Below are 57,671 nucleotides of genomic sequence, written 5' to 3'. Positions count from 1 at the left end.
AAATAATTGCAGGACCATCAGCTCGCGGTCGTTGACGGATTTGAATAACTCCAGTTCGGCATAACGCACGTCGTCGAGGCGTACCGGATTCAATGCCTGGCTGGGGAAATAGTTGTAACCGGAAAGTACCGCCTTGATCGCACTGACCAGTTCACTCAAGTCTTCCTCTTTGCAGACATAACCGGATGCACCGGACTGCATGCAGCGAATGCCGAACAGCGTCGGGCATTGCGCCGTCAGTACCAGGGTTTTGAGCGGGGTGCCCATGGCGTTGAACCGGGCGAGAACTTCCAGGCCGTCGAGTTTGGGTATGCTGATATCAAGGATGATCAGGTCGGGCATGCATTCGCGGACCATTTGCATGGCATCGACCCCGTTATCGGTTTCGCCGACGACCTTGTAACCTTCATGCTCGAGCAGCATTCGAACGGCAAGTCGGATGACGGGGTGATCATCGACAATAAAAACGGAGTTCATAATCAAATCCCATACGTGCGCGAATAAAGGGCGCACCTTAGCTCAGATAAATGAGCTGCCGCATGAACTCCCGGGGCTGTTGCGGCAATATAGGATAAGTCCTACGCACTAAAAGGAAACCGACTACGACCAAACTCTGTGTCGCGTAAGGAAGTGTTGTGCTGATTTGTTTATCTGAATGTTTTAAGTTGCTTGTCGAACCTTGAATAAACAAGGTTTTGTTTGCGTAGTTGGCTGTTAAACGGATTTACCTTTCAGTCGATCCGTTTGCCTGAGACCACAGAACCGGTTCAATCGAGGTATCGCTCATCCGGGCAGTTGCCTGACCCGGTTGAGCAACTTTTTTTCTGTCAGTGGCTGGAACGCCCGGTCATTTCCAGCGCCATGTCACTGGCGTAGCTGTCGGTCATCCCGGCGATGAAGTCGATCATGCGCAGGAACGAGGTGTGCAGCGGGCCATGGGGATCCGGCGCATTGTTACCCAGCAGATCGAGGATCCGGCGGCTCTTGAACGACGGCGTGCGGCCGCCATGTTGCTCCAGGGCCGCGCCGCAGAACGCGTTGAGGAGGATTTCCAGGGTGGTGTAGGCGCCGATTTCATGCAGCGTCTTGCGCTTGTCCTGGAAGATTTTCTTGCGGGCGATGTCCTTGGCGTTCAGTACGCAGCGTTTGGCCGGACCGTGCATGTGTTCCACCAGGTCGCCGTGCAGGGTGCCGGCCAGCAGCGCATCCTGTTGCTCGACGAATGCCCGGGCAGCGGCGTTGGTCAGGTGCTCGATGGCCTTGCCGCGCAGGATCGCCAGTTTGCGTCGACGCGAATCCTGCGGGCCGAGCTGGCGATAGGTTTCCGGGAGGTCGTCACCGACCAGACCGAGCAGCAGCGATTCGACTTCCGCGTACTCCAGCAGCTCCATTTCCAGGCCGTCTTCGAGGTCGATCAGCGCGTAGCAGATGTCGTCGGCAGCCTCCATCAGGTACACCAATGGGTGGCGCGCCCAGCGCTGGTCTTCCAGTTGCGGCAGACCGAGCTTGTGGGCGATCTGCTCGAGCAGCGGCAGTTCGCTCTGATAGCAGCCGAATTTGTGTTTCTTGTAGCCCAGCGAGTCGGCGTGACGCGCGGTCCACGGATATTTCAGATAGGTGCCGAGGGTGGCGTAGGTGAGGCGGGTACCGCCGTCGAACTGGTGATACTCAAGCTGAGTCAGCACCCGGAAGCCTTGCGCATTGCCTTCGAAATTGAGGAAGTCACCGCGCTCGGCTTCGCTCATGCCGTCGAGCCAGCCGCGCCCGGCTGCCTGCTGGAACCAGTGCCGAATCGCGTCTTCACCGGAGTGGCCGAACGGCGGGTTGCCGATGTCATGGGCCAGGCAGGCCGATTGCACGACCATGCCCAGGTCGCTCGGGTCGCACCAGTCGGGCAGGGCGCTGCGCAAGGTTTCACCGACGCGCATGCCCAGCGAGCGCCCGACGCAGCTGACTTCCAGCGAGTGGGTCAGGCGGGTGTGGATGTGGTCGTTACTCGACACCGGATGCACCTGGGTCTTGCGGCCCAGACGGCGGAAGGCACCGGAGAAGATGATGCGGTCGTGGTCTTTGTGGAACGGGCTGCGGCCAAGCTCTTGCGGGCTGTGCAGCGGTTTTCCAAGGCGTTCGCGGTTGAGCAGGGTCTGCCAATCCAAGGCTGGTTCTCTCCGTCGGTGACTGGGATGACTGTTGCCCTAGCTTCCCGGTTCAGCCACACACCTGCAAGCGGAACTACAAGCCCGCGGCATCAATATCGATCAGCAGCAGGCGCTCGCCGTTATCGAAGAACTGCCCGGCGGTCAGGCAATACTGGTTGCTGGTGGCATCGCGGTAGGTGCTGGACAGGGTCAGGCGTCGCTCTTCCCAGCCTTCGGCGAGCAAATGATAGAAGTACGGACGCCATGACCAGTTGTGGCCCAGATAGCGGTTATCGGCGACCCAGCCGTTGTTGCGCCATTCGAGGTTGGGCGTGAGTTGGGTGCCGTGACGGTCGCATTGGTAGAACCGCAGCAACCACGGGAAGGCTTCGAGTTGCGGCAGCGCACTCAGCGGCGCGTGGGCCTGAGCCCAGCTCTGGAGGATCGCCATCAGTTCGCCGAGTTGCTGGCGCATCTGCATCAGGCGCCCGCGTTCGGCCAGTTTCTGCCGCACGTAACGCTGGCGCAGTTCGGCGAAGCGCTGCACGAAGGCGTCGGTCGGATAAAACGCCTCCTGCGCCCGGGCGAACAGGAAACCCTGAACGTAGCGCGAACCGCATTCCAGGGCGAAATTGAGCTGGGCCTCGGTTTCCACGCCTTCGGCGATGATCCAGCAGCCGGTTTTTTCGGCCATTTGCGCCAGAGCCTTGACCACGTCACTGCTCGGCCCGCCCAGTGCGGCAGCCTGAAACAGGCGCATGTCGAGTTTGAGAATGTCCGGCTGCAACGCCAGCACCCGATCGAGCTGCGAGTAACCGGCGCCGAAGTCATCGATAGCGATCCGCGCTCCGGCCTCGCGATAGCGCGCGACCACTTCGGCCAGGCGCTGACCATTGCCGCCCAGTTCAGTGATCTCGAACACGATGCGTTGCGGATCGACGCCGTGGCGCAGCATCTGCTTGAGGCTGGGCAGCGGTTGATCGGCGCGCAGGCGACTGATCCAGCGCGGCGACATGTTCAGGCTGAGAAACCACTCGGCGGGGGCTTCATGCAGTCGGCTCAGGGCGTTGTCGCGGATCTGCCGGTCGAGCCGGCGCAGAGCGATGGCGGGTGTGCGTGGGTCGGCAAACAACGGCCCGACCGAGGCCAGTTGGCCGTCAGGCTGGCGCAGGCGACCCAATGCTTCGACGCCTGCAATACGTCCGGTGGCGGTATCGATGAAAGGTTGAAAGCAGGCGAGCGGTTGCCCGTCGATCACGGGGCCTCCTTAGTCGTTCTTGTTCTGGATGAACCCCGCCGACCGGGTAGGCGCGCGGGATTGAACCTCCGGGTAAAGAGGTTCATCCCGCGGATATTGCAAGAATGTAGCCAGATGCGTCGGCTTAGCGTTTGCCCGAACTCTGCATGACCAGTTTGATCAGTGGCCCGAGGCTGGTGCCCAGCCGTATCAGCCGGGTCAGCCCGCCAACACCGCCGCTTTTTGCGCCTTTGCCGGTGATGAAGCCCAGCAGGGTGACGGCGGCCACGCCCCAAAGCGGCGCGTGCTTGATGCCGAAGCCGCCTTGCAGGTTTTGCGTCATGCCGCGCATGCGTTGCAAGGGCTGCAGCACTTGCCCGGCTTCGTGGCGGATTTCCTGACGATGCATTTCCATGCGCAGGCGGATCAGCGCCTTGCGCATTTCCCGGCGCGAGCTGTTGTGTGGCAGTTCAGGCAGGCTCATGGCAGCAGGCGCTCCCGATCATTGGCCAATTCTTCCAGCGTGCCGTGGAAGGGCGAGGATTCATCGAAGACTGCTGCCTTGAGACGCAGCCCGCAGAAAGCGGCCGCCAGGGTGTAGAACACGCACAGGCCGATGATCGCTGCCAGACGATAGGTATCCCAGAACACGATCAGCACCAGCGTCGACAGACCCACCAGCAACAGCAGGGCAAACACCAGCGCCAGCCCTGCGAACAGCAACAGGCTGACGGTGCGTGATTTCTGCTCCTGCAACTCGATGCCGAACAGTTCGACATGGCTGTGCAGCAAGCCGAGAACAGCGGCGCCCAGACGCCGCGTGGAAGAGGAGGTGCCCGACCCCAGGCCGGATTCGCCGATCGACATGATCAGCGCCGAGTGGCCAGCAGGCCAATCAGGAAGCCCACCCCGGCAGCGATACCCACCGATTGCCAAGGGTTGGCCGACACATAATCTTCGGTGGCGGTGACCGCTGCCTGGCCGCGATCACGCAGGGTGTCTTCGGTCAGCTTCAGGGTTTCCCGGGCGCGCAGCAGGCTGTCGTGAATCTGATCACGCAGCTCATCAGCCTGATCGCCCGCCAGGGACGCGGTGTGTTCGAGCAGCCGCTCGGTGTCGGCGACCAGAGTCTGGAAGTCGTTCATCAGGATTTCTTGAGCAGTCTTTGCCTTGATGCTGGCCATGGGTGGATCTCCGTAAGTGACGTCTGAAGCGTTCGAGTATGAGCCTTGCGCGAAGGTTCAGTACAAATGACTGGTACAGCTTTTGCTATGTCGTGGTGCGTCCTGCTGCCGCCGTGCGCTGTTGGCGGGCGTACATGCAGCAAAACCTTAACTCAAATAATCCTGGTTCGTGTCAGGACATCGACCTTGTGCGCCAAACCGGTTCATCGCAGCTTCATTGCGCAGACCGACCGGTCGCAACTTGGTGCATGAATTGTCCGCGCGAACCGCTTTGGTGCCTTTTTAGCCTTCAGGTCTGCCTCTTTATGGAAAATCTGCAAAGCGCTGTGGACACGCTGGTTCACAGCTCCAACACGTTGTTCATTCTGATCGGTGCGGTGATGGTGCTGGCGATGCACGCCGGTTTCGCCTTCCTTGAAGTCGGCACGGTGCGCCAGAAGAACCAGGTCAACGCACTGTCGAAGATCCTCAGCGACTTTGCCGTTTCGACCCTGGCCTATTTCTTTATAGGCTATTGGATCTCCTATGGGGTCACCTTCATGCAACCGGCGGCGGTGCTGAGTGCCGATCACGGATATGGGCTGGTGAAGTTTTTCTTCCTGCTGACGTTTGCTGCGGCGATTCCGGCGATCATCTCCGGCGGGATTGCCGAGCGTGCGCGCTTCGTTCCGCAGTTGTGTGCAACGGCGCTGATCGTGGCGTTCATCTACCCGTTTTTCGAGGGCATGGTCTGGAACGGCAACTTCGGTCTGCAGGCCTGGCTGACGGCACGTTTTGGCGCGGCGTTCCATGATTTCGCCGGATCGGTGGTGGTGCACGCCATGGGCGGCTGGCTGGCACTGGCGGCGGTTTTGCTGCTCGGCCCGCGTAACGGCCGTTATCGCGAAGGGCGGCTGGTGGCGTTCGCGCCGTCGAGCATTCCGTTTCTGGCGCTGGGCTCGTGGATTCTGATTGTCGGCTGGTTCGGCTTCAACGTGATGAGCGCGCAGACCTTGCAGGGCGTCAGCGGTCTGGTGGCGGTCAACTCGCTGATGGCCATGGTCGGCGGCACGGTGGCGGCGTTGATCGTCGGGCGCAATGACCCGGGCTTCCTGCACAACGGTCCGTTGGCCGGGCTGGTGGCGATCTGCGCCGGTTCCGACCTGATGCACCCGGTGGGTGCGCTGGTGACCGGCGCGATTGCCGGTGCACTGTTTGTCTGGTGCTTTACCGCCGCGCAAGTCAAATGGCGTATCGACGATGTACTCGGCGTCTGGCCGTTGCACGGTTTGTGCGGGGTGTGGGGCGGGATCGCCTGCGGCATCTTCGGCCAGACTGCGCTGGGTGGCCTCGGTGGCGTCAGCCTGATCAGTCAGTTGATCGGCACTGCGCTGGGTGTGGTGGTCGCGCTGATCGGCGGATTCGCTGTCTACGGCGTGATCAAAGCCTTGCACGGTCTGCGCCTGAGTCAGGAGCAAGAGTATTACGGCGCCGACCTGTCGCTGCACAAGATCGGCGCGGTCAGTCAGGACTAAGTTTCCTTGTCGTCGGTGCCGGGGTAAAAGCCATGCAACAGGCGATAGCGATTGATGCGCACCTGGTCGACTTTCTCCTGTACCTGATGAGCTGGCAGACCGAGCATGATCAAGGCGTGGGAGGCGAGCATCAGGCTCGACTCCAATAGCTCCGGCACCACTTCGGTGGCGCCGGCAGCTTTGAGTTCAGCCCATTGGCTGTCGTCGCGGGTGCGCACCAGAATCGGTATCCGCGCATTGAGCCGGCGCGCTTCCTTGAGAATCCGCAGGCTGACATCGCTCTGATCCACGGCGATCACCAGCAGTTTCGCGCGCAACAATCCGATGGCCGTTAGCAAGTCACCGCGCGATGAGTCGCCATAATGCACATCACTTTCCTCGGACGCGGCTTCCTGCACGCGCACCGGATCGTTGTCCAACGCGATGTAAGGTTGATTGGCATTGCGCATGAAGCGGCCGATGGACTGGCCAACGCGCCCGTAGCCGCAAATCACCACATGCTGATCGAGGTCGGCGTTGAGCGCACTGATCTCCTCGATTTGCGCCTCCTGATTCGGCTTGCGATGCAGGCGCAGGGCAATTTTCGGTGCCCCGCGCAACAATAGCGGGGTCAGCAGCATCGAGCAGAACGTCGCCGCCAGCAGCAGGCCGCCCAGCTCGTCAGGCAGCATGCGGTTTTGCTGCATCTGCGCCATCAGCGCAAAACAGAACTCACCGCCTTGCGCCAGGGCCAGGCCGCTGCGCCAGGCAGTTTCGTGATCGCTGCCGCGCCACTTCACCAACAGCGCGACGACCGTGCCTTTGATCAGCATCAGGCCGAGGGTCAGGCCGAGAATCAGCAGGCTGTGACTGACGAACAGTTGCAGGTCGATCAGCATGCCGATGCTGACGAAAAACACCCCGAGCAGGATGTCGCGAAACGGCCGGATATCGGCCTCGATCTGATGGCGATAGTGGCTCTCGCCGAGCAGCATGCCGGCGAGAAATGCGCCGAGGGCAGGGGACAGGCCCAGCAGGTGCGTCAGCCAGGCGGTCAGCAGCACAATCACCAGCGCCAGCAGGACGAACAATTCCGCCGAGCGCGACGCGGCCACCTCATGGAACAGCCGTGGCAGCAACCAGCGGCTGGCCAGCAGCAGACCGAAAAACAGCACCACGGTCTTTACCAGCGTCAGCGGCAAGGCCCAGTACCAGGCCTGTTCGCTGCTGCCGGCAAACACTGGCACCAAGGTCAGCAATAACACCGCCACCACGTCCTGAAACAGCAGGACCCCGACCGCGTTTTGCCCGTGACTGCTGAACACCTCGCCCAGGCTGCTCAACTCCTTGGTGACAATCGCCGTTGACGACAACGACAGCCCGGCGCCAAGCAGCAGGGCCGGGGTCGTCGGCATGCCCAGCACGATCAGCACTATTCCCAGTAATGCCGTGCTGAGCAATACCTGCTGACTGCCCAGGCGAAACACCACCTGGCGCAGCGCGATCATTTTCGACAGGGAAAACTCCAGGCCCAGCGAAAACAGCAGAAACACCACGCCCAACTCGGCCACGTCCGGCAGGTGCTCGCTCTCGTTGACCCAGTTGAACGCGGTCGGCCCCACCATCAGGCCCACGCACAGATAGCCCAGCACCGGCGGCAAGCGCAGGCGGCGAAACAGGGCAATCATCACCAGGGATGAGGCGAGGATGATCAGCAGGTTGGCAAACACAAGGCACTCCGATGTCAGGCTCAGGCTTCTCAAGCGTAGAGGCAAAAAGCCCGGGAGCATGGCCTGATTGGCTTTTCTCTGGACTGATTTGCGTCAGGGCTTTGCGTACTGGTTGCCGTGCTCGGGCCTTTGGGCGGCAGCGGCTCGACGGGTTTTCGAGGCAGGCCTAGAATGAACGCTCATTTTTCCGGTTGAGCGATCATGCCTCCTGAATGTCAGTTGTTCGGCACCTTGGGATGCCATTTGTGTGAGGTGGCAGAGGCCGAGTTGATGCCTTTTGTCGAGCATGGTCTGCTGGTCGAACTGGTGGATATTGCTGACGATGAATCCTGGTTCGAGGCTTACAGCCTGCGAATTCCGGTACTGCGCCGAATTGACACCGGCGCGGAGCTGAGCTGGCCTTTCAGTGCCGATCAGGTGGTGGCCTTCCTGCGCTGAGCCTGTTTCTTCGTTGACGCGACATGGCTTTCCGCCGGTCGCGACCGCGCATCCTTCCCTTGGCGCTTTGCGGATTATTCGGTTACTGTATGTGCATACAGTAATTGGAGGGGCCTGCTGCTTTTGATGACTTGAGCAGGTGAATCCGGCAGTCAGAGGGACGAACCGTGGTCAATGTCGAACAGTTGAAGAACAGCGTGAACCGGATGTCGGTTGACGTGGTGCGCGAGGCCGTCCTCGAGTTGCGCCTGGACGGGCTGGTCACGGAGGGCAAGACGCCTTTCAACAAATTGCATTTCAACACCTGTTTTGCCGAGATCGAGGCGCTGTTCCAGCGTGCCGGTTATCACAAGCAACTGGATGTGGTCGGTTATCAGGGCCTGCTCTATGCCTTGTATGACCCGGGGCGCTGGGAGGCCGTCGATGTGCTGCGCTGGCTCAAGGAATTCACCGAAGCCGCCGCGCTCAAGTCGATCCCGGCCTGAAGCGGGCGGTGGAATCGGCGCTAGGTTCGTATCGCTCAGTGTTGGATAATGCCGACCTGCATTGAGGGTTCGAATTTCCGTATGTCCACACCAACGTTTTCCGCTGCGCAGAATCAGGCCAGCACCCTTTACCTTCCTCCGGGGAGTTGGCCTACCGTCCTTGATTGCCTGTGTGAGCATTTCAGTGCGATCAGTCGCGAGCAATGGCTGGACCGGATCGCCCGGGGCAGGGTACTGGATGGTCAGGGGCAGCCGATTGCGCTGGATCTGCCGTACAAGGAAGGCCTGCGCATTCACTACTTCCGTGAAGTGCCGGATGAAAAACCGATCCCGGTGGTCGAGTCGATCCTGTATGCGGACGAACATCTGGTGGTGGCGGACAAGCCGCACTTCCTGCCGGTGACGCCGGCCGGCGAATACGTCGAACAGACGTTGCTGCGTCGTCTGATCCGTCGCCTCGATAATCCGCATCTGGTGCCACTGCACCGCATTGACCGGCACACGGCAGGCTTGGTGATCTTTTCGGCTAACCCACAAACCCGCTCCGCATATCAGTCGCTGTTCCCTACGCGGCAGATCGATAAACGCTATGAGGCGATTGCCCGTGCGCTTCCGGCGCTCGAATTTCCCCTGGTACACAAAAGCCGTCTGATCGATGGCGAACCATTCTTCCGCATGCAGGAAGGGCCAGGCGTTGCCAATACGGAAACAGCGGTGGAAGTCCGGGAAAAGAACGGTGATCTGTGGCGCTACGGCCTGTACCCGGTGACCGGCAAGAAGCATCAGCTAAGGGTGCATATGACCGCGCTAGGGGCGAGTATCTGTAACGATCCGTTCTACCCGGATGTGTTGAAAGACGTTGAGGATGACTATGCCAATCCGTTGAAGCTGTTGGCACAGGGGCTGCGGTTTGTCGACCCGGTCACCGGCGAAGAACGCGTGTTCGAAAGTCAGATCACCCTGCAGTGGTGACGCCATTCACTTTCCCCTCACCCATGAAAAAGCCCGCATTAATGCGGGCTTTTCTGTATCCGGTGTCGACGTAAAGCTTACAGCTCTTTAACGGTACGAACCTGATCCTTGTTGATGCGGGTCTCTTTGCCGTCCAGTTGCTTGAACTCGTAGAAGCCCGAATCTTCATCGTATTTCGGGGTGTCGACGGCCTGGATTTCGCGACCGTCATTCAAGGTGATCACTGTTGGCGACGAGCAACCAGCGAGGGTAGCCAGGCCCAGTGCGAGCATGAAAGTGGCGAGGGTCCGTTGAGTCATGGGTGTGTCTCCGAATGGGAATACTTTTGGTTACTGAGCTTGAGACGTATACAAGGCGTGAGAGTTCCTTGAATGCTGTCAGTCTGACACAGTGTTATGCGTATTTAACAGTTCGGGGGTGTTCAGGTTGGCCAGGCGCGGGTCATTGTCCGGGCATTGCAGGGCAGTCGCGCCGAGATTGCGCATGATCCGGCCGGGGCTGCGTTCACCGGCGTTCCACGCGGTTTCGAAGGCGGGCAACAGGGCGACGGGAATTACACACAGCAGGGGTTCCCAGTGGTCGTCGTGACGCAACATTAAAGGTTTTTCAGGAAACCGGTCGGCGGTTTCACGCATGTCCTGCAACAGCGCGGCGTCGATTCGCGGCACATCGCAGGGCAAGACCAGCAGGTGTGGCTGGCGGGCTGCCTTGAGTCCGGCGAGGATGCCGGCCAGGGGACCGGGAAAATCGCCTTGCTCATCGCTGACCAATTGATCGGCGTAGGCTGCATAACGCTCGTGATTGCGATTGCAGGATATGATCAGATCGTCAGTCAGCGGTCGGACCTTGCGCTGCAAATGCGCAATCAGCGGCTCACCCTGCCATTCGACCAGCCCTTTGTCCTGGCCGCCCATGCGCTGGCCGCGTCCGCCTGCCAGGAGCAGAATGGAGCAGGGGGGCAATGGCGTATTCGAGGTCATGGCAGCTCTCCAGCGGGGCGGCGAAAAATTCAGGCGCTGTGATATAACACCGGGCTGTTTCTCCTACAACTGGACGAGCCTAATGAAAGCCAAGGCCGATGTACCTTTTGCGCCGCTGAACATTGCGGTGCTGACTGTCAGCGATACCCGAACCCTGGAAACCGACACCTCAGGCCAGGTCTTCGTCGACCGCCTGACTGCTGCCGGTCACCGCTTGGCCGAACGGGTCCTGCTCAAAGATGACCTGTACAAGATCCGCGCGCAAGTTGCCCACTGGATTGCCGAGGACGTCGTGCAGGTCGTGTTGATTACCGGCGGCACTGGTTTCACCGGGCGTGACAGCACTCCTGAAGCCGTGGCTTGTCTGCTCGACAAACAGGTTGACGGCTTCGGTGAACTGTTCCGCCAGATCTCGGTGGCCGATATCGGTACTTCGACCGTGCAGTCGCGGGCACTGGCCGGTCTGGCCAATGGCACACTGGTGTGCTGCCTGCCAGGTTCGACCAATGCGGTGCGCACCGGTTGGGACGGCATTCTCGCCGAACAGCTGGATTCGCGGCACCGTCCGTGCAACTTCGTCCCTCACCTGAAACAGGCGGCGCCCTGTGAATCCCGTGGGTAAGCCGGGCAAGACCGGCAGCCTGATGCCTGTCGAGCAAGCGTTGGCCCGCCTGTTGGAGATGGCTGAAGCCTCGCCGATTGTCGAACGCGAGTTTCTGCCCTTGGCCGAAGTCGAGGGGCGGGTGCTCGCCGAGGACCTGGTTTCGACCCTGGACCTGCCACCCTGGCCAAATAGCGCCATGGATGGTTATGCCCTGAATCTGGCCGACTGGACCGGCGCACCGCTGCCGGTCAGCCAGAAAGTCTTTGCCGGGCAGGCGCCTGAGCCGTTGAGGCCCGGTACCTGCGCGCGGATCTTCACCGGTGCGCCAGTGCCTGCCGGGGCCGATTGCGTGGAAATGCAGGAGAATGCCGAGGTTCAGGACGACGGCAGCGTGCGTTTCATCGAAACCATGAGCGTCGGCCAGAACATTCGTCCGAAGGGGCAAGAAACCACCGTGGGTGAGTTGATTCTGGCTGCAGGTACCCGCCTGGGACCGATCGAACAAGGTCTGGCGGCGTCGCTGGGATGTGCCGGGCTGAATGTGGTACGCAAGGTCCGAGTGGCGGTGCTGTCCACCGGCGATGAACTCGTCGAGCCGGGCCGGCCGCTGGGGCCGGGGCAGATCTACAACAGTAATCGGGTGGTGTTGTGCAGCTGGCTGCAGCGCCTGGGTTGTGAAGTGATTGATGCCGGTATTCTTCCGGACGATCTGGCGACCACACGGGCGCGCCTTGGCGACTTGCAGGGTGTCGACCTGATTCTCTCGACCGGAGGCGTGTCGGTCGGTGAAGCGGATTTTCTTGGCATCGCATTGCGGGAAGAGGGCGAGCTGGCGCTGTGGAAACTGGCCATTAAACCGGGCAAGCCGCTGACATTCGGTCATTTTCGCAAGGTGCCGGTCATCGGCCTGCCGGGCAACCCCGCTTCGACGCTGGTGACCTTTGCTCTGCTCACGCGGCCCTACTTGTTGCGGCGTCAGGGCGTACAGGATGTCGAACCCCTGAAGTTTACGATTCCGGCAGGTTTTGTCTGGCCTGTGGCCGGCAATCGGCGCGAATACCTGCGCGGTCGTCTCGAGCAGGGGCGGGCGATCATCTACCGCAATCAAAGCTCCGGTGTGCTGCGCAGCGCGGCCTGGGCGGATGGTCTGGTAGAGGTGCTGGAAGGCCGCACGCTGGTAGAAGGCGATGAGGTCGGGTTCATTCCCCTGAGCGACCTGCTCGGCTGATCCGCTTCCGGTAATTGCAGGCTCGACCGATACCGCGTCGATGCCTGCATTCCTCTGTCAATGGCTCATCAGTGTGACCAACTGATCGAACCGGCTGTTGGCAACCCATCCCAGCAGTCCCAGGACCACCGCCGTCGCACCCGCCGAATAGGCGAGACGGTGCTTGATGGTCTTTACATCCCCGCGAACTTCGTCCATGTCCCGACGAATGTATTTGAGGTGGGTTTCCAGTTCGGTCACGCGCGGTTCCATATCAACTTCTCCAGCGGTTCTGGCGTTCTTTCTGAAATCGGATTTGTGACTGGCGCGACTTTCGTCCAGAGGGGCAACCGGACTATTTGCAATTCTGGCTTCATGGCTTGGCATGGAAATGTCCATCGGCTGTTTCAAGTGTAAGCGCACCGGCCTTCCCGTCATCCAGACTGCCACCAGCTCCGAGGGTGTATCCAATCATTACCTGCACATCCTTGTGTTGTTGAATCGAAAATTGATACCACCTGCACAAGGTGAATCAAGGATCGTGTCCGGTCAATTGAGCCGATTCCTCACATGTTGTAAGAAAAAATACCGTCGCGTAGGACGCAACGGGTCAGTCGCTTGAATTAAATGGTGTTCCCATGGCTTTTTTGCGTGCACCAGTGGTCAAGATGTTTCATACCGATTCAATCTTGGGGAGTGACCGTAATGAGTGAACGCAGGGCGCTGTTGATTCTGCATGGCAAGCAGGCACTCAATGAGGCGGTTCGCGCCGCCGTCGAAGGCAAACGCAAGCAGGGCTGGGAATTGGCCGTACGGCTGACCTGGGAGGCCGGTGACGCTCAGCGTCTGGTGGAAGAAGCACTGGCGAGTGGCTTTCGGAAGATCATCGCCGGAGGCGGAGATGGCACGTTGCGCGATATCGCTGAAGCGCTTGCCGCGCATCCGGACGAGGCCAGTCTGGTGCTGTTGCCGCTAGGAACGGCTAACGATTTTTCCCGCGCGGCGGGGATCCCGCTGGATCCGGCCGAAGCACTGGAAATGCTGGACGTGCCACCGCGCAAGATTGACCTGGGCGAAGTCGGTGGGCAGATTTTCCTGAACATGGCGACGGGTGGTTTCGGCAGCCAGGTCACGGCCAATACCTCTGAAGATCTGAAAAAAGTGCTCGGCGGGGCCGCTTATCTGTTCACCGGTTTGTCGCGCTTCAGTGAGCTGCACGCGGCTTACGGTGAACTGCAAGGGCCGGACTTTCACTGGAGCGGCGAGCTGCTCGCATTGGGCATCGGCAACGGTCGTCAGGCAGGCGGCGGACACGTCTTGTGCCCGCAGGCACTGGCGGACGATGGTCTATTGGACATCAGTATTCTGCCGGCGCCACAGGAGTTGGTGGGCACGCTGAAGAACCTGCTCAGCGACGGCTTCGGCCTCGACAATATGTTTGTCCGGGCCCGTTTGCCCTGGGTCGAAATCAAGGTCGCCGAGGGGCTGAGCATCAACCTTGACGGCGAGCCGCTGGAGGGCGACAGCCTGCGTTTCGAGGCGCGCCCCGCCGCCTTGCAGGTGCATCTGCCGGAGCATTCGCCGCTGTTGGGCGGCGCGGGTTCGATCAGTCGTCCAGACTGATGATCTGTTCGCGCACCGCGAACAGCACCAGACCCGCCACGTCGTAGATCTGCAGGCGTTTCATGATCTGCGAGCGGTGGGTTTCGACGGTCTTGATGCTCAGCCCTAGGCCGTTGGCGATCTCCCGAGTGGATTTGCCGCGTACGATCAACCGCAGGATTTCCAGCTGGCGTGCCGTCAGATTGTGCGAGTCGGCGACTTCCGGCTGGTTTTTCTGCGTGCGGGTCAGCGCCTGGTTGATCACGGTGTGGGCGATGGCCGGGCTCAGGTAGCGCTCGTTATTACGCAAGGCTTCGAGGGCGTGTTCAAGCTCGGTGGCCGTGGTGTCCTTGAGCAGGTAACCGTGCGCGCCGGATTCCAGCGCCTGCATGATCAGCGCCGGATCGGTGTGCATCGAGAGAATCAGCACCTTGCTTTGCGGGCGCACCCGCTTGAGCCGTTGCAAGGCTTCCAGGCCACCGGTTTCCTTCATCGAGATATCCAGCAACACGATGTCGGGCGCCAGTTGCTCGACCATTTCGAGCAACTGCGAGCCGTCGCTGGCTTCGCCAACGACCGCGTAACCGGGAATATCGAGCACCAGAGCGCGCACGCCGGCCCTGATCAGCGAGTGGTCATCCACCAGAAGTAAGTTACAAGTCAACGCATAACCTTATTCGTACTGGCCCGCTCGAGTGCACGGGGCGCCCAGGGGAATAGTGCTTCGATTTGAGTGCCTTTGCCCGGCTCGCTGATGACGTTCAGCGTGCCGCCCAACTGTTCGATCCTTTCGGCCATCCCGGCCATTCCGCGCTGTCCTTCGCGACCCGGATCCGCGGCAGGCGCAAAGCCTTGTCCGTCGTCGCTGATCAACAGCGTCAGGCCTTTTGGCAAGCGTTGCACGCGGATCAGCAGATTGCTGGCCTGCGCATGACGCAGAATGTTGGTGACCGCTTCCTGGGCAATGCGAAAGGCAGCGACCGCCATTTCTTCCGGAATGCCATTGAGCCGTTGCTGGCAATCGAGGCTCCAGTGCACCGAGGTGTTCGCCAGGGTCTTGAGCAGGTGCGCGCGCAGACTGGCCTCCAGCCCGAGGCTGGTCAGTTGGCGCGGATTGAGAATGGCGGAAACGTCGCGCACCTTGTTGAGGGTTTCATCAAGGGTGTCGCAGAGTGTCGAGCATTGCGCTTGCAAGTCGGCTGGCAGGCGTTTTTTCAGCCATTCACTTTGCAGCTTGGCCGCTGTCAGTAACTGGCCGATATCGTCGTGCAGTTCACGGCTGAGACGGTGGCGTTCGTTTTCCTGGACTTCCAGCAAACGATCGGCGAGTTCCTGAGGCTGAAACTTGATCGATTTGCGCGACAGTCGATATTGCACCCAGACACAAGCAGTGGCGGCAATATTCAACAGCAGCAGACCCAGTGAGAGCGGAGCAGACAATCCGTAGGTCAGCAGGCTGCCAGCGGCGGCGATGACACTCAATATGAGAGTGAACCGGCGTGCATTTTCCCGGGACGGTGGCCATTTGATGATTGACTTGAGGCTGGCGTACATAACGGATGGAGCCAATGGATGTTCGCTACGGGCAGACCGGCCGGTGGCTGGCGGATCTCTGTCTGAAAATGCTGTCAATTATGTTATTGATTTTAACGAAGTACAGTGAACGATATTCGACCATCAAGTTCGTTGGATGACAGTCGCTGAATCACTGTGCCATTAGTTGAAAGCAACTAACGGTCGGCATAATACCACTTAAGATACCGTTGGTCGCGTTTGCGATATATGTCCAATGAGTCAGGAAATACGCCATGTTGGACGTGAGTTCCATTATGGAAAATGTCGTTTTATTGTGCTTGGTAGAGATCCGTGCGGTTCGAAGTTGATCGTTACACAGACACAGGCAAACCCTGAGGCCGCGGCAGAATATCCGCTGGTGTCAGGTGTGATTATTTAATTCGAATTGTCGCTGGCAGGTATGAACTATTCAATTGCGACATTAAGCGATTCCCGTCTTCAGCCTGGATTTACGCTTTGAATGCGGCGGATCACGCCTGACGCTCGGAAAAAGACAACAGCGAAACCGGCTGGGGCCGGAGCGGTGGCTTGAACTGGCTTTGACCGACCTGAAACGCGAACGCTTCGATCAGTGAGGTTTGTTCGCTGCCATCCAGGCTCAATTGGCCGGTATTGTGATCGACCAGTTCAATCTGCCAGGCCATCAGGGTGAAACAGTCCTGCAGCGCATTCAGCGCCTGTGCGTGCAGATCGATATGATCCGGCGCGTGGTCGAGCAGGCTGTGAATATGCAGGGAAAACTCGGAGATCGCCTCCAATGCCAACGCTTCAGCCCGGTTCGCCAGCTTGAGCAGGGTGTTGCGCATGCAGTCGATGGCGTCTTTGTCGTTGCTGATCAATTGCAGGTGGCTCAGGCACTCTTCGGACTTGGCCAGGAGTGTTTCAGCTTCGACGAGGAATTCGGGAAAGCGTTGCGCCCAGTCTTTACGGTCGATTGGCATGCTTATCTCCACAGCGTCATGTCTGATGAGGGAATGCCGTGTGTGTCGACGTTCGTGGATCGTCGGGAGATCGCGCCCCACCGTGCAATTGCACTGGCTGAGGTTTTCCAGAGGGTGGGGTTCCACTGACCTGCGATCGCACACAATAGCCTGACTCCGTTCATGCAATGAGAATGGCGTCACATTAATGGCTATTGGATATTGCGAACATCAGGTTGGGCCTGATTGTTCCTAGGGGATTCCCTTACGCGCGGGAACCTGTGGCGCAAACTGTGGTCGCGCCAGAAGAGAATGCAGCAGATGAAAACACCGGGTCAGTAAACCATGATGTTAATGTGACATCAATGCCCGTGTGTGGCATTTTGATGGTGAATTTTGTGGGATCAAGAATCGCCATAAACAGCCGATAACCCCACTTAGTAGTGAATTCATCAGAACAAGCCCAGGAGTCATTGATGGCCGGCATTCTCGACACGGTAGACCAACGCACGCAACTGGTGGGTGAGAATCGCCTGGAAATTCTCATGTTTCGACTGGCCGGACGCCAATTGTTCGCGATCAACGTGTTCAAGGTTCAGGAAGTTCTGCAACTGCCAAAGCTGACCTTGATGCCACAGCGTCACCCATTTGTATGCGGCGTGGTCAACCTGCGCGGCCAGACGCTGCCGGTGATCGATCTGTCTCAGGCGATCGGCATGCGCCCGCTGGTGCCGGGCCCGAACAGCACCATCATCGTCACCGAGTACAACCGTTCGGTGCAGGCTTTCCTCGTCGGTGGCGTGGATCGCATCGTCAACATGAACTGGGAAGCCATTCTGCCGCCGCCGACCAGTGCTGGCCGCCAGCACTACCTGACTGCAATCAGCAAGGTTGACGATCAACTGGTGGAAATCATCGACGTCGAGAAAGTCCTCGCCGAAATCGTCCCGTACAACGCCAAGGTCTCGCGCGACAAGCTTGACGATCCGGTGCTGGAGCGTGCCCGTGGCCGCGAAGTGCTGCTGGTGGACGACTCCAACGTGGCGCTTTCGCAATTGCGTGACACCCTCGGCCAGCTCGGGGTGAAAATGCACATCGCCAGCGATGGTCTGAAGGCGCTGAACATGCTCAAGGCCTGGGCCGATACCGGCGTGAACATGACCGACAAACTGCTGATGGTGTTCACCGACGCGGAGATGCCGGAAATGGACGGCTATCGCCTGACCACCGAGATCCGCAACGATCCGCGCCTGCGTGGCCTGTACGTGGTGTTGCACACTTCACTGTCCGGCAGTTTCAACGACTCGATGGTGAAGAAGGTCGGTTGCGACAACTTCCTCTCCAAGTTCCAGCCGGACAAACTGGTCGATGTGGTGCGTCAGCGTCTGATGCTCGATGAAGTGCCGGCCTGATCCTGACGCTCCCACAAGGTTTGCACTGCACAAACTCTTTTGATTCGCCGATAAAGCTCGTATAGGGTGGCTTTTTTGCCCACCGGGGAGCTGGCCATGCTGCGTCTGAGCGCGCTTTATCGTTATCCGTTGAAATCCGGCAAACCCGAGATTCTGCAATCGATTGGCCTGGACAAACTGGGCCTTGCAGGGGACCGACGCTGGATGCTCGTGGACGAGGCCAGCGGGCGCTTTCTGACCCAGCGGGCCGAAGCGAAAATGAGTCAGCTGTCGGCATTGTGGAACGCGCAGGGCGGTCTGACCCTCAGCGCGCCCGGGCTTGCCGCGCTGGACGTGCCACTGCCCGAGGCCGATTCCCACCTGCGCGGTGTGACCATCTGGCGTGACACACTGCGGGTTCCGGATGCCGGTGATGAAGCCGCCCGTTGGGTCAGCGAGTTCATCGGCAAACCGACCCGTCTGGTGCAGGTGCCGCTTGATCGCGCGCGCATGACGCAGGCCGGTTATGGCCGCGAGGACGATCAGGTCGCGTTCGCTGACGGTTTCCCGCTGTTGCTGATTGGCGAAGCGTCACTTGAGGATCTGGTGCAAAAGGTCGGACGACCGCTGGAGATGCTGCGCTTTCGGCCGAATCTGGTGATCGAAGGCAGCGCGGCGTTCGCCGAGGACGGCTGGAAGCGCATTCGTATCGGTGACGTCGAGTTCCGCGTGGTGAAGCCTTGCTCGCGCTGCATTCTGACCACCATCGATCCGCAAACCGGCGAACGCAGTGCTGATCGCGAACCGCTGGCAACCCTGCAGAAATACCGTGCGCAGGCCGATGGCGCGATGTTCGGGCAGAACCTGGTCAACGACAGCAATGGTCAACTGGAAGTCGGAATGCCGGTGGAAATCCTCGAGTAACCGCTGCCGGAAATGAAAATGCCCGTGTCCATGGACACGGGCATTTTTTTGCACCGGGAAAAACTGTGGGCTTAGCCGCGGTATTCGCACAGGTAAGCGGTATCAACGGCGACTTTCAGCTGGAACTTGCTGTTGGCCGGAACGTTGAACTGGCTGCCGGCGGCGAAGGTTTCCCAGTCGCTGCTGTCCGGCAGTTTGACGGTCAGCGCACCGGAGACCACGTGCATGATCTCGCGCTGAGCGGTGCCGAATTCGTATTCGCCCGGGGCCATGACGCCGATGGTCGCCGAACCTTCAGCGGTGCCAAAAGCGATCGACTTGACGGTGCCGTCGAAGTACTCGTTGACTTTGAACATGGGCGATTCCTCTCGAAAAGGGCAAAAAAGGGTTAAAAAAGGCTGGCCAGTATGCACAAGGCTCCCGGCGCCGTCACCTGCCCGGGGCGTGTCCGGCGAGTTCTCGCCCTGACTTCAGAGTGGCAAGACCAACGGCAGCAACCGCGCGGTATTGCGCGCATCTTCCAGGGCTCGGTGCTGTTGACCGCTGAACTGCATGCCGGCCAGTTGCAGCGCACCGTTCAAGCCCAGCGGTCGTTCCAGGCGCCGGGCCTTGGCGAAGCGCTGCTTGAGGTTCATGTGTGGCACCCGGCTCAGCAGGCTGTCGAGTTGCAGGCGCTGCCATTCCTGGAGCAACTGCTTGCGGTCGTAATCGCCCCAACTGGCCCAGCCTTCGAGGCGCGTCTGGTGTTGCCCGAGCCAGCGTTCGAAGGCCGGCCAGACCTCGTTCAACGGCTGCGCGGCGTCGATGTTGGCCTGGGTGATGTGCGTGAGCTCACGGCAGAACGGCGTCAGCAACGGCCGCCGGGTCGGTTTGACGAACCGCTGAAAGTGATCCTGCTCGCGACCGGCACGGTCGACCAGCGTCGCGCCGATTTCGATGATTTCCATTTCCGTAACCGGCCAGCCACCTTCATCTGTGGTGGCTTCCAGATCAATGACCAGCCAATGGGGCATCGCAGGTTTCCTGATTTACGCGTCCTGATAGATCAGAGCGTAGTCAAACCTTGCGTTTGCGCCTGGCGACTCACTCGACCTGCAACAGAACCTGACGATTTTTTACCTGATCGCCGACCTTGACCTGCACCCGCTTGAGCACGCCGTCGATGCCGGCCTTGAGCGGATGCTCCATTTTCATTGCCTCCAGCACCACCAGCAACTGACCCTTGCTGACCGGGCTGCCTTCGCTGACCAGCACGTCGACGATGGCACCGTCCATCGGCGCTTTCAGTGTGCCGGAGCTGACGCTGCTCTGACTGCTGATCAGCGCATGAGTTCGATCCTCCAGGCGCAGGTTGCCGGGGTGGGTGAACAGCCAGAGTTCTTCGCCATCGATCCGGTAGGCGTGACGCTGGCGCAGGCCGTCGACTTCCAGTGTCACCGCGCGCTCGTCGCAATTGATGACGGTCAGTACCAGTGCGCGCTGCATCACGTTCACGGTGAAGCGGCCAGCGCCGTGCGCAAGCAGTTGCACGGTCCAGTCCTGCTGTTCAAGCCCGAGGCGGTAATTGAGCGGCGCGCCGACATTGTTGCGCCAGCCCTTGAGCGGCGCACGATGCGCCTGCGCGACAGCCTGATAAAACAGCACGGCGGCGATGGCCAGCTCCTCGGCGGTGGGGGCGTAAGTGTGCAGGCATGGGTGGTCAGTGAAATGCTGCGCGATGAACGCGGTGCTGAATTCACCGCTGATGAACTGCGGATGCTGCAGCAGGCTGACCAGCAAACGCTGGTTGCTCTGAACGCCGAGCAGCACGCTGTCCTGCACCGCGCGCAACAGCTTGCGCCGCGCCTCTTCGCGGGTGGCGCCGTGGGCGATCAGTTTGCCGAGCATCGGATCATAAAACGGGCTGATCGACTGACCTTCGCGCAAGCCATGATCGATCCGCGCCCCCGGACCCAACGCCGGTTCCCAGGCCTGTACACGACCGGTCTGCGGCAGGAAATTCTGCGTCGGATCTTCGGCATACAGACGCACTTCCATGGCGTGGCCGTTCAGTGCGACCTGATCCTGAGTCAACGGCAGCGGCTGCCCTTCGGCGACGGCCAATTGCCAGGCGACCAGATCCTGCCCGGTGATCAGTTCGGTCACCGGATGCTCGACCTGCAGACGCGTGTTCATTTCCAGAAAGTAGAAATGCCCACGGGCATCGAGCAGAAACTCGACGGTGCCGGCACCGACGTAATTCACCGCGCGACCAGCCTTCAATGCCGCTTCGCCCATGGCCTGACGCAACTCGCGGGTCATCACCGGGCAGGGCGCTTCCTCGATGACTTTCTGATGGCGACGCTGCACCGAGCAATCACGCTCGCCGAGGTAGATCAGGTTGCCGTGGCAGTCGCCGAACAGTTGTACCTCGACATGCCGTGGTTCGATCAGTGCCTGTTCGAGGATCAGTTCGTCGCTGCCGAAACCGTTCAGCGCTTCGGAGCGGGCGGTGCGCAATTGCGCCGGCAATTCCTCGCTGCTGTGCACCAGACGCATGCCGCGTCCACCGCCGCCAGCGCTGGCCTTGATCATCAGTGGATAGCCGATGCGCTCGGCTTCGCGCAGCAACGTGGCGTCATCCTGCGCGGCGCCTTGATAGCCGGCGATGCAGGGAACATCGGCGTCGAGCATGGCGATTTTCGACAGGCGCTTGCTGCCCATCAGCTCGATGGCCTCGGCGCTGGGGCCGATGAAGGTCAGGCCGGCCTCTGCGCAGGCGCGGGCGAATTCGGCGTTTTCCGAGAGAAAGCCATAGCCTGGGTGGATCGCGTCGGCACCGCTGCGGCGGGCGGCGTCGAGGATCGCCGGGATGTTTAGATAGGACTGTTGCACCGGTGCGGCGCCGATGTTCACCGCTTGATCGGCCATCTGCACGTGCGGGGCATCGGCGTCGGCATCGCTGAATACGGCGACGGTGCGATAGCCGAGGGCCTGGGCGGTGCGCTGGATGCGGCAGGCGATTTCACCGCGGTTGGCGATCAGGATTTTGTGGATGACGGGCATGGCTGTTCCCTCGGAATTTGCGGTGTCGGTGCTGGCCTCTTCGCGAGCAAGCCCGCTCCCACATTTGGAATGCGTTCCGTCTGTGGGAGCGAGCCTGCTCGCGAAGCTTTTAAGGGGCCCATCGCGGTTTGCGCTTTTGCACGAAAGCCATGGTGCCCTCGATCCCTTCGGCCCCGGTCACCGCTTCGCTGAACCACCGCGCCGCTTCATCCAGCAATTCACTCGAAGGCTGCCCGGCACTGGCCAGCAGCAGTTTTTTCGTCGCCGCATTCGCTTCGGGCGCGCAGCACAAAACATGGTCGAGCACTTCGTCGAGGCGTTCTGCCAGTGCCTGCGGATCCTGCTCGACGAAATGCACCAGCCCCAGCCGCCGCGCCTGATGGCCGTCGAAACGCGCCGCAGTCAGCGCCAGTCGGCGGGTCTCGGTCAGGCCGATGCGCTGCACCACGAACGGCGCGATCTGCGCTGGCAGCAAACCGAGGCTGGTTTCCGGCAGACCGAACTGCGCTTGATGGTCGGCCATCGCGATATCGCTGACACATGCCAGCCCGAAACCACCACCGAGCACTGCGCCCTGTAAAACGGTGATCAGCACTTGTGGTGCGTCCTGAGCTTCTTGCAGCAGAGCTCCAAAGGCGCGGTTCAACACGCGGTAAGCGTCGGCCCCTTGGGCACGGGCATTGGCCATGTCCTTGATGTCGCCCCCCGCACAGAAATGCCCACCGGCACCGCTGAGGACCAGAGCGCGAACCCCGCGGTCATCGCGCACCGCCGCCAATACCGCGCGCAGTTCGGCGACCATTTGCAGGCTCATCGCATTGCGGCTGTCCGGGCGATTGAGGGTGATGTGCAGCACGCCGCCGTGCAGTTCCAGCAGCAGAGTCTGACAGTCGGGCAGGGGGCTCATTTCTTTTTCCCCGGCAGGATGCCCATCAGTTTGCAGATGATCCCCAGCATGATTTCGTCGGCGCCGCCGCCGATCGACACCAGCCGCACATCGCGATAGGCGCGGGCTACCGGGTTGTCCCACATGAAGCCCATGCCGCCCCAATATTGCAGGCAGCTGTCGCTGACTTCACGGCCGAGACGCCCGGCCTTGAGCTTGGCCATCGATGCCAGACGTGTGACGTCCTGACCTTTCACATATTGCTCGGTGGCCTGATAGACCAGCGCCCGCAGGCATTCGATTTCGGTCTGCAATTCGGCGAGGCGGAAGTGGATCACCTGATTGTCGATCAGCGCGTTGCCGAAGGTCTTGCGTTCCTTGCAGTACTCGATGGTGCTGTCGACGCAATATTCCAGACCCTTGATCATGTTCGCCGCGCCGAACAGGCGTTCCTCCTGGAACTGCAGCATCTGCATCATGAACCCGGCGCCTTCGTGGCCGATGCGGTTGCGCTGCGGCACACGCACGTTGTCGAAAAACACCTGAGCGGTTTCCGAGCTGCGCATGCCGAGCTTGTCCAGGTGCGAGCTGAGGCTGATGCCCGGAGTGTTCATCGGCACCATGATCAGCGACTTGTTGATGTGCGGCTTGTCGTCCGAGGTATTGGCCAGCAGGCAGATGAAATCGGCGCTCGGCGAGTTGGTGATCCACATCTTGCTGCCGTTGATCACGTAGTCGTCGCCGTCCTTGCGCGCGCTGGTCTTGAGTCCGGCGACGTCGGAGCCGGCACCGACTTCCGAGACGCCGATGCAACCGACCTGCTCACCGGTGATCGCCGGACGTAGGAATTCGTCGCGCAATTCATCGGAGCCGAAACGGGCCAGCGCCGGGGTGCACATGTCGGTCTGCACGCCGATCGACATCGGAATGCCGCCACAATGAATGGTGCCGAACTCTTCGGCGGCGACAATCGAATAGCTGTAGTCGAGGCCCATGCCGCCGAATTTTTCCGGCTTGGAAATGCCCAGCAGTCCGAGGTCGCCGGCCTTGCGGAAAATCTCGTGGATTGGAAAGCGTCCGGCCTTTTCCCATTCATCGACGTGCGGGTTGATCTCGTGCTCGACGAACTGGCGGACGGTACGGCGCAGTGCTTCGTGTTCCGGGGTGAAGATCATTTTTATTGTTCTCCTTGGGATCCGTGGCAGTCAGAAGCGGCTGACGCCGAAGCTGTTGGGTTGCAGCGTGCGGATGTCGGCTTCGTGGCAGATATCCAGCAGGTAACCGAGCAGGGTGCGTGTATCGCGTGGGTCGATCAGGCCGTCGTCCCACAGGTTGGCGCTGCCGTAGAGCGCGGTGGATTGGCTGTCGAGTTTCTGCGCGGTGACCTGTTCGAGCATGTCGAGCATTTTCGGATCCGGCACCAGGCCTTCCTTGAGCTGTTTGGCCTCGGTGACGATGCGCAGCACCTTGCCGGCCTGCGCGCCGCCCATCACCGCGGTGCGGCTGTTGGGCCAGGCGAAGATGAAACGTGGATCGAGACCGCGTCCGCACATCGCATAGTTGCCGGCACCGTAGGAGCCACCGACCACAATCGTCAGTTTAGGCACTCGCGCATTGGCCACCGCTTGAATCAGTTTCGAGCCGTGTTTGATCACGCCTTGCTGCTCGGACTCGGTGCCGACCATGAAACCGGTGGTGTTGTGGAAAAACAGCAGCGGCGTCTGGCTCTGATCGCACAGTTGAATGAACTGCGCGGCCTTGCTCGCGCCGGCGGGGGTGATCGGGCCGTTGTTGCCGATCAAGCCGCAGGCGCGACCGTGGATTTTCAATTGGCCGCAGATGGTTTGCTGATCGAACTCGCCCTTGAATTCAAGAAACTCCGATTCATCGGCAATCCGCGCAACGATTTCGCGCACGTCGTAGGGCTTCTTCGGGTCTTCGGGAATCAGCCCGAGCAACTCGTCGATCGGGTACAGCGGCGCCTTGTATTGCGGCTCCGGCAGCCACGGCAATTGCTCGTTCCACGGCAGCATGCGCAAGATCTCGCGGACCAGGCGCACGCCGTCGGCATCGTTCTCGGCCAGATACTCGGCGGTGCCGGCGACCTGCGCGTGCATCTCGGCGCCGCCCAGCTCTTCATCGGTGGCGACCTCGCCCGTCGCGGCCTTGAGCAGTGGCGGCCCGGCAAGAAACAGCTTGGCCTTGCCGCGCACCACCACCACGTAATCCGACAGCCCCGGTTGATAGGCGCCACCGGCCGTCGCCGAGCCGTGCACCACGGTAATTTGCGGCAAACCCATGGCCGACATCCGCGCCTGATTGGCAAAACTGCGTGCGCCTTCGACGAATATCTCCGCCGCATAATTGAGGTTGGCGCCGCCGCTCTCTGCCAGAGTGATCACCGGCAGTTTGTTTTCCAGGGCGATCTGTTGCAGCCGCAGGGATTTTTTCAGGCCGGTGGGGGAGATCGTGCCACCCTTGATCGCGCTGTTGTTGGCCACCACCATCGCCCGGATGCCGGACACGTAACCGATGCCGGCGATCAGGCCGCCACCGGCAGCGCTGCCGTCCTTGTCGTCGTGCAGCTTGTAGCCGGCCAGACTCGCCAGTTCGAGGAACGGCGCACCGGGGTCGAGCAGCAGGTTCAGGCGTTCGCGGGGCAGCAGTTGCCCGCGCTTGTCGAATTTGCCCTTGGCTTCGGCAGCCTTGTTCAGCAGGTTCTGTTCCAGTTGCTGGACTTGCTCGATGGCCGTGAGCATCGCCGCGCAGTTGCGCGCGAAAGCTTCACTGTGCGGATCGAGTTGGGACTGGATCTGCGGCATGGCTTACTCCTTGTCCTTGAGCACGTCGGGCAGGTACGCCCGATGGAAACCGTTGAACGACTCGCTGTGGCTTGCCTTGTGCAACGGCCATGCGCGGCTGCCGAGACTGGCCGCACCATCGATTTTCAAGGTGCTGCCGCTGATGAACGCCGCCGCCGGGCTGAGCAGAAAAACGATCGCCGCACTGACCTCCGATTCGGTACCGATGCGTTTGAGTGGCACGTGTTCGCGCAGGGTCGGGATCACCGCTTTGAACGCGCCTTCATAAGTGTCCATGCCGCTGGATGCGATCCAGCCCGGCGCCACCGCATTGACCCGCACCCCGGCGTACCCCCACTCGAACGCGGCGGTTTTGGTGAAGTTGTCCATCCCCGAACGTGCCGCGCCCGAGTGGCCCATGCCGGGCATGCCGCCCCACATGTCGGCAAGCATGTTGACGATGTTGCCGCCGTGTTTGCTCATCGACTGGTTGAACACTTCCCGGGCCATCAGGAAGCCGCCGACCAGGTTGGTGCGCAATACGGTTTCAAAGCCTTTCTGATTGATCGCGGCCAGTGGCGACGGGTACTGGCCGCCGGCATTGTTGACCAGACCGTGGATCGGCCCGTGTTCGGCGATCAACTCGGCGACCAGTTGTTTCACCGCGTCTTCGTCACGGATATCGCAGGCCTGCCAATGGGCGCGGCCGCCGTCTTCGCTGATTTCGGCGGCGACCTTTTGCAGCTTCTCCGGTTTGCGCCCGACCAGCAGCACAGTGGCGCCGAGCGCCGCCAGTTCATGCGCGGTGCAGCGCCCGATGCCACTGCCGCCACCGGTGACGATGATGGTCTGGCCGCTGAACAGATCGGCTTTGAAAATCGATGCGTAAGCCATGAAGCCCAACCTCTAGTCGAGTTGTTCGGCGATGCTCTGCGGCACCGGGATCTGGATTTCCAGCAGTTGCTGAGCGAAGGCCTTGCCCTGGGGATCAATGCGCAGACTCGCCACGCCTCCGCCGCCAAGCGCGTTCTCCAGCAGAAAATTCAGGCTGTGGGTGCCGGGCAGGTACCAGCGTTCGACCCGGCCGTGAATCGGGTCGAGCACATGGCGCATCCAGTCGACGATCACCGCCGGCGTCAGCGCTTCGGCGATCCATGGCAGGTATTCCGGCCGGCGCGGCAGGACGCCGATGTTGCTGTGGTTGCCCTTGTCACCGGAGCGCGCCACCGCCAGTTTCACCAACGGCACACTGGCGTCGGCGCGGCCCTGGGGTTTGGGTGGCTGGTCGGGGGTTGGCAGGTCATGGCTGTCGAGCGGCCTTTGCGCGGGGAGGGCGCAGGGATGCTGTTCACCGGCCATGTCGATGTGCAGGGTACAGGCGGTTTTATCGATCAGGAACGAGAATAGCCGGATCAGCGGGTATACCGTCGGCCGTCCGCCGACGATTCCCGTCAGTCCCGGTGCCATGCCGGTGGCAGCCTGGGCGATTTCCCGGGAGAACAGGATCAGCGCCGGTTTCAGTGGATGGCGCACCGCAAGTTTGATCACCACCTCGCGGCTGTCCCGACGCTGGCCGTGAGGGCCGTATGTGGCTTCGCTGCCGAGCAGTTCAATGTTGACTTCGCTGTAGGGTGGCCAGCCGCGCTGGCTGAACATTTCTGCAGTCTTGTCGATGATTGCCTGACTGACGCGGCGCGCCTTGTCCACCGCATCGATGCCGGCGATCAGGCAACTGGCGGTGCAGCGGAAACCGTCCGGGTAAGTTGCGCTGACCTTGTATTTATCGCTGGGCGGCAGGCCTTTGGCTCCGTGGACGTGCACGGCGTTTTTGCCCTGTTGCTGCAGTTTCACTTGAGTGAAATCGCAGACTACATCCGGCAACAGATAGGCCTGTGGATCACCGATTTCATAGAGCATCTGCTCGCCAACGGTCAGCGGCGTCACCAACCCGCCGGAGCCTTCGGGTTTGCTCACGATGAACTGGCCATCGGCACTGACTTCAACGATGGGAAAACCGATGTGTTCGTAGTCCGGCACGTCGCGCCAGTCGGTGAAATTGCCCCCGGTGCATTGCGCGCCGCATTCGATGATGTGCCCGGCGAGCGCGGCCTGGGCCAGTTTGTCGTAGTCGTGCCACGCCCAGCCGAATTCATGCACCAGCGCCGCACTGACCACCGCGCTGTCGACCACGCGCCCGGTGATGACGATGTCGGCACCCAGGCGCAGGGCTTCGACGATGCCCGGTGCGCCGAGGTAGGCGTTGGTCGATACGCACATCGGCGGCAGCGGCGTGCCGTTGAACATTTCGTGGATGCCTTGGGCGGCAAGTTGCTTGAATTGCGGTTGCAGGTCATCGCCGAGCAGCACGGCGATTTTCAGCTTGACCCCGGCCTTGTCGCAGGCGGCTTGCAGGGCGGCGGCACAGGCTTTTGGATTGATCCCGCCGGCATTGCTGATGACGCGGATTTTCTGTTCAGCCAGTTGCGGCAGCAGCGGCGCGAGCACCTCGACGAAGTCCCCGGCGAATCCGGCCTGCGGATCTTTCATACGGGCGCCGGCCATGATCGACAGGGTGATTTCGGCCAGGTAATCGAACACCAGATAATCCAGCTGTCCGCCGGCCACAAGTTGTGCGGCGGCGGTACTGGTGTCACCCCAGAATGCGCTGGCGCATCCGATCCGAACGGTGGTGGGCATTTTTATCTCCGACTCAGGAGCCTGCGACAGAAGTGTCTGGAGGCTACCAAGCAAGCGCTTGGTTTGTAAACCACTGAAATATCTTCTGCCCAAGCGCTTGCTTGGTTGCGGCCCGAGGCTTAAATTGCGCGCAACCCTGCGTGTTCAGGGGGCAACAGACTGATCGACTGTAGGAGAGAACGGGTGGACGAGCAAAAAGCCCTGAGGGTCATGCGCGAACTGGTCGACCAGGGCCAGTTGACTGACCCCGACAGCGCCCGCGGCAAACTGCTGCAAGTGGCCGCTCACCTGTTCCGCAACAAGGGTTATGAACGCACCACCGTGCGCGATCTGGCCGGGGCGGTGGGGATCCAGTCCGGGAGCATTTTTCATCACTTCAAAAGCAAGGATGAAATCCTCCGGGCGGTGATGGAAGAAACCATCCGCTACAACACCGCGCTGATGCGCGCCGCGCTGGCCGAAGCCAGCAACGTGCGCGAGCGGGTGCTGGCGCTGATTCGCTGCGAGTTGCAGTCGATCATGGGCGGCAGCGGCGAAGCCATGGCGGTGCTGGTCTATGAATGGCGTTCGCTGTCCGAAGAAGGTCAGGCCCGGGTGCTGGCCCTGCGCGATGTCTATGAAGACCTCTGGTTGCAGGTGCTGGGCGAAGCCAAGGAGGCGGGGTTTATCCGTGGCGATGTATTCATTACCCGACGTTTTCTCACTGGCGCGCTGTCCTGGACCACCACCTGGTTTCGTGCCGGCGGCAGCCTGAGCCTCGATCAGTTGGCCGATGAAGCGCTGATTCTGGTGCTCGAAGAGCGTTAACCCACGTTCCAACAGGTCAGGAAACTGGCTAACTGGGCGAAACCGCCTAGCTTGAATGCATTGATCGGTATTTTTTCGGGGAGTGGGGTGTTTTGAAGTCTTCGCCAATTCGGACGGCCACGGGGCTGGTACTCGTCGCGCTGACGGCATTTTCAGGGTTGCCTGCGCAGGCGGCGCAACTGGTTCGAGTGGGCGCCGCGCACTTTCCGCCTTACACCATCCGCCCGGAAAACGGTGCCGACACCGGTCTGCTGCCGGAATTGGTCGAAGCGCTGAATGCGTTGCAGACGGAGTATCAGTTTGTCCTGGTACCGACCTCGATTCCCCGGCGTTTCGGTGACTTGAAGGAAGGGCGCACCGACATGGCGATTTTCGAAAACCCGGAGTGGGGCTGGAAGGACATTCCACACACTACGGTCGATATGGGTCTGGAAGATGCCGAGATTTTCGTCGCGCAACGCGAAGAGGGTCGGCAGCAGGATTACTTCTCGGATCTCAAGGGCAAGCGGCTGGCGCTGTACAGCGGTTATCACTACGAGTTCGCCAATTTCAACGCCGACCCCAAATTTCTCGCGGATACGTTCAAGGCCACGTTGACCTATTCCCATGACAGCAACCTGTTGATGGTGCTGCGCGGGCGCGCCGACATTGCTTTGGTCACGCGCTCTTACCTGTTCGACTACCTGAAACGCAACGAAAAGGTGGCCGACAAGTTGCTGGTGTCGCAGCGCATCGATCAGGTTTATCACCACTACTCCATTTTGCGCCCGGCCGCGCCGATCACCGGTGAGGCGTTTGGCAAATTGTTGCAGGAGCTGCGGGACAACGGACAGATGCTGAAGATTTTCGAGCCATACAAGATCGCTCTGGTACCGGTACCGCAACACTGATTTCACCCCGCCGGCTAAATTTTCCCGTGCGGCTCACGTCCCATCGTTGAACTGTCGACGATTATCGTGAGCCCGACCCATGTCCAATCTGAATGACCTGACTGCCCTGGCCTTGCCTTCGGGCAGTGAACTGGTAGCCGATGCTACTGAAAGCCGTCTGAGCCTGAGCCTGGACGGGCAACCGCTGGTTCGCTTGCGTCTGAATCGTGACGGCACCGGCCCGATTCAGCTCGATGAGCGTTTTGCCCTGCCCCCCGGCCTGGCGTTGTGGGCGGCCTGTTACTGGTTGTTCGCCCGTGAGCCGGAGCGTCAGCAATTGCTCTGGCAACTGGACCAGCCGCCCACCGAAGCCTTGCTCAGCGGCTTGCTGGTCAGCACCGAAGTGGCCGGCGAATACCGTTGCGAGCGCACCCTTTTCTGGCAATTGCCGCAGCCATGGCTCGGTACATCGCTGAGCGGCAGCTACCCACAACAAATGGTGATCAGCCAGGGCAAGCGCCATCCGCTGCGTCCGGTCAAGCCGCGCGGCGAAGTCTATCGACGTTTCGATGCACGCCTCGGGGCGTGGATTTCCCTGCGCACGGTGGAGATCGAGCAGGATCTGGCGCGGTTCAATCGCTGGCAGAACAGTCCGCGTGTCGCCAGTTTCTGGCAGGAGGAGGGCAGTCTTGAGCAGCATCGCGAATACCTGAGCAAGCTAGACGCCGATCCGCACACGCTGACGTTGATCGGCTGCTTCGACGATCAACCGTTTGCCTATTTCGAGGCCTACTGGGCCAAGGAAGACCGTATCGCGCCGTTCTATGATGTCGACAATTACGACCGTGGCATTCACATGCTGGTGGGGGAAGAGAGTCACCGTGGCCCGCACAAGGTCGCGAGCTGGTTGTCGGCGCTGGTGCACTATCTGTTTCTGGATGATCCGCGTACCCAGCGCGTGGTCGCCGAACCGCGTGCCGACAACGCGAAGATGATCGGCCACATGCAGAATCAGTGCTTCCACTGCGAGAAGGAATTCGACTTTCCGCACAAGCGCGCGGCGTTGATGATTCTGGGGCGTGAGCGGTTTTTTGATCGGTGCAAGCTGGCCTGAGGTTCAGGCCTCAAAGATCTACGTGATCTTGAGGCCGCATTCGCGAGCAGGCTCGCTCCCACACAGGTTCTGCATACACAGGACAAATGTGGGAGCGAGCCTGCTCGCGAATGGGGTTACCACGATTTCGCTGATTAACGACGACCCATCGAGGCCGCATCCCCGCGACTGCCCGACACCTTGCGGCAGTGCACCAGCGCATCGCGAATCATGAAATTGACCAGGGTTGGCGAGACGCCGAGTTCCTTGGCGATGTCCTTTTGCGGCACGCCGTGCAGACGGTACATCTCGAAGGCGTAGCGGGTGCGGCTGGGCAGTTCGGTCAGCGCGTCGGCGATGTGTTCCAGCGTCGAGAAGTTGATATGCGAGGTTTCCGGCGAAGCGCCCTGAATGACCACATTCAACCCTTCCTCTTCCGGGCCTGAGTACTTCTGTTCCAGCGCCTGTTTGCGGTAGTGATCGATGGCGAGGTTGCGCACGATCTGGAACAGATAACTCAATTGCGCCTTGATCGACGACGTGATCGGCGGGGCCGACTGCAAGCGGAAGAACGCATCCTGCACCACATCTTCGGCGCGTGAACGGCAGCCGGTAATGCGCGCTGCAATCTTCACCAGAATCAGTCGATTGTCGACGAAGGCCTGAAGTAGCGGTGAATCGCACCTGCTTGTGGATACTTGTTCCGTCATGGAAATCACCTTGCTGCCAATAGGTTAGTGGGACGCCTGGGGGACGGGGCCGTCCTACACATCGAGCGACAAATTATGTTGAATGATAATGATTGTCAATTGAGAAAGAGAACTAATGCTCCGTAAAGGTGCGAATCGAGAACTGCGACACACCGCCACACCCCAGCCCCCGTTGGCGATCCAGCCTGCCGACTAATTATTTCAAGACGTCATCCGTTCTCATTGGTGAATGGTTCCGGGTACCGAGCCCCGGCCAGACAGCATTCCGATGCCTTGCGCGGTCGGCACAGACCGCGCCCTGCACGCCCTCGATCGGCGTGACGCAGCAACCCGATTCCACTTAGCAAGCCGAATTCAGGCAGGAAACCTCATGACCGACGCGTTCGAACTCCCCAGCACTCTGGTCCAAGCCCTCCAGCGCCGCGCGGCACAGACGCCGGATCGCCTGGCCCTGCGCTTTCTCGCCGAAACCGAGGAGCAGGGCGTGGTGCTCAGTTACCGCGAACTGGATCAACGCGCGCGCACTATTGCTGCCGCGTTGCAGAGTCAGACTGAATTCGGCGATCGCGCGGTGCTGCTGTTTCCAAGTGGCGCAGATTACGTCGCGGCGTTTTTCGGTTGCCTGTACGCCGGGGTGATCGCCGTGCCGGCCTATCCACCGGAGTCCGCCCGTCGTCATCATCAGGAACGCTTGCTGTCGATCATTGCCGACGCCGAACCGCGCCTGCTGCTGACCAGTGCCGACCTGCGCGATGCCTTGCAGCAAATCGACGGCGCGCCGCCGTTGCTGTGCGTCGATACCCTCGACAACGCCCTGGCCGAGCGCTGGGTCGAACCGGCTCTGCCGCAAGACCACATCGCCTTCCTGCAATACACCTCCGGCTCCACCGCGCTGCCCAAAGGCGTGCAGGTCAGCCACGGTAATCTGGTGGCCAACGAGCTGCTGATTCGCCACGGTTTCGGCATCGACGTGAACCCCGACGACGTGATCGTCAGCTGGCTGCCGCTGTACCACGACATGGGTCTGATCGGCGGATTACTGCAGCCGATTTTCAGCGGCGTGCCGTGCATCCTGATGTCGCCTGCGTACTTCCTCGGTCGCCCGTTGCGCTGGCTCGAAGCGATCAGCCAATACGGCGGCACCATCAGCGGCGGGCCGGATTTCGCCTACCGTCTGTGCAGCGAGCGGGTCAGCGAATCAGCACTGGAGCGCCTCGACCTGAGCCGCTGGCGGGTGGCCTATTCCGGCTCCGAACCGATCCGTCTCGATACCCTTGAGCGCTTCGCCGAGAAGTTCACCCCGTGCGGCTTCAGCGAAGACAGCTTCATGGCCTCCTATGGTCTGGCCGAGGCGACCCTGTTCGTCGCCGGCACACCACGGGGCACCGGCATTCCTGCGCTGCGCGTCGATGATCAGGCACTGGCGCAAAACCGCGCCGAGCCGGGCGACGGCAGCCCGATCATGAGTTGCGGCATCAGCCAGCCTGAACATGCGGTGCTAATCGTCGATCCGGTAACGCTAAACGAACTGGCTGACAACCTCGTCGGTGAAGTCTGGGCCGCCGGCCCGAGCATCGCTCACGGCTACTGGCGCAATCCCGAGGCCAGCGCCAAGACCTTCGTTCAGCACGCCGGCCGCACCTGGCTGCGCACTGGCGATCTGGGCTTCATCCGCGACGGTGAACTGTTCATCACCGGGCGCCTGAAAGACATGCTGATCGTGCGTGGCCACAACCTCTATCCGCAGGACATCGAGAAGACCGTCGAGAACGAAGTGGAGGTGGTGCGCAAAGGTCGCGTCGCGGCATTCGCGGTCACTCAAGACGGTGAAGAAGGCATTGGTATCGCCGCAGAAATCAGCCGCAGCGTGCAGAAAATCCTGCCGCCCGAAGCGCTGATCAAAGCTATTCGCCAAGCGGTGGCCGAGGCCTATCAGGAAGCGCCAAGCGTGGTGGTGCTGCTCAACCCGGGCGCGCTGCCGAAGACGTCCAGCGGCAAGCTGCAACGCTCGGCATGCCGCAATCGTCTGGCCGACGGCAGCCTCGACAGCTACGCGGTGTTCCCCTCCGCCGAGCTGCAAAGTACCGAGTCGACCCTGGCAGCTTCCGAGCTGGAAGCGCTGATTGGCAAGATCTGGGCCGAGCAACTCAACCTCAAACAGGTCAACGCCGACGATCACTTCTTCCTGCTCGGCGGCAACTCGATTGCCGCCACGCAAGTGATCGCCCGGGTCCGCGAAGAATTGGCGCTGGAGCTGAACCTGCGCCTGCTGTTTGAAGCGCCGACCCTGTCGGCATTCGCCGCTGCCGTGGCGCAGCAGCAACAGGATGGCGGCAACGCCCAAGGTGCAATCAACGCCTTGTCGCGCAGCGAAGCACTGCCGCAATCGCTGGCACAAAACCGTTTGTGGATCACCTGGCAACTCGACCCGCACAGCAGCGCCTACAACATCCCCGGCGCCCTGCGTCTGCGCGGCGAGCTGGACGAAGACGCGTTGCGCGCCAGCTTCCAGCAACTCATTGAGCGCCACGAGTCACTGCGCACGCGCTTCTTCGAGCGCGACGGCGTAGCGCTGCAACAAGTCGACGCCGCACCTGAATTCAATCTGCAACTGATCGACATCAGCGGCTTGCCGGCGCACGAGCGTGAAGCCCGCGCGCAACAGATCCGCGAGGACGAGGCGCGCACTCAATTCGACTTGGAAAAAGGCCCGCTGCTGTGGGTGACACTCGTACGCCTCGACGATGAAGATCATCAGCTTCTGGTGACCCTGCATCACATCATCGCCGACGGCTGGTCGCTGAACGTGCTGCTCGACGAATTCTCGCGCCTGTACGCTGCGGCATCCCAAGGCCAGCGCGCAGAACTCGCGCCGCTGCCTACTCAATATGCCGACTACGGCAGTTGGCAGCGTCAATGGCTGGCGCAAGGCGAGGGCGAGCGACAACTGGCGTACTGGAAAGCGCAACTGGGCGATGAACATCCGGTGCTGGAACTGGCCACCGACCATCCGCGCTCGGCCAGACAATTGCACAGCGCCGCGCGCCACAGCGTGCGCCTCGGTGTCAGCCTCAGCGACGCGATCAAGCAGACCGCGCAGGCGCATCAATCGACGCCGTTCATGCTGTTGCTCTCGGCGTTCCAGAGCCTGCTGCACCGCTACAGCGGTCAGCGCGATATCCGCATCGGCATCCCCAACGCCAACCGTCCGCGCCTCGAAACCCAGGGTCTGATCGGCTTCTTCATCAACACTCAGGTGCTGCGTGCCGAGGTTGATTCGCGGCTGTCGTTTGTCGAGTTGCTGGCGCAGACCCGCGAGACTGCACTGGGTGCGCAGGCCCATCAGGATCTGCCGTTCGAACAACTGCTCGAAGCGTTCCCGCAGGCCCGCGAGCAGGGACTGTTCCAGGTCATGTTCAACCACCAGCAACGCGACTTGAGTGCGCTCAAGCGCCTGCCGGGCCTGCTCGCCGAAGAGCTGCCGTGGCACAGCCGCGAGGCCAAGTTCGACCTGCAACTGCACAGCGAAGAAGATCGCAACGGACGCCTGACCTTGTCCTTCGACTACGCCGATGAACTGTTCGACGCGGCGACCATCGAGCGTCTGGCCGAACACTTCAGCAACCTGCTGCGCGCCGTCTGCGAACAACCGCAACAGGCGATCGGCGACCTGCCATTGCTGACTCCGTGCGAGCAGGAACAGCAACAAGCGTGGAGCGTCGCCCCGTGCACCCCGGCGCAGCAATGGCTGCCGGAGCTGCTCAACGAACAGGCGCGGCGAACCCCGGAACGCACCGCGCTGGTGTGGGACGGCGGCAGTCTCGACTTCGCCGAATTGCACGCCCAGGCCAACCGCCTCGCGCACTACCTGCGCGACAAAGGTGTCGGCCCGGACGTGTGCGTGGCGATTGCCGCCGAGCGTTCGCCGCAACTGCTGATCGGCCTGCTGGCGATCATCAAGGCCGGTGGCGCCTATGTGCCGCTGGATCCGGATTATCCGGCCGAGCGCTTGGCTTACATGCTCAGCGACAGCGGCGTCGAACTGCTACTGACCCAGACCGCATTGCTCGACCGTCTGCCGGCCAGCGACGGCGTCAGCGTGATCGCCATGGACGCGTTGCACCTGGAAAACTGGCCGAGTCAGGCACCGGGTCTGCACCTGCACGGCGACAACCTCGCCTATGTGATTTACACCTCCGGCTCCACTGGTCAACCGAAGGGTGTCGGCAACACCCACGCTGCATTGGCCGAACGGTTGCAGTGGATGCAGAACAGCTATCGCCTGAACGACAGCGACGTGCTGATGCAAAAGGCGCCGATCAGTTTCGACGTGTCGGTGTGGGAGTGCTTCTGGCCGCTGATCACTGGCGCGCGTCTGCTGATCGCCGGCCCTGGTGAGCACCGTGATCCGCATCGCATCGCGCAACTGGTTCAAGAATATGGCGTGACCACGCTGCACTTCGTGCCGCCGCTGCTCGCGCTGTTCATCGACGAGCCGCTGAGCGCCGAATGCACCAGCCTGCGCCGATTGTTCTCCGGCGGTGAAGCGCTGCCGGCGGAACTGCGCAACCGCGTGCTGGCGCAGCTGCCGGCGGTGCAACTGCACAACCGTTACGGCCCGACCGAAACCGCGATCAACGTCACCCACTGGCACTGCACCACGGCCGACGGCGAGCGTTCGCCAATTGGCCGGCCGCTGGGCAACGTGATCTGCCGCGTGCTCGACGCCGATCTCAATCCCGTGCCGGCCGGTGTGCCGGGTGAACTGTGCATCAGCGGCATCGGTCTGGCCCGGGGTTACCTCGGTCGCCCGGCGCTGACGGCCGAGCGCTTTGTGGTCGACCCGTTGGGCGAGCAGGGCGCACGTTTGTACCGCACCGGTGACCGTGCACGCTGGACCTCGGACGGCGTGATCGAATACCTCGGGCGCCTCGATCAGCAGGTCAAACTGCGTGGTTTCCGCGTTGAACCGGAAGAAATCGAAGCGCGGCTGCTGGCGCAAAACAGCGTCGCCCAGGCCGTGGTGCTGGTGCGCGACACCGCAGCCGGCGCGCAACTGATCGGCTACTTCACCGCTGTCGATGCCAGCGAAGATCAGCACGCGCAGATCGCCCATCTGAAAACTGCGCTGGCCGGCGAACTGCCGGAATACATGGTCCCGGCGCAACTGATGCGCCTGGACGTAATGCCCCTGAGCCCGAGCGGCAAGCTCGACCGTCGCGCCTTGCCGGAGCCACAGTGGCAAGTGCGTGAGCACGTCGAACCGGCCACCGAGCTGGAACAACAGATCGCCGCGATCTGGCGTGAAGTGCTGGGTCTGCCACGGATCGGTCTGCGCGACGACTTCTTCGCCCTCGGCGGACACTCGTTGCTGGCCACGCAAATCATCTCGCGCAGCCGTCAGGCCTGTGACGTCGAACTGCCGTTGCGCGCCTTGTTCGAGCACAGTGAACTCGGCGATTTTGCCGAGCAGATCCGCCTGATCCAGGCCAGCGGCCAGACCAACCAACAGCCGCCGATTGCCAAAGTCGATCGCAGCAAACCGGTGCCGTTGTCATACTCGCAACAGCGCATGTGGTTCCTCTGGCAGATGGAGCCGGACAGCCCGGCGTACAACGTCGGCGGCATGGCGCGCCTGCGCGGCGTGTTGCACGTCGAGCATTTCGAGGCAGCCTTGCAGGCGTTGATCCTGCGCCACGAAACCTTGCGTACCACGTTCCCGAGCGTCGATGGCGTGGCCCGTCAGCAGGTGCATGCCGAGACCGGCGTGCGCATGGGCTGGAAGGACTTCTCGAAACTGCCGGCTGACCAGCGTGAACAGAACGTCCAGCAACTGGCCGATGACGAAGCGCATCTGCCGTTCGACCTGGAAAGCGGCCCGTTGCTGCGCGCCTGTCTGGTGAAGACCGCCGAGCACGAGCATTACTTCGTGCTGACCCTGCACCACATCGTCACCGAAGGCTGGGCGATGGATATTTTTGCCCGCGAACTCAGCGCGCTGTACGAAGCGTTCGTCGATGAGCGCGATTCGCCGCTTGAAGCGTTGCCGGTGCAGTACCTCGATTACAGCGTCTGGCAGCGGCAGTGGCTGGAGTCCGGTGAGCGTCAGCGCCAGCTCGACTACTGGACCGCGCAACTCGGTCGCGAACATCCGTTGCTGGAACTGCCCGGCGACCGTCCGCGGCCACCGGTGCAAAGCCATCAGGGCGAACTGTTCCGTTTCGATCTGAGCGACGATCTCGCCGCCCGCGTCCGTGCGTTCAATGCGCAAAACGGTCTGACCCTGTTCATGACCATGACCGCTGCGCTCGCCACCTTGCTCTACCGCTACAGCGGCCAGACCGACCTGCGCATCGGCGCGCCGGTGGCCAACCGGATTCGTCCGGAAAGCGAAGGGCTGATCGGCGCATTCCTCAATACCCAGGTGCTGCGTTGCCGGCTCGACGGCCAGATGTCGGTCGGCGAACTGTTCGAGCAAGTGCGCCACACCGTTATCGAAGGCCAGTCGCATCAGGACCTGCCGTTCGATCATCTGGTCGAAGCGCTGCAACCGCCGCGCAGCGCGGCGTACAACCCGCTGTTCCAGGTGATGTGCAACGTGCAGCGCTGGGAGTTCCAGCAGAGCCGCATGCTCGCCGGGATGACCGTCGAGTATCTGGCCAACGATGCGCGGGCGACCAAGTTCGACCTCAACCTGGAAGTCACCGACCTCGACCATCGCCTCGGTTGCTGCCTGACCTACAGCACCGATCTGTTCGATGAACCGACCATCGCACGCATGGCCCAGCATTGGCGCAACCTGCTGGAAGCGTTGATCGCCGATCCGCAACAGCGTCTGAGCCACTTGCCGCTGCTCGACCCGACTGAACAACAGCAGCTGCTCGACAGCCTCGGTGTCGAACCGGGCGAACGTCGTCTCGATCAATGCATCCATCATCTGTTCGCCGAGCAGGCGCTGGCGCGCAAAGATGCCCCGGCCTTGACTTTCGCCGGACAGACGCTGAGCTACGCCGAACTCGACGCCCGCGCCAATCGCTTGGCCTGGGCCTTGCGCGAGCGTGGTGTAGGCCCGCAAGTGCGGGTCGGTCTGGCGCTGGAGCGCTCGCTGGAAATGGTCGTCGGCCTGCTGGCGATCCTCAAGGCCGGCGGCGCCTATGTGCCGCTGGACCCGGAATACCCGCTCGATCGCCTGCACTACATGATCGAAGACAGCCGCATCGGTCTGCTGCTCAGTGACCGCGCGATGTTCAACGCCCTCGGCGATTTGCCGTCGAGCGTGGCGCGCTGGTGCCTGGAAGATGACAGCGCGGCGCTGGTGGATTACCCGGCCACTGAGCTGCCCTTTATCAGCCTGCCGCAGCATCAGGCCTATCTGATTTACACCTCGGGTTCGACCGGCAAGCCGAAAGGCGTGGTGGTGTCCCACGGTGAAATCGCCATGCATTGCCAGGCCGTGATCGAACGTTTCGGCATGCGCCCCGACGACTGCGAGCTGCACTTCTATTCGATCAACTTCGACGCCGCCACCGAGCGTCTGCTGGTGCCGTTGCTCAGCGGCGCGCAGGTGGTGCTGCGAGCGCAAGGGCAGTGGGATGCGGAAGAAATCTGCGGGTTGATCCGCACCCACCGGATCAATGTGCTCGGCTTCACCCCGAGCTACGGCAGCCAGCTGGCGCAGTTCCTCGCCACGCAAAACCAGGTTCTGCCGGTGCGGATGATCATCACCGGCGGCGAAGCGCTGACCGGCGAACACCTGCAACGGATTCGCGCCGCGTTCAAACCGAGTCTGTTCTTCAACGCCTATGGCCCGACCGAAACCGTGGTCATGCCACTGGCCAGTCTGGCGCCAGACCTGCTGGAAGAGGGCGCCGGCAGCGTGCCGATCGGCAGCGTGATCGGTGACCGCGTGGCGTACATTCTCGATGCCGATCTGGCGTTGGTGCCGCAAGGCGCGACCGGTGAATTGTTCGTCGGCGGCGCCGGTCTGGCGCAGGGGTATCACGACCGTCCGGGCATCAGCTCTGAGCGCTTCGTGGCTGATCCGTTTGCCGCCGATGGCGGGCGTATGTACCGCACCGGCGATCTGGTGCGCCAGCGTGCCGATGGGTTGGTGGAGTATCTGGGGCGGATCGACCATCAGGTGAAAATCCGTGGTTTCCGCATCGAGCTGGGCGAGATCGAAACCCGTCTGCTCGATCACGCTTCGATCCGTGAAGCGGTGGTGCTGGCGCTGGATGCGCCGAGCGGCAAGCAACTGGTGGGCTACCTGGTCAGCGAAGTTGCCGAGCAGGGCGAAGCGCAACAGGCCGAACTGCGTGAAGCACTGAAGTCGCACCTCAAGGCGCAATTGCCGGACTACATGGTGCCGACGCACCTGATCCTGCTGGCGAGCATGCCGCTGACCGCCAACGGCAAACTCGACCGCCGCGCCTTGCCGGCACCGGATCCCGAGCTGAATCGTCAGCACTACGTCGCCCCGAGCAGCGAGTTGGAGCAGACCCTGGCACAGATCTGGTGCGAGGTGCTCAACGTCGAGCAGGTCGGGCTCAACGACAACTTCTTTGAACTTGGTGGCGACTCGATTCTGTCGATTCAAGTGGTCAGCCGGGCGCGGCAGCAGGGCATTCATTTCAGTCCACGGGATCTGTTCCAGCATCAGACGGTGCAGACCCTCGCCGCTGTCGCCAGCCGCAGCGAGCAAGTCACTGCCGAGCAGGGACTGGTGCTCGGTGAGTCGGCGATGACGCCGATTCAACACTGGTTCTTCGACACTGATATTCCTGAGCGTCAACACTGGAACCAGGCGTTGCTGCTGGAACCGACAGTGGCGCTGGAACCGCATCGTCTGGAGCAGGCGCTGCTGGCAGTGATCGAACAGCACGACGCCCTGCGTTTGCGCTTCACTCAGGCCAACGATCAATGGCAGGCAACGCATCAACCGGTGTCCGACGCCGAGGTGTTGTGGCAAGTGCGGGTGGCGGCGATGGACCAGTGCGCAGCACTGTTCGCCGATGCCCAGCGCAGTCTCGATCTGCAAAACGGCCCGCTGCTGCGCGCCTTGCTGGTGGATGGGCCGCAGGGTCAGCAACGCTTGTTTATTGCGATCCATCACTTGGTCGTCGACGGTGTGTCGTGGCGCGTTTTGCTCGACGATCTGCAAACCGTGTATCGCCAACTCGAGGCCGAGCAGTCGGTAAAACTGCCGGCAAAAACCAGTGCCTTCAAGGACTGGGCGGCACGTTTGCAGGCCTACGCCGGCAGCGAATCACTGCGTGAAGAACTGAACTGGTGGCAAACCCAACTGGCCGGATCGAAGGCCGATCTGTCGTGCGAAAACCCGCAGGGCGGACAACAGAATCGTCACGCGCAAACCGTCAGCGTGCGCCTGGATGCCGAGCGTACCCAACAACTGCTGCAACAGGCGCCGCGGGCCTACCGCACACAGGTCAACGATCTGCTGCTGACCGCGCTGGCCCGCGTCTTGTGCCGCTGGAGCGGTCAGCCGTCGGCATTGATTCAACTGGAAGGCCACGGCCGCGAAACCCTGTTCGACGAGATCGACCTGACCCGCACCGTCGGCTGGTTCACCAGCGCCTATCCATTACGCCTGACCCCGCACAACATCGAAGAGGCCGCCGGGCAGGGCGCTTCGATCAAGGCGATCAAGGAGCAACTGCGCGCGGTACCGCACAAAGGCCTCGGTTATGGCGTGTTGCGTTATCTGGCCGATGACCTCAGTCAGCGCAGCATGGCGGCGTTGCCGAATGCTCCGGTGACCTTCAACTACCTCGGCCAGTTCGATCAGAGTTTCGCCAGCGATGCGCTGTTCCGTCCGCTGGACGAGCCGGCCGGTGCGGCCCACGATCCGCAGGCGCCGTTGCCCAACGAATTGAGCATCGACAGTCAGGTGTACGGCGGCGAACTGCTGCTGCGCTGGACTTTCAGTGCCGAGCGCTACGAGGCGCAAACCATCAACGATCTGGCCGACGCTTACCTCGGTGAGCTGCAAAGCCTGATCGAACATTGCCTGCAAGACACGGCCGGTGGCCTGACGCCGTCGGACTTCCCGCTGGCGAAACTGACCCAGGCGCAACTCGATGCACTGCCGGTGCCAGCGGCGCACATCGAAGACGTCTACCCGCTGACGCCGATGCAGGAAGGCATGCTGCTGCACACCTTGCTCGAACCGGGCACCGGTCTGTACTACATGCAGGATCGCTACCGGATCAACAGCGAGCTCGATCCCGAGCGTTTCGCCCAGGCCTGGCAAGCGGTGGTCGCCCGTCATGAAGCGCTGCGTGCATCGTTCTGCTGGAACGTCGGCGAGGACATGCTGCAAGTGATCCACACCCCGGGTCGTACGCCGATCGAGTACCTGGACTGGAGCGCCATCGCCGAGGACGAGCAAGAACCGAAGCTGCAAGCGCTGCTGAAAAGCGAGCGTGAGGCCGGGTTCGATCTGCTCAATCAGGCACCGTTCCACCTGCGCCTGATCAAGGTCGGCACGGCGCGTTACTGGTTCATGATGAGTAACCACCACATCCTCATCGATGCCTGGTGCCGTTCGCTGCTGATGAACGATTTCTTCGAGATTTACACCGCCCTCGGTGAAGGTCGCGAAGCACAGTTGTCGGTGCCGCCGCGTTACCGCGACTACATCGGCTGGCTGCAACGCCAGAGCCTGGCCGAGGCGCGTCAGTGGTGGCAGCAGAACCTGCAAGGTTTCGAGCGCACCACACCGATCCCGAGCGACCGACCGTTCCTGCGCGAACACGCGGGCGAAAGCGGCGGCATGATCGTTGGCGACCGCTACACGCGACTGAATGTCGAGGACGGCGCCCGTCTGCGCGAGCTGGCCCAGGCCCATCAACTGACCATCAACACCTTCGCCCAAGCGGCGTGGGCACTGGTGCTGCGCCGTCTGAGCGGTGATCGCGACGTGCTGTTCGGCGTCACCGTGGCCGGGCGCCCGGTGGAAATGCCGGAGATGCAACGCACCGTCGGTCTGTTCATCAACAGCATTGCGCTGCGGGTGAAAATGCCTGAGGACGATCAGCGCAGCAGTGTGCGGCAGTGGCTGAGCGCTTTGCTCGACAGCAACATGCAACTGCGCGAGTACGAATACCTGCCGCTGGTGAACATCCAGGAGCAGAGCGAATTGCCGAAAGGCCAACCGCTGTTCGACAGTCTGTTCGTGTTCGAGAACGCGCCGGTGGAAGTCTCGGTGCTGGACCGTGCACAGAGCCTCAACGCTACGTCGGACTCTGGTCGTACCCACACCAACTTCCCGCTGACGGCGGTGTGCTACCCGGGCGATGACCTCGGCCTGCATCTGTCCTATGACCAGCGCTACTTCGACGAATCGACCATCGAGCGCATGCTCGGTGAGTTCAAGCGCCTGCTGCTGGCATTGGTCGATGGCTTCCACGGTGACATGGCTGATTTGCCGCTGCTGGGGGCCGAGGAGCAGGACTTCCTGCTGCACGGCTGCAACCAGAGCGCGCACGATTATCCTCTGGAGCAGAGCTACGTGGCGCTGTTCGAAGCGCAGGTCGCGGCGCATCCGCAGCGCATCGCCGCCACTTGCCTTGATCAGCAACTGAGCTATGCCGAGCTCAACCTCAACGCCAACCGCCTCGGCCAAGCACTGGTCGCCGCCGGGGTGCAGTTGGATCAACCGGTAGCGTTGCTGGCCGAACGTAATCTGGATCTTTTGGGGATGATCATCGGCAGCTTCAAGGCCGGTGCCGGTTACCTGCCGCTGGATCCGGGCCTGCCGAGCCAGCGTCTGCAGCGGATCATCGAGCTGAGCCGCACGCCAGTGCTGGTGTGCAGCGAAGCCTGCCGCCAACAGGCGCAGACTTTGCTCGATGAGTTCAGCTGCGCCAACCGTCCACGGCTGTTGGTCTGGGAAGAAGTGCAGGCGCTGGCGACATCGCTGCACAACCCGGGAATCTACAGTGGCCCAGACAACCTGGCCTACGTGATCTACACCTCGGGTTCGACCGGGTTGCCGAAAGGCGTGATGGTCGAGCAGCGCGGCATGCTCAACAACCAGTTGAGCAAGGTGCCGTACCTGCAACTGACGGACGCCGACGTGATCGCGCAGACCGCTTCGCAAAGCTTCGATATTTCGGTCTGGCAGTTCCTCGCCGCGCCGCTGTTCGGGGCGCGGGTGGACATTGTGCCGAACACTATCGCTCACGATCCGCAGGGCTTGCTGGTGCATGTGCAAGCGCAGGGCATCACCGTGCTGGAGAGCGTTCCTTCGCTGATTCAGGGCATGCTCGCCTCGGAACGCCTGAGTCTCGACGGTCTGCGCTGGATGCTGCCGACCGGTGAAGCAATGCCGCCGGAACTCGCGCACCAATGGCTGCTGCGTTATCCGCAGATCGGTCTGGTCAACGCTTACGGCCCGGCGGAATGCTCCGATGACGTGGCGTTCTTCCGTGTGGACATGGCTTCGACTCGCGGCAGCTATCTGCCGATCGGTACGCCGACCGACAACAACTTGCTGTACCTGGTCGATGGCGCGCTGGAACTGGTGCCGTTGGGCGCGGTGGGTGAGTTGTGCGTGGCCGGGACCGGTGTCGGTCGCGGTTACGTCAGCGATCCGCTGCGCACCGCGCCGGTATTTGTGCCCAACCCGTTCGGCGCGCCGGGCGAGCGTCTGTATCGCACCGGTGACCTCGCGCGGCGGCGCAGTGACGGGGTGCTGGAGTACGTCGGCCGGGTCGACCATCAGGTGAAGATTCGCGGTTACCGGATCGAACTGGGTGAAATCGAGGCGCGTCTGCATGAACAGCCGGAAGTCCGCGATGCGGCGGTCGGCGTGCAGGAAGGCGTGAATGGCAAACATCTGGTCGGCTATCTGGTCGCGGCGGATTCGGCGCTCAACCCGAGCGAACGTCTGGAGCGGATCAAGCAACGCCTGCGCAGCGAACTGCCGGAATACATGGTGCCGCTGCACTGGTTGTGGCTGGATCAACTGCCGCACAACACCAACGGCAAACTCGACCGCAAGGCCCTGCCGGCGCTGGAGATCGGTCAGTTGCAGAGCCAGGACTACCTGGCCCCGCGCAACGAACTGGAGCAGACCCTGGCCGACATCTGGGCCGAAGTGCTCAAGGTCGACAAGGTCGGTGTGCGCGACAACTTCTTCGAGTTGGGCGGGCATTCGTTGCTGGCTACGCAGATCGCCTCGCGGGTGCAGAAAACCCTGCAACGCGATGTGCCGCTGCGGGCGATGTTCGAGTGCAGCACGGTGCAGGAACTGGCCGAGTACATCGAAGGCCTGGCGGCGAGTGACATGACCGAGGATAAAGTGGATCGCTTGAATGATCTGATGGCGGAGCTGGAGGGCTTGTAATCTTCGGCGTCTGTACCGGCCCCTTCGCGAGCAGGCTCGCTCCCACATGGGTTTTGTGTCGATCACAGATCCCCTGTGGGAGCGAGCCTGCTCGCGATTGGGGCGGCACATTTTCAGACATTTACACGGTTGACGATCAACAACCGGCAGCTCAGTCTGCCGGTTCTCTTTTTTGTCGCGGGGGTGGTCGATGCCTTTCTTCACGGTTGACGGACAAGCGCTGCACTACATTGATCAAGGCACCGGCCCGGCCGTGTTGCTGGCGGGCAGTTATCTGTGGGACACGGCCATGTGGGCGCCGCAGATCGCTGCGCTGTCGCCGCACTACCGGGTGATTGCGCTGGACCTGTGGGGCCACGGCGAATCCGGGCGCTTGCCGCAAGGCACCACCTCGCTGGATGACATCGCGCGGCAGGTCGAGGCCTTGCTCGACCACCTGCAGATCGAGCAGATAACGCTGGCGGGGCTGTCAGTCGGCGGCATGTGGGGCGTGCGTCTGGCGTTGTCGGCACCGCAGCGGATCAACGGTCTGGTACTGCTCGACACCTACGTCGGCGTCGAGCCTGAGCCAACCCGTCAGTACTATTTCTCGCTGTTCAAGCAAATCGAGGAAAGCGGCGAGATTGCGCCTCAGTTGCTCGACATCGTGGTGCCGATCTTCTTCCGCCCGGGCATCGATCCGCAGTCGGCGCTGTATCAGGACTTCCGCGCCAAACTGGCGGCCTACACCGCGGATCGCCTGCGCGAAAGCATCGTGCCGATGGGGCGTATCACCTTCAGTCGTGATGATCTGTTGCCGCGCCTGGGCGAACTGAATGCCGCGACCACCCTGGTGCTGTGCGGCGATCAGGACAAACCGCGACCGCCGTCGGAGGCACAGGAAATGGCTGAATTGATCGGTTGCCCGTGGGTGCTGGTGCCGGAGGCGGGGCATATTTCCAGCCTGGAGAATCCGCAGTTTGTGAGCGAGGTGTTGTTTACTTTTTTGGCTGAGCGCAACCGCTAAACCGTGTCATCGTTCTTTTCGCGAGCAAGCCCGCTCCCACAGTGACCGCGGTGATCCCTGTGGGAGCGGGCTTGCTCGCGAAGAGGCCCGATCAGGCAATAAAGAAGCCGGACTCACTTTGGCCCGAGAATTTTCGCCAGTTTCTCCGGCGAAGGCGCGCCTTGCTGCTGTTGCAGCTCACCCTTGTCATCCATGTAGAAAATCGCCGGCGTCGCCTGCAGTTCCAGGTCTTCCATCAACTGCATGTTGGCGGCCAGTTTGGTCTGCACCGCTTTTGGAATGTCTTTCAACGGCTTCAGGGTGCTGGCCTTGCCGGCCTTTTCGTGATCTTCCAGGGCCTTGGCCGGATCTTTCGCCGCCAGCAGCGCGGCGGATTTCGCCGGGCTGTCTTCGCGGATGATCCCGACCATGATGTGCCGCAGCTGCACCTTGCCGGCCTTGACCCATGGTCGCGCCTGTTCCCAGAACATGTTGCAGTACGGACAGTTGGGATCGCTGAACAGGTACACGGTGCGCGGCGCGTCCTTGTTGCCGTCCTGAATCCAGTTGCTGGCTTCGAACTTGCCCCAGATTTCCTTGGCCATCGGCGCATAGACCAGTTTCTGCAACGGCTCGCTGCTCAGATCCTTGCCGTCGGCGTCGTACAGGTTGCCGAGCAACACGTGTTTCCCGTCCGGCGTCAGGTACAGCGCCATGCCACGGTTCTGGTACTGCGCCGCATAACCGCGCAAGCCGTCCGGGGCGTCGAACTGGCCGACGATTTTTGCGCCCTTGGCCTCGATCTGCTTGATCGCGGCGGGCAATTCTTCGGCGGCCTGCACCGACGGCAGGTGCAGCAGGGCAGTGCCCAGAGTCAGCGTCAGCAGGTGGCGGAGGCGGGGCATGGCAGTTTCCTTGCAGAGGTGGCCGGTGCGGCGGTTGGATTCGGGATGTCGAAATTTTCCAGGGCGCGGGCCAGGCTGGCGTTCGACAGTTCGCCCAGATGACTGCTCAGCAAGCGACCGTCAGGGCTATAGAACAGCGTAGTCGGCAACGCCATGGAGCCCACGGCCTGACCCAGTCGACCGCTGCGGTCGAACAGCACGTTGTTCAGGCTCAGGCCCTGGGTTTCGAGGAAGGTGGCAACGCTTTGCATGCTTTCGGCCTGATTGACGAACAGAAAGGTCAGGTCCGGGCGTTGTTGTTGAGCGTTTTCCAGCACCGGCATCTCGCGCCGGCAGGGCGGGCACCAGGTTGCCCAGAGGTTGATCACCAATGGTCCGCCCTGATAGTCGCTGAGCTGGATGGTCTCCCCGGCGGCGTTGCGCAGGGTGATTTCCGGCAGGCGCGTGCCTTGTTCGTAGATGTTCAGTGACAGGGTCGCCAACAACCAGAACAGCACGCCGCTGGCCACGCCAAAACCCAATGGCCGACGCAGGCCCGGGCGGCGCCAGCCGCGATAGAGAGCGGTGAGCAGCAGCACGATCACCCCCGGCCAGGCGAGGAATCCACCATCGCGCAGGTCGATGATCTGCCACGGATCGTTGCGATAGTGGCCCCAATACAGGGCGACAAACGCCACGCGCGCCGCGAGCATGCCCAGCAGAAACAGGCTGAACAGCGCCGACTCGGGGTTATCGCCGCCACGCTTGGCCACCCGCCAGCCGACAAAGGTCGCCAGCGCCAGGGCACTGATCAGCAGCAGGTGGTTAAGCGCGATGGCAAAGGTGCCGAGGGTGAACGTCAGCATTTAATTGGCGTCTCGGGTGGTGGTCCAGCGTTGCAGGAACGTCTCGGCATCCACCTCACCGGTGATGCGCTGGCTGCGTCGTTCTTCGCCGTCGGTGCCGATCCAGACAAAACTTGGTGGCCCCGGGACTTTGTAGCGGCCGAGCAGCTCGCGGCTGGCGGCATTATCGGCAGTGACGTCGAGGCGCAGCAGGCGCACATCGCTGAGTGCCTGCATGACCTTGTCCTTGCCGAACACCTGTTTTTCCATGACTTTGCACGACACGCACCAGTCGGCGTAGTAATCGAGCAGCACCCACTGGCCTTGAGCCTTGGCGCTATCCAGTTCGCGCTGCAGGGCGGCCGGATCCTTGATCGTGGTGAACGCGTCATGCCCGCTCGGCGTGGTGCTAGCGACTCGGCCGGCGCTGTACACCTGCAGCGGTTGATACGGGTCGTCACTGCCACCGGCGGCACCGATCAGCAACAGGCTGCCCCACAGACCGAGCAGCAACGAACTGGCGCCGAACACTTGGGCGACCCGGCCGAAGCCGTCCGATTGCTTCCAGGCACAGAACGCCGCGATCAGCAGCAGCGCGCCACACAGGCCCAGCCACAGTGACGAGTCCAGCACCGGGCGCAACATCAGCAACGCGGTCGCGAGGAACAGGAAACCAAAGATGCCCTTGAGCAGGTTCATCCACGCGCCAGGCTTTGGCAGGAAGCGATTGCCGACGGTCACCAACAGCAATAGCGGCACCCCGATACCGATGCCCAGCGCAAACAGAATCAAGCCACCGTGCAGCGCATTGCCGCTCTGCGCGATGTACAGCAAAGCGCCGGCCAGTGGTGCGGTCATGCACGGACCGACCAGCAGACCGGACAACGCGCCGAGCACCCCGGCGCCAATCAGGCTGCCGCCGCTGCGACTGCGCGAAGCGTGTTCGAGGCGGTCACGCAGGGCCACCGGCAATTGCAATTCGAAGAAGCCAAACATCGGTAGCGCCAGCACCACGAACACTGCTGCAAATGCACCGAGCAGCCATGGATTTTGCAGCCACGCCTGCAGGTTGGCGCCGAGCAGCGCAGCGATCACCCCCATCGCTGCATACACCAGCGCCATGCAGATCACATAGCTGCTGGCCAGGGCGAAACCACGGCGTGGGGTTGCACCGCTGCCGACAATCATGCCCGCCAAAATCGGCAGCATCGGCAACGAACACGGGGTAAACGCCAGCAACAGACCGAGGCCGAAGAACACCAGCAGGCTCCAGCCCAGCGCCCGTTGTTGCAGGCTGCTGGCCAGGGCCTGATCCGGTGCTTCAGTGCTGGTCGTTGGCGTCGCTTCGCCACCCAGATCGATGACCCGGGTCTGCGGCGGATAACACAGGCCGGCATCGGCGCAGCCCTGGTAACTGACCTTGATCTGACCGCTGGCCGAGGCCGGGACTTTCACCTCCAGCCCTTGGCGATACACCGGTTGTTCACCGAAGAACTCGTCACTGTGCGACTCGCCCTCGGGCAGCACAGGCTGCTGCTCGGCCGTCAAACCGTCGAATTTCAGGCGTTTCTGGTACAGGTAATAGCCGTCGGTGATTTGCCAGAACAGCTGGGTTTCCCCGGACTCAAGGCGTTCGGAGGTGAGCACGAAGGCTTTGTCGACCGGCAGAAACTCCGGTTTGGTCTCGAATGGGTTGTTTCCCGCCTGGGCCAGGCCGGAGATCAGCAGTACAAACAAAAGAAAAAAATGACGCATGGAGGAGCCTTGTCCCTGTGCAAGTGTGGGCACAATGGTGGATGGCGATTAACCGATGATTAACCGTCACGCCCTTGTCGCTGTGGCGTTGGGCGCCATAATGTCAGCTTAATCGGCCAACGGCCTAATCGGCTTTTTTCTACGGGACGGATCATGCACGTACTGGTTTGCGAAGACGATGAACTGATCGCCAGCGGTATCGTTGCCGGTCTCACGGCGCAGGGCCTGACGGTCGAGCACGTCAACACCGCCTCGAAAGCGCGAGCGATGCTCAAAGTTGCCGAATTCGACGTGATGGTGCTCGATCTCGGCCTGCCCGACGAAGATGGCCTCAAGTTGCTGCAACAACTACGTCAGCAGGGCCTGGAAATTCCGGTGCTGATCCTGACCGCACGCGACTCGGTGACCGACCGGGTCGATGGCTTGCAGGCCGGGGCTGACGATTACCTGCTCAAACCCTTCGATCTGCGTGAATTGTTCGCGCGCCTGCAAACCCTGCTGCGCCGGGTCGCCGGGCGCAGCGTCAACCTGATCGAACACGGCGCACTGACCTACGATCCAAGCAGCCGCGAAACCACGTTGGCCGGGCAACCGGTGGACTTGTCGCGCCGCGAGCAATCGCTGTTGCAGGCGCTGCTGCACAACCGTGGCCGAGTGCTGTCCACCGAGCAGTTGAAGGACAGCGTGTACGGTTTCAATGACGAGTTGGAGAGCAACGCCCTCAACGTGCACATCCATCACCTGCGCAGCAAACTCGGCAAGGGTATCGTCGAAACCGTGCGCGGTCTGGGCTATCGCCTCGGGCCGGCCGATGGTGGAGAACAACAGAAGTGATGAGTCTGCGTCTGCGCCTGAGTCTGACCCTCGGCGCCGCGTTCGCCCTGATCTGGGCGCTGGCTGCGGCCTGGATGCTCAGCGACTTGCGCAATCAAATGATGTTTTCCCTCGACCAGCGGCTGGTAGCCTCGGCGCGCATGGTCGCCGGGCTGCTGGAGCAACTGCCGGCGCTGCCGAGCAAGGGCGAGGGCACCCATTTCAGTGCCGAACAATTGAACATTCCCGGCGGCATGGCCTGTCAGGTCAGTTCGTTGCGCGGGGAAATTCTGGCCCGTAGTCACAGCAGTCCCGAGCAAACCCTGGAAGCGGAAAAAATGGGCTTCCACGATCAGATGATCGATGGCGCGCCGTGGCGCAGTTTCACTCTCGCGCGGGGGGACGTGCGGATCACCACGGCCGATCGGCAGATCGAACGCGAAGCGCTGAACATGTCGATCCTGCTGGCGGCCTCGGTGCCGGTGGGCGTGGCGTTGCTCGGTTGCCTGTGCCTGTTGTGGCTGGGCATCGGCCAGGGGCTGGCGCCGCTCAATCGGCTGCGCGAAGCACTGATGCGACGTAATGCCGACTCGCTTGAGCCGCTGCAATTGCAATCATTTCCCAGCGAACTGAAACCGTTGCTCGATACGCAGAACCAGCTGTTCCAGCGCATCGGCAAGACCATCGAGCGTGAACGCCGCCTGACCGGTGATGCCGCCCACGAACTGCGCAGCCCGTTGACGGCGATCAAGACCCACCTGCAAGTGGCACGCATGACCGAAGGCAGTGCCCGTGATCAGTCGCTGGCCCGGGCCGAGGAGGGCGCCGACCGCATGCACCGCACCCTGGAGCAACTGCTGTTGCTGGCGCGGGTCGAGGGCAGTCTGTCGTTCGATGACGGCGTGCAGTGCAGCGCCGAACAGGTGGCGAAACTTGCGATGCAGGATGCGGCCGGCGGCGAGCGTCAGCGCATCAAGCTGCAATTGCCCAGGCAGCTCTCCAGTGCGCCCGTGCAAATGCCGGCGGTGCTGTCGATTGCCGCGTTGCGCAATCTGCTCGACAACGCCCTGCGCCATACCCCGGCGGATGCTGAGGTGGAGCTGAGCCTGGAAACGGTCGGCCAGCGCGCCCGTTTTGTGGTGCGCGACCACGGCCCGGGGATTGCGGCGGAAGATCTGCAGCACCTGACCCAACGCTTCTGGCGCAACGGCCAGAGCACCGGCTGCGGACTGGGCCTGGCCATCGTGCAAGCCATCGTCCAGCGCTGCGCCTGCACCCTGCATTTCGACAGCCGGCCGGATGGCTTGCGCGTCGAGTTGACCATGCCGCTGCAACCTGTCTGAACCAGCAAAAATCCCCTGTGGGAGCGGGCTTGCTCGCGAAGGCGTCCGGTCAGTCGACAGGTTGCTGACTGGCACGCCGCCTTCGCGAGCAAGCCCGCTCCCACATTAGGGGATTTGTGGTGTGGCACATCAAATGTAACGTCTCTGCGTTGGTGATTCGCCAGCCTCGGCGTTAAGGTCGGGGCTGCTCTGACTCAATGGATTGAGGGAACGCGCCATGGAAGCATCGATCTGCATCTGCCCGGCGAAACCTGCCGACGCCGGCATCATCAGTCGCATCATCGAGCGATCGATTCGCGTCGGTTGTGCGCTCGAACACCGCAACGATCCGCAACTGGTCAGCCGCTGGATCGGCCGACAATCTGCCGACGTCATCAGCGCGCACCTTGCCGACGCGCATTGCTACCTGAATATCGCCTTGTTGCAGGACAAACCGGTGGGTGTCGGCATGGCCACGGCCAGCGGTGAGATAGGCTTTTGTCATGTGCAGCCGGAATGGTTTCGCCGTGGCGCAGGGCGCGCCCTGATGGCCGACCTTGAAGGCTGGCTGCGGATTCGGGGTGTGCCGCAGGCGCGCATCGCCAGCACCCGTAGCGGCGCGGCTTTTTATCGGCATCTGGGCTACTGCGATGCAGTGCCACGCGCCAGCGATCAGGGCTTGCACCGCGTTACGCTGCACAAGCTGTTGCCATTGCCTGGCTGACATCTCGATCAAGGGTCTAAATCCTCGCCCCGCTTAAGCGTTTCCAGAACAGGAAAACCTGCATGTGCGCCCCGCGACCGGAACGCGCACCTGTGCGGTGTGCTGTTTTGGTCACTATCCATAGCGTATTGAGGGGTCGAGAGATGTCAGTCGCCACCAGCCTTATCGAAGAGTCGTCGGCCCGGATCAGCTCCGCGCCGGTGGAAACCCTGTATCAGTTCAACGAATCACCACTGCTGGCCCGGCAGAGCCAGCAGGAATCCAATGCCCGCAGTTATCCGCGACGCATTCCGCTGGCCCTCAAGCGCGCCAAGGGCCTGTACGTCGAAGATGTCGAAGGTCGCACCTTCATCGATTGCCTGGCCGGTGCCGGGACTCTGGCGTTGGGGCACAACCATCCGGTGGTGATCGAGGCGATCCAGCAAGTGCTGGCCGATGAGCTGCCGCTGCACACCCTCGACCTGACCACGCCAGTGAAGGATCAGTTCGTCCAGGACCTGTTCGGTTTACTCCCGCCAGCACTGGCGGCCGAAGCGAAAATCCAGTTCTGCGGCCCGACCGGTACCGATGCGGTGGAAGCCGCGTTGAAACTGGTGCGCACCGCCACCGGGCGCAGCACCGTGCTGTCGTTCTCCGGCGGTTATCACGGCATGAGCCAGGGCGCCTTGAGTCTGATGGGCAGCCTGGGGCCGAAAAAGCCGCTGGGCGCCTTGCTCAGCAACGGTGTGCAATTCATGCCGTTCCCTTACGACTACCGTTGCCCATTCGGTCTCGGCGGCGCGGCCGGGGTCAAAGCCAACCTGAGTTACCTGGAAAACCTGCTTAATGATCCTGAGGCCGGCGTGCAGTTGCCGGCAGCGGTGATTGTCGAAGCGGTGCAGGGCGAGGGCGGGGTGATCCCGGCCGATATCGAGTGGCTGCGCGGCTTGCGTCGGATCACCGAAAAGGCCGGGGTGGCGCTGATCGTCGACGAGATCCAGAGCGGTTTCGCGCGTACCGGCAAGATGTTTGCCTTCGAACACGCCGATATCGTCCCGGACGTGGTGGTGTTGTCCAAGGCTATCGGCGGCAGCCTGCCGCTGGCGGTGGTGGTCTATCGCGACTGGCTCGACACCTGGCAACCGGGTGCCCACGCCGGCACCTTCCGTGGCAATCAGATGGCGATGGCTGCCGGTTCCGCGGTGATGCGTTATCTGCTTGAGCACAAGGTCTGCGAACACGCTGCGGCGATGGGCGAACGCCTGAGCGAACACCTGCGCATCCTGCAACGCGACTTCCCGCAACTGGGCGACATTCGTGGTCGTGGCTTGATGCTCGGCGTCGAACTGGTTGACCCCAACGGCGCGCCGGATGCGCTCGGTCACCCACCCGCGTTCGCGCGTCTGGCACCGCTGGTGCAGCGTGAATGCCTCAAGCGCGGACTGATTCTCGAACTGGGCGGCCGGCATGGTGCGGTGGTGCGCTTCCTGCCGCCGCTGGTGATCACCGCTGCCGAAATCGACCGCGTCGCCGAGATCTTCGGCCGGGCCTTGGCCGCTGCCACCGCCGCTGTGTAAATTTTTCGCAGCGCCGAACGTTCTTTCTACATACCCGGCTGCACCCCAGGTGCAGCCCACCCTTACAACGATGGAGAACCAGCATGACGTCAGTATTCGACCGCGAGGACATCCTCTTTCAGGTCGTGGTCAACCACGAAGAGCAATACTCGATCTGGCCGGATTACAAAGCCGTGCCGGAAGGCTGGCGCACCGTAGGCAAGAGCGGCCTGAAGAAGGAATGCCTGGCCTACATCGAAGAAGTCTGGACCGACATGCGTCCGCTGAGCCTGCGCCAGAAGATGGAAGGGCAAACGGCTGCTCAGTAATCCGACAGACAAAACAAACCCGCTGGACTGGTGACAGGCAGCGGGTTTTTTCATGGCTGGCAATGGTGTTGTTCTGGCGGGCCTCTTCGCGAGCAAGCCCGCTCCCACATTGGATCTGTGGTGCACACAACTCCCCTGTGGGAGCGGGCTTGCTCGCGAAGAACGATAACGCGGTGTTACTGAAACTACGCTCCGCTCAAGCCCTTGAGCAACAAATCCACATTCCCCTCCAGCTCCGCCACCGGGTCCGCCGCATCGGTGCTCAACACCAGCAGTCGACTCCCCGACTCGGCAATCGCCGCTTTCACCGCTTCCGACGGCTGACGATGATGCAGCACCAGCGCCACGTCGTTGTCCTTCAGCGTCGCCGTGAGCTTCTTCAGATCTTCGGCTGTCCACTCGGCATCTGCTCGCGCGTCCTGGCCGATCAGCTCCAGATTCAGGCTGCCGATCAGGTAACCGAAGTGATCGCTGAGGCTCATCACGCTCAGGTTTTCAGCCTCGGCCAGGCGCGCTTCGCTGTCGGCACTGAGCTTGAGCAGGCGCTGTTTCAGCGCCGCCAGATTGGCCTCGATCTTCGGTTTGGCCGACGGCGCCAGACGCACCAGGTCTGCCGCGATCACATCAGCCATGCGCCCCATGTTGTTGCTCGCCAGCCATGGCTGACTGTTCAAGCCATCGACCTTCAGCCCCGGTTGCACGGCGATCCCCGGCAGGGCGCCATCCACCGGGCGCGCCGCGTCGACTTCGACAATGCGAATGTTGCTGCGCCGCGCGATCGGGTACAGCGGATCATCGGCCCACAGCGAGCGCACGCCGATCACCGCGTCGGCATTGCTCGCCAGTTTGCCCAGCGCCGGAGCGCCGCGACCGGTGAAGTATGCGGTCTGACGGCTGCCCGGCAGATTCGCCGGGGCCGCGCGTTCCAGGCTGACGTCGGTGCCTTTGAGCAGCACTTCGCCGAGGCCGTAGGTGATGGGCAACGAGGCCAGTACGCGCAGCGATTGAGGGTTTTCAGCCGCCAGCAACGGGCTGCCGACCACGCCGCACAGGGCCATGGCCAGGGTCAGTTTTCGCAGTGAGAAGATCATTTATCCAAGGTTCCCTTTCAGACTCGGGACAACCCCGCGCGCAATGGCGGCGAGGGCGAAGGCGATGCCGGCGACCAGGATGATCGCGGCGCCGGACGGGATTGGCAGATCGAAGACGATCGGCGCGAGAATCCCGCACAGCGTGCTGACGGTAGCAATCAGCACCGAGCACCAGAAGAAGCCCTTGAGCGACTGGCTGAGCAAACGCGCGGCCGCCGCCGGAATCACCAGCAACGCGCCGACCAGAATCGCGCCGATGACCTTCACCGCCGCGACGGTGATCAGCGTCACTAGAATCACGAACAGGTAATCCAGAGTCTTCACCGCGACGCCGCGCACCGCCGCCAGTTGCGGGTTGAAACTGGCGAGCATGATCCGGTTGTACAAAGGCAGTGCCAGGGCCATGACCAGCGAACCGACGATGGCCAGCACCAGCAGGTCGTTGCCATTGACGGTGAGCACCGAACCGAACAGCACGTTCTCCAGAATGTGCACGTTGATCTTGCCCGCCAGAATCAACAGCAGGCTCGCGCCAAGCGCCAGCGACACCGAGAGAAACACGCCGATCAGGGTGTCGGGCGCCAGGCCGGTGCGGTTGCGCAGGTAGTTGAGCAGGATGCCGAACAACAGGCAGTAACCGAACAGGCTGCCGTACGGCCCGGTGTAGGGTTCGCCGAGCAGAATGCCGATGGCCACGCCGGTCAGCGCCGCGTGCCCGACCGCTTCGGAGAAAAACGCAAAGCGCTTGACCACCACCAGCGTGCCGAGGCCACCGAGCACCGGACCGATCAACAGGCCGGCGAGCAATGCGTTGACCACAAAGCCGTAGGCCAGCGCTTCCGGCAGGTACCCGGACGACGCCCAGCCCTGAACCATCAAACGAAAGGCTTCGTAACTCATCAGACCGCGCTCCGTGGATGGGTGGAAAACAGACTCAGCAGACGTTCCGGGGTCAGTGCCTGTTGCGGCGTGGCGTCGAATAGCACGCGGCGGTTGAGACCGGTGACCCGGTCGGCCAGACGCTTGACCGCTTCCAGATCGTGCTCGATCCACAGCACGGTGATGCCAGCGGCGCGCCAGTCGCCGAGCAGGCGTTCGAACACCTGGATCCCGGCTTCGTCGAGGGCCGACATCGGCTCATCCAGCACCAGCAATTGCGGAGCCGGGATCAAGCCTTGAGCGAGCAACACGCGCTGCCGTTCGCCACCGGACAACGCGCCCATGCGCCGCTTCCGCTTGTCCTGCATGCCGACCCGTTCCAGCGCCTCGCCGATGGCCTTGGCGTAATGCTTGCTCAGGCCGAGAAACGCCGGGCGGCGCTGGCACATGGCGGCCATGAAATCGTCGACGGTCATCGGCAGGCCACGATCGAACTCCAACGCCTGCGGCACGTAGCCGATGGTGCCGGGTTGGCCGGGCCAGTGCAGGCTCAGTTGACCCTGATGCGGCATTTGCCCGAGCAAGGTCTTGATCAGCGAACTCTTGCCACCGCCGTTGGGGCCGACCAGGGCGTGGACGTGACCGGGCTGAACCTGGAAGGTCACGTTGTCGAGGATTGTCGTGCGACCGAGCGTCAGGCTGACCTCCGCAAAATCCAGAGTCGGCCCGCTTACCCTCTGTAGGAGTGAGCCTGCTCGCGATAGCGGTGTGTCATTCAACGATGTGGTTGACTGGCCGGACGCTTTCGCGAGCAGGCTCACTCCTACAGGGGAGGTGGAGTCATCTGAGAGGGATTCTTTTGCTGTCATGCCCCGGACTCCTGAATCGCCCGCACCACGGTGTCGAGGTTGCCGGTCATTTCCTTTTCGTACTTGTCGGCGCTGTATTCGCCATAGGAAATGTGCGACAGCGGGTACAGCTTCACCCCGGACTCACGCTGGATGGTTTCGACGTAGGTCGAGGGAAAATCCATCTCCGAGAAGATCACCTTCACGTCGAGTTCGCGCAGTTGGTCGATGGTCTTTTTCAACTGGCTTGGGCTCGGTTCGATGCCGTGGGCCGGTTCGACCACGGCCGTCACTTCCAGGCCGAATTCGCGCAGCAGATAGTCGTAGGCCGCATGCACCGTGGCCACACGCAGTTCGGCGTTCGCTGCCTGAGTCAGTTTGGCCAGCGCATCGGCGCGCATCTGCCGCAGGCGTTTGCCGTAGGCGCGGGCGTTCTGGGTGTAGGTCCTGGCGTTGTCCGGGTCGAGTTTGCCCAGCTCGCGGGCGATGTTGTTGACCTGGGCA

The 57,671-nt window shown here is 61.8% G+C and carries 49 protein-coding genes (2 of these 49 only partly in view); 19 read left to right on the top strand and 30 right to left on the bottom strand.

The genetic code is table 11. From position 1 onward, the window contains the following. From ACOYXG_RS18375 to ACOYXG_RS18350, 6 genes are all read right to left on the bottom strand, one after another. Positions 1-477, bottom strand: the 5' portion of a protein-coding gene (locus tag ACOYXG_RS18375) for a response regulator transcription factor (protein ID WP_027613428.1). 150 nt of this gene lie to the left of the window's left edge; the window shows 477 of its 627 coding nt (coding positions 1-477); its start codon is at positions 475-477; its stop codon lies beyond the left edge, outside the window. A gap of 350 nt (positions 478-827) precedes the next feature. After that, positions 828-2,156: a deoxyguanosinetriphosphate triphosphohydrolase gene (locus tag ACOYXG_RS18370; protein ID WP_003226741.1), complete on the bottom strand. Its 1,329-nt coding sequence runs from the start codon at positions 2,154-2,156 to the stop codon at positions 828-830. A gap of 76 nt (positions 2,157-2,232) precedes the next feature. Next, positions 2,233-3,396 carry an EAL domain-containing protein gene (locus tag ACOYXG_RS18365; protein ID WP_096794968.1) on the bottom strand — a complete coding sequence of 388 codons (1,164 nt, stop codon included), beginning with the start codon at positions 3,394-3,396 and terminating at the stop codon, positions 2,233-2,235. A 124-nt stretch (positions 3,397-3,520) separates the two neighbouring features. Further along, complete coding sequence (locus tag ACOYXG_RS18360; protein ID WP_027613426.1) at positions 3,521-3,859, bottom strand: hypothetical protein; 339 nt, start codon at positions 3,857-3,859, stop codon at positions 3,521-3,523. Further along, positions 3,856-4,242, bottom strand: coding sequence for a phage holin family protein (locus tag ACOYXG_RS18355; protein WP_027613425.1), 387 nt, complete (start codon positions 4,240-4,242; stop codon positions 3,856-3,858). Before ACOYXG_RS18355 ends, ACOYXG_RS18360 begins: the two co-directional genes overlap by 4 nt. A gap of 2 nt (positions 4,243-4,244) precedes the next feature. Then, positions 4,245-4,559, bottom strand: a complete 315-nt coding sequence (locus tag ACOYXG_RS18350) for an ElaB/YgaM/YqjD family protein (protein ID WP_003226733.1) — start codon at positions 4,557-4,559, stop codon at positions 4,245-4,247. A 305-nt stretch (positions 4,560-4,864) separates the two neighbouring features. On the opposite strand from ACOYXG_RS18350, the gene ACOYXG_RS18345 reads away from it, so the two are divergent. Beyond that, positions 4,865-6,073, top strand: coding sequence for an ammonium transporter (locus ACOYXG_RS18345; RefSeq protein WP_460353248.1), 1,209 nt, complete (start codon positions 4,865-4,867; stop codon positions 6,071-6,073). Here the strand turns inward: ACOYXG_RS18345 and ACOYXG_RS18340 are convergent. Next, positions 6,070-7,782 (bottom strand): cation:proton antiporter, encoded by a 1,713-nt coding sequence (locus tag ACOYXG_RS18340; RefSeq protein WP_115989244.1) that lies wholly within the window; start codon positions 7,780-7,782, stop codon positions 6,070-6,072. The genes ACOYXG_RS18345 and ACOYXG_RS18340 overlap by 4 nt on opposite strands. Before the next feature lie 201 nt (positions 7,783-7,983). On the opposite strand from ACOYXG_RS18340, the gene ACOYXG_RS18335 reads away from it, so the two are divergent. The 3 genes from ACOYXG_RS18335 (at position 7,984) to ACOYXG_RS18325 (ending at position 9,677) form a co-directional block, all read left to right on the top strand. After that, positions 7,984-8,220: a glutaredoxin family protein gene (locus ACOYXG_RS18335; RefSeq protein WP_027613422.1), complete on the top strand. Its 237-nt coding sequence runs from the start codon at positions 7,984-7,986 to the stop codon at positions 8,218-8,220. 167 nt (positions 8,221-8,387) lie between these two features. Further along, positions 8,388-8,705, top strand: a complete 318-nt coding sequence (locus tag ACOYXG_RS18330; protein WP_003226726.1) for a transcriptional regulator — start codon at positions 8,388-8,390, stop codon at positions 8,703-8,705. A gap of 81 nt (positions 8,706-8,786) precedes the next feature. After that, positions 8,787-9,677: a pseudouridine synthase gene (locus ACOYXG_RS18325; protein WP_150368241.1), complete on the top strand. Its 891-nt coding sequence runs from the start codon at positions 8,787-8,789 to the stop codon at positions 9,675-9,677. Between the two features lie 77 nt (positions 9,678-9,754). Here the strand turns inward: ACOYXG_RS18325 and ACOYXG_RS18320 are convergent, their stop codons facing one another. Further along, positions 9,755-9,976: a YgdI/YgdR family lipoprotein gene (locus ACOYXG_RS18320; RefSeq protein WP_003226722.1), complete on the bottom strand. Its 222-nt coding sequence runs from the start codon at positions 9,974-9,976 to the stop codon at positions 9,755-9,757. A 78-nt stretch (positions 9,977-10,054) separates the two neighbouring features. Then, positions 10,055-10,657 (bottom strand): molybdenum cofactor guanylyltransferase MobA, encoded by a 603-nt coding sequence (gene mobA, locus ACOYXG_RS18315; protein WP_150368240.1) that lies wholly within the window; start codon positions 10,655-10,657, stop codon positions 10,055-10,057. Between the two features lie 82 nt (positions 10,658-10,739). On the opposite strand from mobA, the gene moaB reads away from it, so the two are divergent. Next, a complete protein-coding gene (gene moaB / locus ACOYXG_RS18310) occupies positions 10,740-11,279 on the top strand; it encodes a molybdenum cofactor biosynthesis protein B (RefSeq protein ID WP_003226719.1) in 540 nt (179 codons plus the stop codon). Next, entirely contained in the window at positions 11,263-12,489 is a 1,227-nt protein-coding gene (locus tag ACOYXG_RS18305; RefSeq protein WP_103368469.1) for a molybdopterin molybdotransferase MoeA, read from the top strand. The genes moaB and ACOYXG_RS18305 overlap by 17 nt, the downstream gene beginning before the upstream one ends. A 57-nt stretch (positions 12,490-12,546) precedes the next feature. Here the strand turns inward: ACOYXG_RS18305 and ACOYXG_RS18300 are convergent, their stop codons facing one another. Continuing rightward, complete coding sequence (locus ACOYXG_RS18300) at positions 12,547-12,855, bottom strand: hypothetical protein (protein ID WP_171061883.1); 309 nt, start codon at positions 12,853-12,855, stop codon at positions 12,547-12,549. A 318-nt stretch (positions 12,856-13,173) separates the two neighbouring features. Between ACOYXG_RS18300 and yegS the strand changes: the two genes are divergently transcribed. Beyond that, positions 13,174-14,091, top strand: a complete 918-nt coding sequence (gene yegS, locus ACOYXG_RS18295) for a lipid kinase YegS (protein ID WP_103368470.1) — start codon at positions 13,174-13,176, stop codon at positions 14,089-14,091. Here the strand turns inward: yegS and ACOYXG_RS18290 are convergent. From ACOYXG_RS18290 to ACOYXG_RS18275, 4 genes are all read right to left on the bottom strand, one after another. Then, positions 14,075-14,734, bottom strand: a complete 660-nt coding sequence (locus ACOYXG_RS18290) for a response regulator (protein WP_007969079.1) — start codon at positions 14,732-14,734, stop codon at positions 14,075-14,077. The genes yegS and ACOYXG_RS18290 overlap by 17 nt on opposite strands. Then, positions 14,731-15,624, bottom strand: a complete 894-nt coding sequence (locus ACOYXG_RS18285) for a sensor histidine kinase (RefSeq protein ID WP_027613415.1) — start codon at positions 15,622-15,624, stop codon at positions 14,731-14,733. Before ACOYXG_RS18285 ends, ACOYXG_RS18290 begins: the two co-directional genes overlap by 4 nt. A gap of 491 nt (positions 15,625-16,115) precedes the next feature. Continuing rightward, positions 16,116-16,586 carry a hypothetical protein gene (locus ACOYXG_RS18280; protein ID WP_150368238.1) on the bottom strand — a complete coding sequence of 157 codons (471 nt, stop codon included), beginning with the start codon at positions 16,584-16,586 and terminating at the stop codon, positions 16,116-16,118. Between the two features lie 244 nt (positions 16,587-16,830). Then, positions 16,831-17,052 (bottom strand): hypothetical protein, encoded by a 222-nt coding sequence (locus ACOYXG_RS18275; RefSeq protein WP_330206472.1) that lies wholly within the window; start codon positions 17,050-17,052, stop codon positions 16,831-16,833. Here ACOYXG_RS18275 and ACOYXG_RS18270 point away from each other — a divergent pair. Together ACOYXG_RS18270 and ACOYXG_RS18265 are read left to right on the top strand one after the other, a co-directional pair. After that, positions 17,042-17,977 (top strand): chemotaxis protein CheV, encoded by a 936-nt coding sequence (locus ACOYXG_RS18270; RefSeq protein WP_003226705.1) that lies wholly within the window; start codon positions 17,042-17,044, stop codon positions 17,975-17,977. The two genes, ACOYXG_RS18275 and ACOYXG_RS18270, sit on opposite strands and share 11 nt — an antisense overlap. A gap of 96 nt (positions 17,978-18,073) precedes the next feature. Then, complete coding sequence (locus tag ACOYXG_RS18265) at positions 18,074-18,880, top strand: MOSC N-terminal beta barrel domain-containing protein (protein ID WP_115989246.1); 807 nt, start codon at positions 18,074-18,076, stop codon at positions 18,878-18,880. 71 nt (positions 18,881-18,951) lie between these two features. Here the strand turns inward: ACOYXG_RS18265 and ppnP are convergent, their stop codons facing one another. The 8 genes from ppnP to ACOYXG_RS18225 form a co-directional block, all read right to left on the bottom strand. Beyond that, on the bottom strand, positions 18,952-19,236 hold the full coding sequence (gene ppnP / locus ACOYXG_RS18260) for a pyrimidine/purine nucleoside phosphorylase (RefSeq protein WP_460353239.1): 285 nt from the start codon (positions 19,234-19,236) through the stop codon (positions 18,952-18,954). A 114-nt stretch (positions 19,237-19,350) separates the two neighbouring features. Then, positions 19,351-19,893 (bottom strand): 3'-5' exonuclease, encoded by a 543-nt coding sequence (locus tag ACOYXG_RS18255; RefSeq protein WP_027613412.1) that lies wholly within the window; start codon positions 19,891-19,893, stop codon positions 19,351-19,353. A gap of 70 nt (positions 19,894-19,963) precedes the next feature. After that, the gene (locus ACOYXG_RS18250) at positions 19,964-21,925 is read right to left on the bottom strand and encodes an acetyl/propionyl/methylcrotonyl-CoA carboxylase subunit alpha (protein WP_460353237.1); all 1,962 of its coding nucleotides are present in this window, start codon (positions 21,923-21,925) and stop codon (positions 19,964-19,966) included. Positions 21,926-22,034: 109 nt separating this feature from the next. Then, a complete protein-coding gene (locus ACOYXG_RS18245) occupies positions 22,035-22,832 on the bottom strand; it encodes an enoyl-CoA hydratase-related protein (protein ID WP_115989248.1) in 798 nt (265 codons plus the stop codon). Next, complete coding sequence (atuD, locus tag ACOYXG_RS18240; RefSeq protein WP_027613409.1) at positions 22,829-23,986, bottom strand: citronellyl-CoA dehydrogenase; 1,158 nt, start codon at positions 23,984-23,986, stop codon at positions 22,829-22,831. Before atuD ends, ACOYXG_RS18245 begins: the two co-directional genes overlap by 4 nt. Positions 23,987-24,016: 30 nt before the next feature. Then, positions 24,017-25,633 (bottom strand): geranyl-CoA carboxylase subunit beta, encoded by a 1,617-nt coding sequence (atuC, locus tag ACOYXG_RS18235; protein WP_460353233.1) that lies wholly within the window; start codon positions 25,631-25,633, stop codon positions 24,017-24,019. Positions 25,634-25,636: 3 nt separating this feature from the next. Next, complete coding sequence (locus ACOYXG_RS18230; protein WP_183785454.1) at positions 25,637-26,506, bottom strand: SDR family oxidoreductase; 870 nt, start codon at positions 26,504-26,506, stop codon at positions 25,637-25,639. A 12-nt stretch (positions 26,507-26,518) separates the two neighbouring features. Then, complete coding sequence (locus ACOYXG_RS18225; protein ID WP_027613406.1) at positions 26,519-28,309, bottom strand: acyclic terpene utilization AtuA family protein; 1,791 nt, start codon at positions 28,307-28,309, stop codon at positions 26,519-26,521. Positions 28,310-28,492: 183 nt separating this feature from the next. Here ACOYXG_RS18225 and ACOYXG_RS18220 point away from each other — a divergent pair, with 183 nt between their 5' ends. The 3 genes from ACOYXG_RS18220 to ACOYXG_RS18210 all read left to right on the top strand — a co-directional run bounded on the left by ACOYXG_RS18220 (position 28,493) and on the right by ACOYXG_RS18210 (position 31,099). Continuing rightward, positions 28,493-29,116, top strand: a complete 624-nt coding sequence (locus tag ACOYXG_RS18220; protein WP_027613405.1) for a TetR/AcrR family transcriptional regulator — start codon at positions 28,493-28,495, stop codon at positions 29,114-29,116. Between the two features lie 92 nt (positions 29,117-29,208). After that, positions 29,209-30,006 carry a substrate-binding periplasmic protein gene (locus ACOYXG_RS18215; protein WP_027613404.1) on the top strand — a complete coding sequence of 266 codons (798 nt, stop codon included), beginning with the start codon at positions 29,209-29,211 and terminating at the stop codon, positions 30,004-30,006. A 79-nt stretch (positions 30,007-30,085) separates the two neighbouring features. Continuing rightward, positions 30,086-31,099 (top strand): GNAT family N-acetyltransferase, encoded by a 1,014-nt coding sequence (locus ACOYXG_RS18210; RefSeq protein WP_115989251.1) that lies wholly within the window; start codon positions 30,086-30,088, stop codon positions 31,097-31,099. A gap of 134 nt (positions 31,100-31,233) precedes the next feature. On the opposite strand, the gene ACOYXG_RS18205 is transcribed toward ACOYXG_RS18210, so the two are convergent. Next, positions 31,234-31,788, bottom strand: a complete 555-nt coding sequence (locus ACOYXG_RS18205) for an RNA polymerase factor sigma-70 (protein WP_027613402.1) — start codon at positions 31,786-31,788, stop codon at positions 31,234-31,236. Between the two features lie 370 nt (positions 31,789-32,158). On the opposite strand from ACOYXG_RS18205, the gene ACOYXG_RS18200 reads away from it, so the two are divergent. After that, positions 32,159-45,157 (top strand): non-ribosomal peptide synthetase, encoded by a 12,999-nt coding sequence (locus ACOYXG_RS18200; protein WP_460353228.1) that lies wholly within the window; start codon positions 32,159-32,161, stop codon positions 45,155-45,157. A 190-nt stretch (positions 45,158-45,347) separates the two neighbouring features. Beyond that, a complete protein-coding gene (locus ACOYXG_RS18195; RefSeq protein ID WP_027613400.1) occupies positions 45,348-46,163 on the top strand; it encodes an alpha/beta fold hydrolase in 816 nt (271 codons plus the stop codon). Between the two features lie 113 nt (positions 46,164-46,276). On the opposite strand, the gene dsbG is transcribed toward ACOYXG_RS18195, so the two are convergent. From dsbG to dsbD, 3 genes are read right to left on the bottom strand one after another with little or no spacing between them, the layout of a single operon-like run. After that, positions 46,277-47,047, bottom strand: coding sequence for a thiol:disulfide interchange protein DsbG (gene dsbG / locus ACOYXG_RS18190; protein ID WP_027613399.1), 771 nt, complete (start codon positions 47,045-47,047; stop codon positions 46,277-46,279). Next, positions 47,023-47,892 carry a TlpA disulfide reductase family protein gene (locus ACOYXG_RS18185; RefSeq protein WP_027613398.1) on the bottom strand — a complete coding sequence of 290 codons (870 nt, stop codon included), beginning with the start codon at positions 47,890-47,892 and terminating at the stop codon, positions 47,023-47,025. The genes dsbG and ACOYXG_RS18185 overlap by 25 nt, the downstream gene beginning before the upstream one ends. After that, a complete protein-coding gene (gene dsbD / locus ACOYXG_RS18180) occupies positions 47,893-49,626 on the bottom strand; it encodes a protein-disulfide reductase DsbD (protein ID WP_460353224.1) in 1,734 nt (577 codons plus the stop codon). A gap of 153 nt (positions 49,627-49,779) precedes the next feature. On the opposite strand from dsbD, the gene ACOYXG_RS18175 reads away from it, so the two are divergent. From ACOYXG_RS18175 to ACOYXG_RS18155, 5 genes are all read left to right on the top strand, one after another. Beyond that, a complete protein-coding gene (locus ACOYXG_RS18175; protein WP_007969056.1) occupies positions 49,780-50,460 on the top strand; it encodes a response regulator in 681 nt (226 codons plus the stop codon). Continuing rightward, complete coding sequence (locus tag ACOYXG_RS18170) at positions 50,460-51,782, top strand: ATP-binding protein (RefSeq protein WP_097088264.1); 1,323 nt, start codon at positions 50,460-50,462, stop codon at positions 51,780-51,782. The genes ACOYXG_RS18175 and ACOYXG_RS18170 overlap by 1 nt, the downstream gene beginning before the upstream one ends. Positions 51,783-51,999: 217 nt before the next feature. Next, on the top strand, positions 52,000-52,485 hold the full coding sequence (locus tag ACOYXG_RS18165; protein WP_460353220.1) for a GNAT family N-acetyltransferase: 486 nt from the start codon (positions 52,000-52,002) through the stop codon (positions 52,483-52,485). 143 nt (positions 52,486-52,628) lie between these two features. Then, positions 52,629-54,041 carry an aspartate aminotransferase family protein gene (locus tag ACOYXG_RS18160; protein ID WP_103368485.1) on the top strand — a complete coding sequence of 471 codons (1,413 nt, stop codon included), beginning with the start codon at positions 52,629-52,631 and terminating at the stop codon, positions 54,039-54,041. A gap of 83 nt (positions 54,042-54,124) precedes the next feature. Continuing rightward, positions 54,125-54,349 (top strand): MbtH family protein, encoded by a 225-nt coding sequence (locus ACOYXG_RS18155; RefSeq protein ID WP_183785470.1) that lies wholly within the window; start codon positions 54,125-54,127, stop codon positions 54,347-54,349. 185 nt (positions 54,350-54,534) lie between these two features. Here the strand turns inward: ACOYXG_RS18155 and ACOYXG_RS18150 are convergent, their stop codons facing one another. The 4 genes in view from ACOYXG_RS18150 to ACOYXG_RS18135 are tightly spaced (each overlapping or abutting the next) and all read right to left on the bottom strand, a layout consistent with a single transcriptional unit that may run on beyond the window. After that, positions 54,535-55,440, bottom strand: a complete 906-nt coding sequence (locus ACOYXG_RS18150) for a metal ABC transporter substrate-binding protein (protein WP_460353217.1) — start codon at positions 55,438-55,440, stop codon at positions 54,535-54,537. Further along, positions 55,441-56,340, bottom strand: a complete 900-nt coding sequence (locus tag ACOYXG_RS18145) for a metal ABC transporter permease (RefSeq protein ID WP_003226663.1) — start codon at positions 56,338-56,340, stop codon at positions 55,441-55,443. Continuing rightward, positions 56,340-57,188: a metal ABC transporter ATP-binding protein gene (locus tag ACOYXG_RS18140; RefSeq protein ID WP_460353214.1), complete on the bottom strand. Its 849-nt coding sequence runs from the start codon at positions 57,186-57,188 to the stop codon at positions 56,340-56,342. Before ACOYXG_RS18140 ends, ACOYXG_RS18145 begins: the two co-directional genes overlap by 1 nt. Further along, on the bottom strand, positions 57,185-57,671 hold the 3' portion of the coding sequence (locus tag ACOYXG_RS18135) for a metal ABC transporter substrate-binding protein (protein ID WP_027613391.1). 443 nt of this gene lie beyond the right edge of the window; the window shows 487 of its 930 coding nt (coding positions 444-930); its start codon lies off the right edge, out of view; it ends in the stop codon at positions 57,185-57,187. Before ACOYXG_RS18135 ends, ACOYXG_RS18140 begins: the two co-directional genes overlap by 4 nt.

The sequence above is a fragment of the Pseudomonas sp. G3-39 genome (assembly GCF_054790485.1).
This window is presented reverse-complemented; position numbering and strand designations above follow the sequence as displayed.

Coding starts and splice junctions, on each gene's coding strand:
- ACOYXG_RS18140 (WP_460353214.1), bottom strand. CDS start 57,188: ATGACAGCAAAAGAATCCCTCTCAGATGACTCCACCTCCCCTGTAGGA.
- dsbD (WP_460353224.1), bottom strand. CDS start 49,626: ATGCGTCATTTTTTTCTTTTGTTTGTACTGCTGATCTCCGGCCTGGCC.
- ACOYXG_RS18150 (WP_460353217.1), bottom strand. CDS start 55,440: ATGATCTTCTCACTGCGAAAACTGACCCTGGCCATGGCCCTGTGCGGC.
- yegS (WP_103368470.1), top strand. CDS start 13,174: ATGAGTGAACGCAGGGCGCTGTTGATTCTGCATGGCAAGCAGGCACTC.
- ACOYXG_RS18245 (WP_115989248.1), bottom strand. CDS start 22,832: ATGAGCCCCCTGCCCGACTGTCAGACTCTGCTGCTGGAACTGCACGGC.
- ACOYXG_RS18225 (WP_027613406.1), bottom strand. CDS start 28,309: ATGCCCACCACCGTTCGGATCGGATGCGCCAGCGCATTCTGGGGTGAC.
- ACOYXG_RS18355 (WP_027613425.1), bottom strand. CDS start 4,242: ATGTCGATCGGCGAATCCGGCCTGGGGTCGGGCACCTCCTCTTCCACG.
- ACOYXG_RS18350 (WP_003226733.1), bottom strand. CDS start 4,559: ATGGCCAGCATCAAGGCAAAGACTGCTCAAGAAATCCTGATGAACGAC.
- dsbG (WP_027613399.1), bottom strand. CDS start 47,047: ATGCCCCGCCTCCGCCACCTGCTGACGCTGACTCTGGGCACTGCCCTG.
- moaB (WP_003226719.1), top strand. CDS start 10,740: ATGAAAGCCAAGGCCGATGTACCTTTTGCGCCGCTGAACATTGCGGTG.
- ACOYXG_RS18345 (WP_460353248.1), top strand. CDS start 4,865: ATGGAAAATCTGCAAAGCGCTGTGGACACGCTGGTTCACAGCTCCAAC.
- atuD (WP_027613409.1), bottom strand. CDS start 23,986: ATGATCTTCACCCCGGAACACGAAGCACTGCGCCGTACCGTCCGCCAG.
- ACOYXG_RS18300 (WP_171061883.1), bottom strand. CDS start 12,855: ATGCCAAGCCATGAAGCCAGAATTGCAAATAGTCCGGTTGCCCCTCTG.
- ACOYXG_RS18200 (WP_460353228.1), top strand. CDS start 32,159: ATGACCGACGCGTTCGAACTCCCCAGCACTCTGGTCCAAGCCCTCCAG.
- ACOYXG_RS18255 (WP_027613412.1), bottom strand. CDS start 19,893: ATGCCCCATTGGCTGGTCATTGATCTGGAAGCCACCACAGATGAAGGT.
- ACOYXG_RS18175 (WP_007969056.1), top strand. CDS start 49,780: ATGCACGTACTGGTTTGCGAAGACGATGAACTGATCGCCAGCGGTATC.
- ACOYXG_RS18210 (WP_115989251.1), top strand. CDS start 30,086: ATGTCCAATCTGAATGACCTGACTGCCCTGGCCTTGCCTTCGGGCAGT.
- ACOYXG_RS18270 (WP_003226705.1), top strand. CDS start 17,042: ATGGCCGGCATTCTCGACACGGTAGACCAACGCACGCAACTGGTGGGT.
- ACOYXG_RS18250 (WP_460353237.1), bottom strand. CDS start 21,925: ATGCCCGTCATCCACAAAATCCTGATCGCCAACCGCGGTGAAATCGCC.
- ACOYXG_RS18195 (WP_027613400.1), top strand. CDS start 45,348: ATGCCTTTCTTCACGGTTGACGGACAAGCGCTGCACTACATTGATCAA.
- ACOYXG_RS18335 (WP_027613422.1), top strand. CDS start 7,984: ATGCCTCCTGAATGTCAGTTGTTCGGCACCTTGGGATGCCATTTGTGT.
- ACOYXG_RS18185 (WP_027613398.1), bottom strand. CDS start 47,892: ATGCTGACGTTCACCCTCGGCACCTTTGCCATCGCGCTTAACCACCTG.
- ACOYXG_RS18155 (WP_183785470.1), top strand. CDS start 54,125: ATGACGTCAGTATTCGACCGCGAGGACATCCTCTTTCAGGTCGTGGTC.
- atuC (WP_460353233.1), bottom strand. CDS start 25,633: ATGCCGCAGATCCAGTCCCAACTCGATCCGCACAGTGAAGCTTTCGCG.
- ACOYXG_RS18275 (WP_330206472.1), bottom strand. CDS start 17,052: ATGCCGGCCATCAATGACTCCTGGGCTTGTTCTGATGAATTCACTACT.
- ACOYXG_RS18265 (WP_115989246.1), top strand. CDS start 18,074: ATGCTGCGTCTGAGCGCGCTTTATCGTTATCCGTTGAAATCCGGCAAA.
- ACOYXG_RS18285 (WP_027613415.1), bottom strand. CDS start 15,624: ATGTACGCCAGCCTCAAGTCAATCATCAAATGGCCACCGTCCCGGGAA.
- ACOYXG_RS18205 (WP_027613402.1), bottom strand. CDS start 31,788: ATGACGGAACAAGTATCCACAAGCAGGTGCGATTCACCGCTACTTCAG.
- ACOYXG_RS18170 (WP_097088264.1), top strand. CDS start 50,460: ATGAGTCTGCGTCTGCGCCTGAGTCTGACCCTCGGCGCCGCGTTCGCC.
- ACOYXG_RS18320 (WP_003226722.1), bottom strand. CDS start 9,976: ATGACTCAACGGACCCTCGCCACTTTCATGCTCGCACTGGGCCTGGCT.
- ppnP (WP_460353239.1), bottom strand. CDS start 19,236: ATGTTCAAAGTCAACGAGTACTTCGACGGCACCGTCAAGTCGATCGCT.
- ACOYXG_RS18145 (WP_003226663.1), bottom strand. CDS start 56,340: ATGAGTTACGAAGCCTTTCGTTTGATGGTTCAGGGCTGGGCGTCGTCC.
- ACOYXG_RS18165 (WP_460353220.1), top strand. CDS start 52,000: ATGGAAGCATCGATCTGCATCTGCCCGGCGAAACCTGCCGACGCCGGC.
- ACOYXG_RS18230 (WP_183785454.1), bottom strand. CDS start 26,506: ATGGCTTACGCATCGATTTTCAAAGCCGATCTGTTCAGCGGCCAGACC.
- ACOYXG_RS18325 (WP_150368241.1), top strand. CDS start 8,787: ATGTCCACACCAACGTTTTCCGCTGCGCAGAATCAGGCCAGCACCCTT.
- ACOYXG_RS18280 (WP_150368238.1), bottom strand. CDS start 16,586: ATGCCAATCGACCGTAAAGACTGGGCGCAACGCTTTCCCGAATTCCTC.
- ACOYXG_RS18360 (WP_027613426.1), bottom strand. CDS start 3,859: ATGAGCCTGCCTGAACTGCCACACAACAGCTCGCGCCGGGAAATGCGC.
- ACOYXG_RS18160 (WP_103368485.1), top strand. CDS start 52,629: ATGTCAGTCGCCACCAGCCTTATCGAAGAGTCGTCGGCCCGGATCAGC.
- mobA (WP_150368240.1), bottom strand. CDS start 10,657: ATGACCTCGAATACGCCATTGCCCCCCTGCTCCATTCTGCTCCTGGCA.